57 protein-coding genes and 3 tRNA genes (2 of these 60 cut by a window edge) are annotated in these 57,671 nt (G+C 37.7%); 22 read left to right on the forward strand and 38 right to left on the reverse strand.

The features are described 5' to 3' along the window. A protein-coding gene (locus tag BN8061_RS01700) for a DMT family transporter (protein WP_094745888.1) crosses the window boundary here: on the forward strand, positions 1-523 show its 3' portion. It extends 422 nt beyond the left edge of the window; the window shows 523 of its 945 coding nt (coding positions 423-945); its start codon lies off the left edge, out of view; it ends in the stop codon at positions 521-523. 69 nt (positions 524-592) lie between these two features. On the opposite strand, the gene BN8061_RS01705 is transcribed toward BN8061_RS01700, so the two are convergent. Further along, positions 593-1,042 carry a GNAT family N-acetyltransferase gene (locus BN8061_RS01705; RefSeq protein WP_068595884.1) on the reverse strand — a complete coding sequence of 150 codons (450 nt, stop codon included), beginning with the start codon at positions 1,040-1,042 and terminating at the stop codon, positions 593-595. 1 nt (position 1,043) lies between these two features. Continuing rightward, positions 1,044-1,841, reverse strand: a complete 798-nt coding sequence (locus BN8061_RS01710; RefSeq protein WP_068595887.1) for an SDR family oxidoreductase — start codon at positions 1,839-1,841, stop codon at positions 1,044-1,046. Between the two features lie 178 nt (positions 1,842-2,019). Between BN8061_RS01710 and BN8061_RS01715 the strand changes: the two genes are divergently transcribed. From BN8061_RS01715 to BN8061_RS01725, 3 genes are all read left to right on the forward strand, one after another. Next, positions 2,020-2,094, forward strand: a tRNA-Val gene (locus BN8061_RS01715). Between the two features lie 36 nt (positions 2,095-2,130). Then, positions 2,131-2,205: transfer RNA gene (locus BN8061_RS01720), tRNA-Val, on the forward strand. Positions 2,206-2,241: 36 nt separating this feature from the next. Beyond that, positions 2,242-2,316, forward strand: a tRNA-Val gene (locus BN8061_RS01725). Between the two features lie 95 nt (positions 2,317-2,411). Here BN8061_RS01725 and BN8061_RS01730 read toward each other — a convergent pair. The 3 genes from BN8061_RS01730 to ileS are packed head-to-tail and all read right to left on the reverse strand — an operon-like array spanning position 2,412 to position 6,867. Then, positions 2,412-3,056 (reverse strand): lipoprotein signal peptidase, encoded by a 645-nt coding sequence (locus tag BN8061_RS01730; RefSeq protein WP_068595889.1) that lies wholly within the window; start codon positions 3,054-3,056, stop codon positions 2,412-2,414. A 9-nt stretch (positions 3,057-3,065) separates the two neighbouring features. Beyond that, a complete protein-coding gene (locus tag BN8061_RS01735) occupies positions 3,066-3,452 on the reverse strand; it encodes a TraR/DksA family transcriptional regulator (RefSeq protein WP_068597852.1) in 387 nt (128 codons plus the stop codon). A 7-nt stretch (positions 3,453-3,459) separates the two neighbouring features. After that, a complete protein-coding gene (gene ileS / locus BN8061_RS01740) occupies positions 3,460-6,867 on the reverse strand; it encodes an isoleucine--tRNA ligase (protein WP_068595892.1) in 3,408 nt (1,135 codons plus the stop codon). A 165-nt stretch (positions 6,868-7,032) separates the two neighbouring features. Between ileS and BN8061_RS01745 the strand changes: the two genes are divergently transcribed. The 3 genes from BN8061_RS01745 to BN8061_RS01755 are packed head-to-tail and all read left to right on the forward strand — an operon-like array spanning position 7,033 to position 10,472. Beyond that, complete coding sequence (locus BN8061_RS01745) at positions 7,033-8,652, forward strand: DUF4836 family protein (protein WP_068595896.1); 1,620 nt, start codon at positions 7,033-7,035, stop codon at positions 8,650-8,652. Next, complete coding sequence (locus tag BN8061_RS01750) at positions 8,642-9,283, forward strand: ATP-binding cassette domain-containing protein (protein WP_068595900.1); 642 nt, start codon at positions 8,642-8,644, stop codon at positions 9,281-9,283. Before BN8061_RS01745 ends, BN8061_RS01750 begins: the two co-directional genes overlap by 11 nt. Next, a complete protein-coding gene (locus BN8061_RS01755; RefSeq protein ID WP_068595902.1) occupies positions 9,267-10,472 on the forward strand; it encodes a hypothetical protein in 1,206 nt (401 codons plus the stop codon). Before BN8061_RS01750 ends, BN8061_RS01755 begins: the two co-directional genes overlap by 17 nt. A 49-nt stretch (positions 10,473-10,521) precedes the next feature. Here BN8061_RS01755 and BN8061_RS01760 read toward each other — a convergent pair whose 3' ends face one another. The 3 genes from BN8061_RS01760 to BN8061_RS01770 all read right to left on the reverse strand — a co-directional run bounded on the left by BN8061_RS01760 (position 10,522) and on the right by BN8061_RS01770 (position 15,484). Beyond that, a complete protein-coding gene (locus BN8061_RS01760; RefSeq protein WP_068595905.1) occupies positions 10,522-11,055 on the reverse strand; it encodes a hypothetical protein in 534 nt (177 codons plus the stop codon). Positions 11,056-11,154: 99 nt separating this feature from the next. Further along, the gene (locus tag BN8061_RS01765) at positions 11,155-11,664 is read right to left on the reverse strand and encodes a hypothetical protein (RefSeq protein WP_068595915.1); all 510 of its coding nucleotides are present in this window, start codon (positions 11,662-11,664) and stop codon (positions 11,155-11,157) included. Positions 11,665-11,872: 208 nt separating this feature from the next. Next, the gene (locus BN8061_RS01770; protein WP_068595918.1) at positions 11,873-15,484 is read right to left on the reverse strand and encodes a DUF2723 domain-containing protein; all 3,612 of its coding nucleotides are present in this window, start codon (positions 15,482-15,484) and stop codon (positions 11,873-11,875) included. Positions 15,485-15,609: 125 nt separating this feature from the next. Between BN8061_RS01770 and guaB the strand changes: the two genes are divergently transcribed. Beyond that, complete coding sequence (guaB, locus tag BN8061_RS01775) at positions 15,610-17,070, forward strand: IMP dehydrogenase (protein WP_068595920.1); 1,461 nt, start codon at positions 15,610-15,612, stop codon at positions 17,068-17,070. A 53-nt stretch (positions 17,071-17,123) separates the two neighbouring features. On the opposite strand, the gene BN8061_RS01780 is transcribed toward guaB, so the two are convergent. Then, entirely contained in the window at positions 17,124-18,749 is a 1,626-nt protein-coding gene (locus BN8061_RS01780) for a M1 family metallopeptidase (RefSeq protein WP_068595924.1), read from the reverse strand. A 65-nt stretch (positions 18,750-18,814) separates the two neighbouring features. Between BN8061_RS01780 and BN8061_RS12345 the strand changes: the two genes are divergently transcribed. From BN8061_RS12345 to pdeM, 6 genes are all read left to right on the forward strand, one after another. Next, complete coding sequence (locus tag BN8061_RS12345) at positions 18,815-19,672, forward strand: tRNA-binding protein (protein ID WP_317038971.1); 858 nt, start codon at positions 18,815-18,817, stop codon at positions 19,670-19,672. Between the two features lie 128 nt (positions 19,673-19,800). Continuing rightward, entirely contained in the window at positions 19,801-21,702 is a 1,902-nt protein-coding gene (gene dnaK, locus BN8061_RS01790) for a molecular chaperone DnaK (RefSeq protein WP_068595926.1), read from the forward strand. Between the two features lie 199 nt (positions 21,703-21,901). Further along, entirely contained in the window at positions 21,902-22,909 is a 1,008-nt protein-coding gene (locus BN8061_RS01795) for a ligase-associated DNA damage response exonuclease (protein WP_068595928.1), read from the forward strand. Positions 22,910-22,911: 2 nt separating this feature from the next. Next, positions 22,912-24,507: an ATP-dependent DNA ligase gene (locus BN8061_RS01800; protein ID WP_068595929.1), complete on the forward strand. Its 1,596-nt coding sequence runs from the start codon at positions 22,912-22,914 to the stop codon at positions 24,505-24,507. Between the two features lie 17 nt (positions 24,508-24,524). Next, complete coding sequence (locus tag BN8061_RS01805) at positions 24,525-26,963, forward strand: ligase-associated DNA damage response DEXH box helicase (protein WP_235802662.1); 2,439 nt, start codon at positions 24,525-24,527, stop codon at positions 26,961-26,963. Between the two features lie 27 nt (positions 26,964-26,990). After that, on the forward strand, positions 26,991-27,620 hold the full coding sequence (gene pdeM / locus BN8061_RS01810) for a ligase-associated DNA damage response endonuclease PdeM (protein WP_068595933.1): 630 nt from the start codon (positions 26,991-26,993) through the stop codon (positions 27,618-27,620). 53 nt (positions 27,621-27,673) lie between these two features. On the opposite strand, the gene BN8061_RS01815 is transcribed toward pdeM, so the two are convergent. The 5 genes from BN8061_RS01815 to BN8061_RS01835 all read right to left on the reverse strand — a co-directional run bounded on the left by BN8061_RS01815 (position 27,674) and on the right by BN8061_RS01835 (position 32,765). Next, complete coding sequence (locus BN8061_RS01815) at positions 27,674-29,746, reverse strand: catalase (protein WP_068595935.1); 2,073 nt, start codon at positions 29,744-29,746, stop codon at positions 27,674-27,676. 118 nt (positions 29,747-29,864) lie between these two features. After that, on the reverse strand, positions 29,865-30,773 hold the full coding sequence (locus tag BN8061_RS01820) for an IS1595-like element ISBbi1 family transposase (protein ID WP_005807145.1): 909 nt from the start codon (positions 30,771-30,773) through the stop codon (positions 29,865-29,867). A gap of 119 nt (positions 30,774-30,892) precedes the next feature. Continuing rightward, entirely contained in the window at positions 30,893-31,402 is a 510-nt protein-coding gene (locus BN8061_RS01825) for a pyridoxamine 5'-phosphate oxidase family protein (protein ID WP_068597856.1), read from the reverse strand. 154 nt (positions 31,403-31,556) lie between these two features. Continuing rightward, positions 31,557-32,471, reverse strand: coding sequence for a TIGR01777 family oxidoreductase (locus tag BN8061_RS01830; protein ID WP_235802663.1), 915 nt, complete (start codon positions 32,469-32,471; stop codon positions 31,557-31,559). Between the two features lie 27 nt (positions 32,472-32,498). After that, the gene (locus BN8061_RS01835; RefSeq protein ID WP_068595938.1) at positions 32,499-32,765 is read right to left on the reverse strand and encodes a TrmH family RNA methyltransferase; all 267 of its coding nucleotides are present in this window, start codon (positions 32,763-32,765) and stop codon (positions 32,499-32,501) included. Positions 32,766-32,844: 79 nt separating this feature from the next. On the opposite strand from BN8061_RS01835, the gene BN8061_RS01840 reads away from it, so the two are divergent. Beyond that, complete coding sequence (locus BN8061_RS01840; RefSeq protein ID WP_068595941.1) at positions 32,845-34,185, forward strand: RHS repeat-associated core domain-containing protein; 1,341 nt, start codon at positions 32,845-32,847, stop codon at positions 34,183-34,185. Then, entirely contained in the window at positions 34,175-34,570 is a 396-nt protein-coding gene (locus tag BN8061_RS01845) for a hypothetical protein (RefSeq protein ID WP_068595944.1), read from the forward strand. Before BN8061_RS01840 ends, BN8061_RS01845 begins: the two co-directional genes overlap by 11 nt. 794 nt (positions 34,571-35,364) lie before the next feature. Here BN8061_RS01845 and BN8061_RS11845 read toward each other — a convergent pair. The 9 genes from BN8061_RS11845 to BN8061_RS01895 all read right to left on the reverse strand — a co-directional run bounded on the left by BN8061_RS11845 (position 35,365) and on the right by BN8061_RS01895 (position 43,244). Beyond that, complete coding sequence (locus BN8061_RS11845; protein WP_154662235.1) at positions 35,365-35,685, reverse strand: helix-turn-helix domain-containing protein; 321 nt, start codon at positions 35,683-35,685, stop codon at positions 35,365-35,367. Between the two features lie 34 nt (positions 35,686-35,719). After that, a complete protein-coding gene (locus BN8061_RS01860) occupies positions 35,720-35,959 on the reverse strand; it encodes a transposase (protein ID WP_094745824.1) in 240 nt (79 codons plus the stop codon). 402 nt (positions 35,960-36,361) lie between these two features. Then, positions 36,362-37,111 carry a glycerophosphodiester phosphodiesterase family protein gene (locus BN8061_RS01865; protein WP_068597860.1) on the reverse strand — a complete coding sequence of 250 codons (750 nt, stop codon included), beginning with the start codon at positions 37,109-37,111 and terminating at the stop codon, positions 36,362-36,364. Between the two features lie 34 nt (positions 37,112-37,145). After that, positions 37,146-37,763 (reverse strand): hypothetical protein, encoded by a 618-nt coding sequence (locus BN8061_RS12000; protein WP_204207186.1) that lies wholly within the window; start codon positions 37,761-37,763, stop codon positions 37,146-37,148. A 45-nt stretch (positions 37,764-37,808) separates the two neighbouring features. Next, positions 37,809-38,768 carry a TonB-dependent receptor gene (locus BN8061_RS12005; protein ID WP_204207187.1) on the reverse strand — a complete coding sequence of 320 codons (960 nt, stop codon included), beginning with the start codon at positions 38,766-38,768 and terminating at the stop codon, positions 37,809-37,811. Positions 38,769-39,347: 579 nt separating this feature from the next. Further along, on the reverse strand, positions 39,348-40,727 hold the full coding sequence (locus BN8061_RS01880; protein WP_154662236.1) for an L-type lectin family protein: 1,380 nt from the start codon (positions 40,725-40,727) through the stop codon (positions 39,348-39,350). Between the two features lie 3 nt (positions 40,728-40,730). Further along, a complete protein-coding gene (locus tag BN8061_RS01885; protein WP_068595961.1) occupies positions 40,731-41,357 on the reverse strand; it encodes a hypothetical protein in 627 nt (208 codons plus the stop codon). 282 nt (positions 41,358-41,639) lie between these two features. After that, positions 41,640-42,638, reverse strand: a complete 999-nt coding sequence (locus BN8061_RS01890; protein WP_068595963.1) for an LLM class flavin-dependent oxidoreductase — start codon at positions 42,636-42,638, stop codon at positions 41,640-41,642. A gap of 159 nt (positions 42,639-42,797) precedes the next feature. After that, entirely contained in the window at positions 42,798-43,244 is a 447-nt protein-coding gene (locus BN8061_RS01895) for a tetratricopeptide repeat protein (RefSeq protein ID WP_068595966.1), read from the reverse strand. Between the two features lie 363 nt (positions 43,245-43,607). Here BN8061_RS01895 and BN8061_RS01900 point away from each other — a divergent pair, with 363 nt between their 5' ends. The 6 genes from BN8061_RS01900 (at position 43,608) to BN8061_RS01925 (ending at position 49,780) form a co-directional block, all read left to right on the forward strand. After that, positions 43,608-43,943 (forward strand): T9SS type A sorting domain-containing protein, encoded by a 336-nt coding sequence (locus BN8061_RS01900; protein ID WP_068595968.1) that lies wholly within the window; start codon positions 43,608-43,610, stop codon positions 43,941-43,943. Between the two features lie 254 nt (positions 43,944-44,197). After that, positions 44,198-45,307 (forward strand): DUF6263 family protein, encoded by a 1,110-nt coding sequence (locus tag BN8061_RS01905; protein ID WP_068595971.1) that lies wholly within the window; start codon positions 44,198-44,200, stop codon positions 45,305-45,307. 7 nt (positions 45,308-45,314) lie between these two features. After that, positions 45,315-45,548 carry a hypothetical protein gene (locus BN8061_RS01910; protein ID WP_068595974.1) on the forward strand — a complete coding sequence of 78 codons (234 nt, stop codon included), beginning with the start codon at positions 45,315-45,317 and terminating at the stop codon, positions 45,546-45,548. Then, positions 45,538-48,171, forward strand: a complete 2,634-nt coding sequence (locus BN8061_RS01915; RefSeq protein ID WP_068595977.1) for a YfhO family protein — start codon at positions 45,538-45,540, stop codon at positions 48,169-48,171. Before BN8061_RS01910 ends, BN8061_RS01915 begins: the two co-directional genes overlap by 11 nt. Before the next feature lie 63 nt (positions 48,172-48,234). After that, entirely contained in the window at positions 48,235-49,524 is a 1,290-nt protein-coding gene (locus tag BN8061_RS01920) for a glycosyltransferase family protein (protein ID WP_068595982.1), read from the forward strand. A gap of 64 nt (positions 49,525-49,588) precedes the next feature. Beyond that, positions 49,589-49,780: a hypothetical protein gene (locus BN8061_RS01925; protein ID WP_068595984.1), complete on the forward strand. Its 192-nt coding sequence runs from the start codon at positions 49,589-49,591 to the stop codon at positions 49,778-49,780. A 49-nt stretch (positions 49,781-49,829) separates the two neighbouring features. On the opposite strand, the gene rplQ is transcribed toward BN8061_RS01925, so the two are convergent. The 15 genes from rplQ to rpsN all read right to left on the reverse strand — a co-directional run. Then, positions 49,830-50,387 (reverse strand): 50S ribosomal protein L17, encoded by a 558-nt coding sequence (gene rplQ / locus BN8061_RS01930; protein ID WP_068595987.1) that lies wholly within the window; start codon positions 50,385-50,387, stop codon positions 49,830-49,832. Positions 50,388-50,399: 12 nt separating this feature from the next. Continuing rightward, entirely contained in the window at positions 50,400-51,392 is a 993-nt protein-coding gene (locus BN8061_RS01935) for a DNA-directed RNA polymerase subunit alpha (RefSeq protein ID WP_068595990.1), read from the reverse strand. 20 nt (positions 51,393-51,412) lie between these two features. Continuing rightward, positions 51,413-52,015: a 30S ribosomal protein S4 gene (gene rpsD / locus BN8061_RS01940; protein WP_068595993.1), complete on the reverse strand. Its 603-nt coding sequence runs from the start codon at positions 52,013-52,015 to the stop codon at positions 51,413-51,415. Positions 52,016-52,045: 30 nt separating this feature from the next. Continuing rightward, positions 52,046-52,435: a 30S ribosomal protein S11 gene (gene rpsK, locus BN8061_RS01945; RefSeq protein ID WP_068595996.1), complete on the reverse strand. Its 390-nt coding sequence runs from the start codon at positions 52,433-52,435 to the stop codon at positions 52,046-52,048. Between the two features lie 11 nt (positions 52,436-52,446). Beyond that, positions 52,447-52,824 carry a 30S ribosomal protein S13 gene (rpsM, locus tag BN8061_RS01950; protein WP_068595999.1) on the reverse strand — a complete coding sequence of 126 codons (378 nt, stop codon included), beginning with the start codon at positions 52,822-52,824 and terminating at the stop codon, positions 52,447-52,449. Between the two features lie 11 nt (positions 52,825-52,835). Further along, positions 52,836-52,952 (reverse strand): type B 50S ribosomal protein L36, encoded by a 117-nt coding sequence (gene ykgO, locus BN8061_RS11720; RefSeq protein WP_013598490.1) that lies wholly within the window; start codon positions 52,950-52,952, stop codon positions 52,836-52,838. Between the two features lie 85 nt (positions 52,953-53,037). Beyond that, positions 53,038-53,253, reverse strand: a complete 216-nt coding sequence (gene infA / locus BN8061_RS01955; RefSeq protein WP_068596002.1) for a translation initiation factor IF-1 — start codon at positions 53,251-53,253, stop codon at positions 53,038-53,040. An 8-nt stretch (positions 53,254-53,261) separates the two neighbouring features. Continuing rightward, positions 53,262-54,635, reverse strand: coding sequence for a preprotein translocase subunit SecY (gene secY / locus BN8061_RS01960; RefSeq protein WP_068596005.1), 1,374 nt, complete (start codon positions 54,633-54,635; stop codon positions 53,262-53,264). 8 nt (positions 54,636-54,643) lie between these two features. Next, entirely contained in the window at positions 54,644-55,102 is a 459-nt protein-coding gene (gene rplO, locus BN8061_RS01965; protein WP_068596008.1) for a 50S ribosomal protein L15, read from the reverse strand. Between the two features lie 30 nt (positions 55,103-55,132). Beyond that, positions 55,133-55,312 carry a 50S ribosomal protein L30 gene (gene rpmD, locus BN8061_RS01970; RefSeq protein ID WP_068596014.1) on the reverse strand — a complete coding sequence of 60 codons (180 nt, stop codon included), beginning with the start codon at positions 55,310-55,312 and terminating at the stop codon, positions 55,133-55,135. Between the two features lie 10 nt (positions 55,313-55,322). Then, complete coding sequence (rpsE, locus tag BN8061_RS01975) at positions 55,323-55,844, reverse strand: 30S ribosomal protein S5 (RefSeq protein WP_068596016.1); 522 nt, start codon at positions 55,842-55,844, stop codon at positions 55,323-55,325. A 16-nt stretch (positions 55,845-55,860) separates the two neighbouring features. Continuing rightward, on the reverse strand, positions 55,861-56,211 hold the full coding sequence (gene rplR / locus BN8061_RS01980) for a 50S ribosomal protein L18 (RefSeq protein ID WP_068596022.1): 351 nt from the start codon (positions 56,209-56,211) through the stop codon (positions 55,861-55,863). A 14-nt stretch (positions 56,212-56,225) separates the two neighbouring features. Further along, positions 56,226-56,771 (reverse strand): 50S ribosomal protein L6, encoded by a 546-nt coding sequence (gene rplF / locus BN8061_RS01985; RefSeq protein WP_068596025.1) that lies wholly within the window; start codon positions 56,769-56,771, stop codon positions 56,226-56,228. 19 nt (positions 56,772-56,790) lie between these two features. Continuing rightward, positions 56,791-57,192: a 30S ribosomal protein S8 gene (gene rpsH / locus BN8061_RS01990; protein WP_068596026.1), complete on the reverse strand. Its 402-nt coding sequence runs from the start codon at positions 57,190-57,192 to the stop codon at positions 56,791-56,793. 238 nt (positions 57,193-57,430) lie between these two features. Beyond that, positions 57,431-57,671, reverse strand: the 3' portion of a protein-coding gene (gene rpsN / locus BN8061_RS01995; RefSeq protein WP_068596029.1) for a 30S ribosomal protein S14. It continues 29 nt past the right edge of the window; the window shows 241 of its 270 coding nt (coding positions 30-270); its start codon lies beyond the right edge, outside the window — the gene reads right to left on this strand; the stop codon is at positions 57,431-57,433.

Below are 57,671 nucleotides of genomic sequence, written 5' to 3' on the forward strand. Positions count from 1 at the left end.
TTTGAACGGTGAAAATAGCTTCTGGCATTGCTTGTTGATTATTTTAGCCACAGCGATGTATGGAATGAATAGTTTAATCATTACGAACAAACTTTACGATATTCCTCCATTTCGGTTATCGACCTCGCTTTTTACAATTTGGCTTTTTCCTGCCTTGATCATTCTATTCTTTTCTGGTTTTTTCGAAAATTTTGTTGGTACACAAGTCCAATGGCGAAGCTTAGGCTATGTGGTGATTTTAGGGTTTATCGGGACTGCTTTGGCTATGATGTTGTTCTACCGCCTGATTCAATCGACGGGGGCTATTTTCGCTTCGATGGTGACTTACCTCATGCCAGTTGTCTCGGTATTTTGGGGAATAATGGTGGGTGAAAATATCACGTGGATACACCTGATTGGGTTTGTTCTTATTTTGGTTGGCGTTAATCTTATCCAACTGAAAAATGCAAAAAATCAACTCAATAGCTGTTGCGAATCATCAAATCATACAGCGATTAACGAGGAGTTTCAGTCAAAAGGTTGAGGTTGGATGATGAGCATCCTTAGAAAAAATCAGCCAAAAAAAACCAATGATGCTGAATGGGCATTTGATTTATTGTCGAATCATGTCGATGTGCGGAATTGCGTCTATTAAATATTCGTCCGAAACGGTTACGAAACCAAGTGATTCGTAAAAATTTTTAAGGTATGCTTGCGCCGAAATTCTGATTGTATTTTCGGGATAAAGATTCTTCAAGATTTCGATAGCATATTGCATCAGTTGCCGACCATGATTTTGATTACGGAATTTTAGATTCGTCAAAACTCTACCAATTGCTACTTCTTGGGCATAAGCGACACCAACGGGTAACAATCGGGCGTAAGCAACAATTTCTTCGTCGATTTCTGCCCAAAAATGGAGTGCCTGCAAATCTTTATTATCGCAATCTTGGTAATGGCAATTTTGCTCCATCACAAAAACTGCTGTTCGCTGTTGCAAAATACGATACAATTCGTTGGGTTGTAATTCTTGAAATGATTTTAATTTCCAAATCAGTTTCATCTTAATCCAATTTAGAATATTTAGCCAAAATATTTTCGAATGTTTTTTGTGGTAACAAGTTTTTCAATTTCACCGAGAAACGTTGCATTCTCTTACCGATATAATAATGCGGTTTCAAATTTTTACGATGCATCAAGCTTTCGATAATCGGAATTAACTTTTCGGGCGGTGTGCCATGCTTCACTTCTTCGTCTATATAGGCAACCAAATGCTGGTATCGCTCTTTATGAAAATCAGACACCGTACTTTTCACGCGACTTTCTGCAATATTGGTTTTGATATCACCAAAATTGAGGGTTGTAATCTCTATACCAGTATTGCGATTTTCTAAACGCAAGGCTTCGGTAAGCCGATCTATTGCGCTTTTGGATGCCGAATAATAACCTCTATAAGGCAGACCCATATTACTTGCAATCGACGAAACATTGAAAATGTATCCGCTTCCCAAGGTTCGCATATGTTGTAAAACCGCCTGAATGGTGTACAAAGTTCCAAAAATATTGACATTAAAAAGTTTCTCGACATCTTCTTTCGAAGCGTCTTCTACAGCGCCCAACATCCCTATCCCAGCGTTATTAATCAAAACATCGATGCGTTTGCTTTCTGAAATAATTTGTTCTATCGATCGAAAAACATTTTCTTTATCGGTAACATCGGTCGGAATGTGTTTGAAGGATTCTTTACCATTTGATGAACGCGAAAGTCCATAAACAAGATGCCCTTTTTGCTGAAAATAATTCGCCAAGGTGAATCCGACTCCAGAAGAAGAGCCGGTGATTACCACAACTTTTTGCTTCATAGCTTCGGTGTATTGCTTAGGCTACAAAGCTACTGAAATCGTGAAAAGATAAAAAACTGTTGTCTATCGTTTTTTTATTTAATTGAACATTAAAGCATTATAAAAAATATGTCATTTTTTTTATAAATTGATTTGTATAGTTCAAAATCAGTCCTATATTTGCAATCCGAATACGAAAGGTCTCTTAGCTCAGCTGGTTCAGAGCACCTGCCTTACAAGCAGGGGGTCACTGGTTCGAATCCAGTAGGGACCACAAGAAAACGTTCTTATCTTTGTTTTAATTTTTAGAGGGCTCTTAGCTCAGCTGGTTCAGAGCACCTGCCTTACAAGCAGGGGGTCACTGGTTCGAATCCAGTAGGGCCCACAAAGTAGTTTTACTTTATCTTTCTAAAAATTTATTGGGCTCTTAGCTCAGCTGGTTCAGAGCACCTGCCTTACAAGCAGGGGGTCACTGGTTCGAATCCAGTAGGGCCCACAGAAAAAACCTCAATATCTTGTGATGTTGAGGTTTTGTTTTTTTATACAATTCAATCCTAAAAAAAGACTCAATTGCTTGAGTCTTTTGATTGTTTAGAGGTGAATATGTTCACCTGTTTTGGTAATGAATGCTTTTTTTCTAAATAAAAACAACAAGATTCCGCCAACCGTAATTGCCGAATCGGCGATGTTGAACACAGGTTGAAAAAATTTATAATGCGTACCACCGACAAAGGGCACCCAAGTTGGCCAATCGAACTCTACAAGCGGAAAGTACAACATATCGACTACGCAGCCTTGCATAAAACTGGCATAACCACTAAAGTCGGCTGTTGCCAAACCATGATACCCCATCCATGCCTTCATTTCTTCGTTGTAGGTTGTTCCTTGGTCGAAAATGATACCGTAAAACAAACAATCGATCACATTACCTAAGGCTCCTGCCAAAATCAAAGCAAGAGGAATGGCGAAATAATTGTTTGCTTTTCTAAACATCCATTTGGTTACAAACCAAATGATTAAACCAATAAGCACAACGCGTAGAATGGTCAACAGATACTTACCGAATTGTCCGCCAAACTCAAAGCCATATGCCATTCCTGGATTTTCGACAAAGGCCAAATGAAACCAATCGAACACCTTGACGCTTTCGTACAGTTCGAAATTGGTTTTGATATAGAACTTCGACAATTGATCGATTATCAAAACCAATAGCGTGATACTCCAAACTTTTTTCAAAACAGTATATTATCGTTGCATATTTTTAGCTTCTATACTCAGGGTCGCGTGTGGAACTAACTTCAACCGTTCTGGATTGATTAATTTTCCTGTTACACGACAAATGCCGTATGTTTTATTTTCGATTCGAACCAAAGCATTTTTCAAGTCGCGAATGAATTTTTCTTGTCGCGCGGCAAGTTGTGCATTTTGTTCTTTGCTCATGGTTTCCGAGCCTTCTTCGAATGCTTTGAAAGTTGGCGATGTATCATCTGTCCCGTTCGATTTATCGTTCATGAAAGATTCTTGTATCAGGAATAAATCTTTCTCTGCTTGTTCTAGTTTTTCTTCGATAATCGACCTGAATTCTGCTAATTCCTTATCAGAAAACCTTACTTTTTCTTCTGTATTATTCATCATAAGTTTATAGTTTATTAAGCGTTAAATTAAATTGTTCATCATTAATATCAACCGATGTTCCTTCGAGGATTGAGCTTGTGAAAATCAAACTCTCTGCCAAAGTTTCGGCACAGATGTAATCTCGATTAGATTCTACTGCTTTTTGGATGATTGGGTTGTTTTCGAGCTTTATTTCGATCTTATCTGTTACATCTAGACCAGAATCTTTTCGAATATTTTGAATTCTATTAACCAATTCTCTTGCGATGCCTTCGTTTATCAATTCCTCTGTAAGCGTGAGATCCAACGCTACGGTAAGATTACCATTGGAGGTAACCGTCCAACCTGGAATATCTTTGGTCGAAATTTCGAAATCTTCTACCTCTAAGGTATAGGTTTTCCCTTCTATATTCAAATCTATTTTTCCTTCGGATTCTAGTTGCAAAATCTCCTCGTTCGACATTTGAGCTGTTGCATTGGCAATTGCTTTCATTTCTTTTCCAAATTTTGGACCTAAGGTTTTGAAATTCGGTTTAATGGATTTCACTAAAATGTCGGAAGCCTCTTGATTGGTCAACAGTTGAATTTCTTTGACGTTGACTTCTTGTTTCAACAGCGAAGATACTGCCTCTAGATTTTGTTTCATCTCCTCGTTCAACACTGGGATGATTACTTTTTGCAAAGGTTGACGTACCCGCATATCACTCAACTTACGCAAAGACAAAATCATGCTGGTTGCTTGCTGAGCCAAGTGCGTTTGTGCTTGTAATTTCTCGTTGATTAGCTTTTCGTCTTCTGCTGGTATCAAAGCCAAATGCACCGATTCTGCAGGATTTTTGCCTGTTACGGCATTCAAATCTTTGTATAAACGATCCATAAAGAACGGAGCTACTGGCGAAGCCAAAATCGCAACGGTTTCCAACACGGTGTAGAGTGTTTGGTAAGCTGCAATTTTATCGGTAGAATAGTCTCCTTTCCAGAATCTTCTTCGCGAAAGGCGTACATACCAATTGGATAGGTTGTCGATTACAAACTCTTGTATTGCACGAGTTGCTTTGGTTGGCTCGTATTCTGAATAGAATTTATCGACATTTTTTACCAAGGTATTCAACTCTGATAAAATCCATTGATCCAACTCGGCACGTTGTTCTACTGGAATTTCTTCTTCGACATAAGTAAAGCTGTCTACATTTGCGTACAGTGCAAAGAACGAATAAGTATTGTACAAAGTTCCGAAGAATTTGCGGCGTACCTCATCAACTCCTTCCAAATCGAATTTAAGATTTTCCCAAGGTTGTGCGTTCGATATCATGTACCAACGGGTTGCGTCGGGACCGTAGTTTGCCAATGTCTCGAACGGATCTACTGCATTTCCTAAACGTTTCGACATTTTTTGTCCATTCTTATCCAATACCAATCCATTAGACACTACATTTTTGTATGCGATAGAATCGAATACCAGTGTTGCAATGGCATGCAGGGTATAGAACCAACCGCGCGTTTGATCCACTCCTTCGGCAATGAAATCGGCCGGATACATGGTTCCATTATCGATTTCTTCTTTGTTTTCGAACGGATAATGCACTTGTGCATAAGGCATAGCACCCGAATCGAACCAAACGTCGATGAGATCAGCTTCGCGTTTCATTGGTTTGCCCGAAGCCGAAACTAAAACGATGTCATCTACTATATTTTTATGCAAATCAATCAGCTCGTAATTCTCATCACTCATGTTGCCTACCTTGAAACCTTCGAACGGATTTTTGGTCATGAATCCTGCCTCGATTGATTTTGCTATTTCATTCATCAATTCTTCTACCGATCCTATGATGATTTCTTCTTCTCCTTCTTCTGTACGCCAAATTGGCAAAGGAATTCCCCAGTAACGTGAACGCGAAAGATTCCAATCATTTGCATTTTCTAACCAGTTACCAAATCGGCCTTCGCCTGTTGCTTTTGGTTTCCAATTGATTTCTTTGTTCAATTCTACCATACGGTCTTTGACGTCGGTAACTTTGATAAACCAAGAATCCAACGGATAGTACAAAATAGGCTTATCTGTACGCCAACAGTGTGGATAACTGTGCTTGTATTTCTCTACTTTGAAAGCTCTGTTTTGCTCTTTGAGTAGGATGGCGATTTCTACATCTACCGAACGTTCTGGCGTTTCGCCCTCATCGTAATATTCATTTTTTACATATTTCCCACCAAAACCATTTGGCAAACTGGCTACAAATCGACCTTGTAAATCTACCAAAGGTACAGGATTTCCATGCTGATCTAACACTAACATCGGCGGTACGCCTGCATCTTTGGCAACCTTGGCATCGTCTGCACCAAAGGTTGGCGCAGTATGCACGATTCCAGTACCGTCTTCTGTGGTAACAAAATCTCCTAGAATGACCTGAAAAGCATTTTCTGCATTCTCGTAAGGCAATGCCCACGGCAACAACTGCTCGTATCGTGTACCCACCAATTCGCTTCCTTTGAATCCTTTCGAGATTTTGAAAGGAATACTTTTGTTTCCGCCTTCGTAATGCTGCAAATCTTCATCAGATTCGATTTCGAAATACGGTTTTGTGAATTGTTTAGCCACAAGATTTTTAGCTAAAATCACTTTTATTGGCTCGAAGGTGTATTGGTTATAAGTTTCGATCAACACATAGTCGATATTTGGTCCCACGGTGAGCGCTGTATTCGAAGGCAACGTCCAAGGTGTGGTTGTCCAAGCCAAAATGTACACATCACCAGCGAGATCTTGTAACAGTTTCGAACTTTCTTTTTTCGCTCTGAATTGTGCCACAATGGTGGTGTCGGATACATCGCGGTATGTGCCAGGCTGATTCAACTCATGAGAAGAAAGCCCGGTACCAGCCTTTGGCGAATACGGCTGTATCGTATAGCCTTTATACAACAAGCCTTTGTCATAAATTTGTTTCAACAGCCACCAAACCGACTCCATATATTTGGGCTTGTAGGTAATGTACGGATTTTCCATATCAACCCAATAGCCCATCTTTTCGGTAAGTTCGTTCCATTTGTCGGTATAACGCATCACGGTACGTTTACAAGCTTCGTTGTATTCTTGTACCGAAATTTTGGTTCCGATATCTTCTTTGGTGATTCCCAATTCTTTTTCGGTTCCCAATTCGACAGGCAAGCCGTGCGTGTCCCAACCTGCTTTTCGAAAAACTTGCTTTCCTTTTAAAGTTTGATAACGGCAAAAAATATCCTTAATCGAACGAGCTAAAACATGATGAATTCCGGGCATTCCGTTTGCCGATGGTGGTCCTTCGTAAAATACATAAGAATTCTTTCCATCGCGAGAACTGATACTTTTTTCGAAAACGTTTTGTTCTTTCCATTCATTCAACGTTTCATCTGCTATCCGAACTAAGTCTAAATGCTTATACTCTTTAAAATTCTTTGCCATTTATTTAAAAAATTTCATTTTTATCAAGGTTTGCGAATATACAGATAATATCGCTTTTATCCTATACAAAACTGTACAGCTGAGTGTTAATTTACAAAATGTTAATTATTCGTAAAGATCGCAATTAAAAATTATCAAAAAATAAAAAAATTGTATTTTGGTTTCATGAAAATATTCACGCAAAAATCTGGTTTATTTATCCTCCAGCTTGTTTTAGTATTCAACTTGGTTGGCTGTAGAAAAAGCGTTGAATACGAACGCTTGATACCGACCGATGCCCAAATGGTCACCGTAATCAATCCGAAAACGATTGCCTCCAAAGGAAATCTTGCCCAATTGGATCGTTTTCAATTCGTTCAATTTATCCAAAACAGTTTATTAGAAGGCTCAAAAGAAGAACTGAAAATCTGGCAAGAATACAAATCAGCACCCGCAAAGATTGGGTTGGATCTGAATCGTCCGATCTATATTTTTACAAAAGAAATTCAGAAAAAAATATACGTTGGGCTCAGCATGAAGATGAACAACAAGGATGATTTTGAAGAATTTATCGAAAAAATTTATGAAGCTAAACGCAAAAAAAAGGCAAAGTTTAAAGAAAAAGATGGCTTTACTTTTTTGGAAAATTTCGAAAAACCGCTGATTGGTTGGAATAAAAATTCGGTTTTCGTCTTGGCATCAGAATATGGAAATCTGCCACAGCATATTGACGCGGCGTATCATCAGATAGTGAAGCAAGATTCTAGCTTGTACGACAATCCAAGTTTTGGCGATATGATGAGTAATTCGCAAGATATAAGCGTTTGGTACAATGATTTGTTTCTTGCAAAACTGAATCCACAAGCGGTCAAGAATACCCCGAAATCTTCTAACTACAACTACTGGATCACGCATATTTCGTTTGTAAGCGACGGCATCAGTTTTACTCATAAATTTCATCCAAATTCGACATTGAAAAAAGAACTCGAGAAAAAACCGATTTGGAAAAAAGCAACACAATCTGACCTGTTCGATTTCGTTCCTCAAACATCATATTTCAACCTTTACTTCGATATTTATGGCGAACGAACATACGATTTACTAAACCAACAACAATTTGTAGATCAATTACTTACGCAAGTCGGAATTGAATTAGACCAATATCCGAACAGTTTCGAAGGCAATATGATGATGAGCGTTTTCGATTTTCGAAACCAAAGCTTTGGTACACAGCTGGATACCGACGCGAATGGATCAAAAATTTCGAAGCTTAACGAAATGAGCATCCCGCTTTTTGTATTGGTCGCCAAAATGAAAGACAAGGCTTTTATTGACCAATTCGTGGCTCAAAATTCTTCGAAACTCAGCGTTAAAAATACTTATTGGCAATGGAATACAACAAAACAATTTCCACTGTACCTCAGCCAGCAAGATGATTATTTATTTGTGACCAACAGCGAAAAACAGATGCAAAAATTCACTCAAAAAACAACAGAAAATCCGAGTTTCAAACAAAGCATCTATGCCGAAAATGCAAAATATCCTTTGTACTTTTATGCCAACTTGGATCTCGATCAATATCCCGTAGACGCGCAGCAATTGCTGCTCAGAATGTTGCCGCAAGGTAGCCATGAAATTTGGCAACCATTGTTCGATCAGTTGCATTATTTAGACCTGAAACAAACCGATCATTATACCAAAACTGGAAAAATATTTTTCAAAGATAATAAGCGAAATGCGTTAGAAAATCTATTAATTGGCTTGGACAGAAGCTACACCAACTTATTTTTACAAAATGCAAATTAAAATTCGTCATCTCATCCCGCATCCGCTCAAAGAATTTGGATTTGAAGAGTCGATGATTTGGGACAAAACCTACCGATTCGACCAAGGAAAATACTACCAATTGGTGGCAGCTTCGGGAATTGGCAAGTCGACTTTCATCAATATTTTGTACGGAATAAGGCACGATTACGAGGGAGAAGTAAGATTTGACCAACAAAATATTCGTGATTTGAAAGAAAAAGATTGGACCAAGATTCGAAATACAAAATTGGGCTATGTTTTCCAAGGATTGCATTTGTTTGAAGAGCTCAGCTTAATGGAAAACATTCAGTTGAAAAATAAGCTCACCAATTTTGCAAGCGTCGAGCAGATTGAGCATTGGATAGAACGCGTTGGATTATCGCAACATTTGTACAAAAAAACGCAATTGTTATCGTACGGTCAGCGCCAGCGAATTGCCATTGTACGAGCCTTGTGTCAGCCGTTTGATTTTTTGTTGCTCGATGAGCCTTTCAGCCATTTGGACAAAGAAAATCAGACGCTGTTATTGGATTTGATAATTGAAGAGGTCGAAAAACAAAAGGCCGGAATTATAGTAACTTCGCTGCATACCATAACCGATAAAAGAATAGATCATGTGGTGGAACTCTAAAAATCTTATCGATAAGTTGTTTCGTAAGAACCTCAGTTTTTTACGTCTAATTTCGTTTCTCATTTTTTCGTTTATCGGGTTGTTTATCATGCTGTTTGCGATGAACTTGTATTTGGATTTGGCACCAAAATTTAAGGACAAATCCAACATTTGGAAAGGACAGTATCTGGTAATCAACAAAAAGATATCGGCTTTCCAAACCTTGAGCGGACAGCAAGCCAATTTCGATTCGGATGAATTGGAAGAGTTGAAAAATCAGGATTTTGTAAAAAACATCGGCACATTTCAAAGCAGTCAGTTCCCTGTAAAATTACAGATTAGCGGAATTGCTGGGATTAGAGGTTTTTCTACCGATTTGTTTTTGGAATCGATTCCGAACGACTTTCTCGATGTGGATCTTGCATCTTGGCAATGGAAAGAAGGCGATCGCACAATACCGATCATTATTCCAAAAAATTACCTCAATCTGTACAATTTCGGATTTGCAAGTAGCCAAGGTTTGCCACAGGTTTCGGAGAGTTTGTTCAAACAAATTCCGTTTCAGATTGTGATTGGTAAAGGAGAACATCAACAAATTTACCTCGCTAAAATTGTGGATTTCACTAATAAAATTAATACCATTCTGGTTCCTGATCATTTTTTGACTTGGGCAAACGGTCATTTTTCTACCAAGAAAAATCTACAACCTTCGCGCATCATCATCGAAACAGTCGACCAAGCCAATCCCGCTACCTTGCACTATTTGGAGCAACAGAATTACGACCTCAATCGAGATGAATTGAAAAATAATGAGGTGATGTTCTACCTGAAACTTGCTTTTGGGATTGTGGTGGGCATCGGATTGATTATCATTTTGGCTTCGTTGTGGTTGTTGATCATCAATTTCCAATTGATTATCGAACGCAATCGAGAAAAACTAAGAGATTTACATTTTATTGGATATTCACCAAAACAACTGATTTCGCCTTATATGAAATACGCCTTTGCGAGTTTGTTTTTTACGTTTTCCCTCGCATTGGTTGCGGTATTTTTGGCCATGAAATTTATACATCAACGGCTGAGCGACCTAGATTTAGATGAATCGAAGCATTTTGGCGTTGTGGTCGCGATTGGATTTGGAATGTTGGTTTTGCTGCTCTCATTCAACTACCTGACGATAAGAAGTTCTATCCGCAAAAGTATATCATAAAAAAAGGTTTCCTTCAGAAACCTTTTTTTATGATGAGCTATGCAATGGGCTAGAATTTATATGCTGCTCCGATTCCTATTGTGCCGGCTGAACTCTTGTCTACATAGTTTCTGTTGTCGAACACATATTCATGACGAGAAGTAATGTTCTTGAAGAATCCAAAAAATGTAAATTGATCGAAATCGTATCCGATTTTTGGTTGAGCATAAAACCCTCCGTCTACATCACTGCTTAGCGAAACAGCGTATCCTAAATCTAATCCGGCGTAGAATGGATCTGCAAAATGATAGGTTGCAGAAGCAGCTACAGGCAAGAAACTTACATTGGCAAATTTAGATGTTCCTACGTTATTGCTTTCGACATCTTTCCCTACAAAATGATCGAAGGCTATTGCACCACCAACTTTCAAATTATCAATCACTTCTACGCGATATGCAGCATCCACACCAAAATTGAACGAATGCGTTTTTGAAATATCACCCGTTGGGAAACCTAAATGAACGCCCAATTCTAAACCTTCTTGAGCCTGAACGCCTAATGCCATTCCGAAGGAAAAAGCTAAACCTAAAACAATTTTTTTCATAATTTTTATATATATAATTTTTACAGAATCAAAAAAAATACCATAAAAAAAGAGTAGTCACAAAACTACTCTTTTCTTATGATAATCAATTACGTTTTCTTAGAATTTGTATGCAACACCTACTCCTACCGAACCGATGTTCCAGTCGTTGGTGTATTTTACATTCAAGAGTTCGTATTCGTTTTTACCAGCTACTCCTTTGTAGAAACCGTAAACGTCAACTGCAGCTCCGCTATATCCTACTTTTGGTTGGTAATAGAAACCTCCATCCATATTGTCTTTTGTAGCGAAAGCATATCCTAAGTCAGCTCCGACAAAGAAATTTTGAGTTGGATTAAATTTAGCTGAAGCTGCTAAAGGAATGAATCCAAAATCGTCTACATCATCTTTACCAATGAAGTGGTCGTAACCAGATGCTAAACCTAATTTGAAGTTTTGTGCAATTGGATAAAGGTACGCCACATCTATACCGATATTGAAACTTGATACATCACTCACATCACCTACAGGAATTCCGACATGAACTCCACCCTCAACACCAGTCGTTTGAGCGTTAACACCTGCGATACCGAATACTGCAACAGCTGCAGCTAAAACTAATTTTTTCATAATTATAATTTTAAATTATTGTTTCATTTTTGAACATTGGTATAATTCCAAAACGTGTGCCAAAATGCTTTAATCAAGTCAAAATATTAGATATTAAAAATATTAAACACTAATAATCAATATTTTGCAGTTAACAAAGTTGTCAATTATCATAAAAAAAAGCAGCACCAAAAGTGCTACTTTTCTGTCTTTTTTCGTGTCAAAAAGGTTATTCGCCCACCAATTTATACATATCGGTTTGTTCTTGATTGTAATAAACAGTGTCGATATCAGCAATGATACTCAAGGTTTCCATCACTTCGTTGAATTTATTTACCACCTGCACTTCTTCGCTCGACGAAATCTGATTATCTTTCATAAATTCATTATACAATTTAATGAAAGCCAATTTCTTAGGTAAATACAAATCTTTGAATTTGATCAAAGCGGCTTCTTTCTTCGCAGAAGCGGCCAAAGAAGAAATCTCGTTGTAGTTGATCATCATCAGATCGTTGTTCACACTGCTTAGCTCTGAGCCAACTGATGCCGATACTTTTCCTTTTATTTTTTCTAAATATTGTTTATTCTCTTCCAATCCGTTTTTGGCAAAATCGATGAGTTGTTTCGATTTCGAATCTTTGCCCAAGTTTGCATAAACACCTGCAATTCTACCAATATTCAATCCGTACCCATACTGTGGCCATGCAGGAATTTCTTTCATCAGCTTGTCCAATACTTTTTCTGCTTCATCTTTTCTTTCTTCGGCAATGAGATCTTCGGCTAATCTAATGGCAACATTGCGGAAAGAAGAGGCATAATTGCGCTCGTTCTGACTGAATGAAGCTTTTGGGTTGTTGAAGCCTCCCCATCTGAATTGTTCAAAAGTTCGTTTCAGTGCTTCGGGATTCGAATTTCCTATTTTTCCGTTACTGCCAAATTTGTTGTAAATCGGAACGAATTTGTACGATAATCCTGCGTATTCTAAATAGTTTTGCAAATAGAAAATATTAGAATTGTCATACACCCCGCCTCCACTGAAGTACAAAGCGCGATCCCAATTGTAGTTTGCCAATAGTGACAACATCAACAAATCTGCTTTGTATAGGGTGCGTCTTTCGATATTGATGACAATGTGGTCTACAATTTTGTCTTTGTCTTTCGGATTTACCAATCCGTATTTCAAGGCATTTTCTTTGTTTACGGGTACAATAATTTTGCTTACGGGTAAGAAATTGGCTTGCCCAACTTGGTAGCCATAAAAATCTGCCAATGCTTTTTTCGCCGGATTTTTATTATCCAAAATAAAATCCATCGCTTCCTTGGCCGTCATACTGTCTTGGGTTGCATACTTTTCGACGCCAGCCAAAACTTTATATGCATTCAAGACCTGTGCAGCATCGATACGCTGATCAACCATATAGGTTTGAGCTTGCTCTACTGGCATCTCGGTCAGCTCTGCAAGCGTTGTGCCTTCTTTTACGTACGAATTTACCTCATCGAAGAATCCTTTTATCGTCGAATTCATAATGAGAATATTGTCGTTGGTTCCGTTTTGATAATCGGTATATTTCAAATTCGAAGGTAGTCCTTGTGCATTATAAGTTCTGCGCAGCAATTGTTCGATATTCCACGGCGAATGAGCCAGAGTAAGATTGGCAATCTTCACATCGTCTCGGAACAATTCGGTTTCTTGTAGCCCCCAAAGCGGATAGGTATCGTTGTCCCCATAGACAAACAACACCGAATTTTTGTCCAATCCGACCAAATAATTGTACGCCAAATCGTGAGCAACAGAACGCTCGGACCTGTCGTGATCATCCCAATTCTGAAATGCCATCAAGATTGGAACTATCAGCGTAAGTGCTGTAATGGCAAACGCTGCTTTGGAGTCTAAGGTTTTCTTTCGCAATTTTTCTAATCCCAAATAAATTGCCGACACGCCTATTCCTACCCAAATGGAGAATGCAAAAAATGAACTCACCAATGCATAGTCGCGCTCTCTAGGTTCGAATGGTTTTACGCTGGTATAAAAAATGATTCCAACACTGGTCAACATAAACAAGGCTAAAACCGCCCACCAATGGGTGAAATTTCGATTGAGTTGAAAGAAGAAGCCCAACAATCCCAACAACAAAGGCAGCATATAGTATACATTATGCCCGTCGTTTTTGTATTCGATAGGTAAAGTTTTCTGATCGCCCAAACGCGGTGTATCGATAAACGAAAAACCAGAAATCCAGTTTCCTCTCACGGCTTCAAAACGCCCTTCTAAATCGTTCTGACGCCCAGAGAAATTCCACATGAAGTAGCGCAAAAACATATAGTTGATCTGGTAATCGAGGAAATAATTGAGTTGCTGCCCAAAAGTTGGCGGCTCTATTGTTAAGATTTCACTATACTGTTTCAGGTCGGCGACCTTCAAGCTACCATTTTGTTGTTTAGCAATGAGATCACCATAAGCTCTTTCTGCTACTTGACGTTTCTGCGCTTTGGTTTCTTCATCATCTTGATAGTTATTAAAATAAGCAGTATTCAAAGAAAATTCAGGGAAGCCATAGATTGCGGCATAATTCTCCATAACGTCTGGCTTCTGATCGAACATTTTCGGGAAGAATTTCACATATTTATCATTGTACACATAATCTTTCCGATCATAAACTTTTACATATTTCCCAATTCGATTATCTTTCACATATTCGGCTCCCGTCGTTTTGCTTACATAATTTCCGCTTGCATCTCGTTCTATTCCATCATCGGCAATGTGAGCAGTATAGACTGGTCCATAAGTTGTAGGCCAATCGCCGTATTGTTCACGGTTGAAATAATCCAACATTCCCAAAGCCGTATCGGGGTCGTTGAGGTTCATATGCGGATTTGCATTGGCTCGTATCGGGATCACCAACCAAGAGGTAAATCCGATCAGCATAAAAATCACACACCACACCGCGGTATTGAAAAGGGGCGATTTTCTTGAGTATTTTATTAATAAATAGAAAGTTCCTAAAATCAAGATGGTTGTGATAAAGGTACCCGAATGAAAAGGCAACCCTAAACTGTTGACTGCAAAAACCTCGACTTTACCATAAAGCTTCATGGTTAAAGGGAAAATCAATTTGAAAGTGAAAGCCAAAATCAAAACCGTTATGATATTTCCGATAATAAAACTTTTGACACTGAATTGATTTTTACGAGCATAGTAGAAATAACAAACCACAGGCACTGCCAAAATTGCCATCAAATGCACCCCAATCGACAAGCCGATAACTAGCGAAATCAACACCAGCCATTTGTTGCCTCTCGGCGAATCGGCGTCGGCATCCCATTTTACGCCCAACCACACGATGAGCGCAGTAAACAACGAAGCCATAGCATAAACCTCTCCTTCTACCGCCGAAAACCAAAAAGTATCGGAAAACATAAAAACAGAAGCGCCTACCACGCCTGCTCCTAAAGTAATGATTTGCTGCGATTGGCTAAGCGGAATATCGTTGACCGAAATCGTATTATATTGCGTTCCGAAAAATAATTTACGAACAAAAAACGTAATGATCCAAAACAAAAGCATTACCGTAACTGCACTATAAATTGCAGAAGAAGCATTGATAATGGTCGCATAATGCGCTCCGTCGCCAAAAGCTAAAACACTCCAAACCGCTCCGACCAACTGAAAAAACGCCGCACCTGGAGCGTGGGTTACCCCCAATTTGGCAGACGATACAATGTATTCGCCACAATCCCAAAGACTCAGGTAGCGTTCCATAGTAGACAAATAAACAATTGCTGCAACCAAAAACATGGCCCAGCCCAAATAATTATTCCAAGTATTGAATTTCAATTTCATAATCAAACAATCCTATGACCTTGCGAAAATACTATTTTTTTGATTATTGGTCGATTCTCGAATAGTTTTATATTTATTAATTTGATTTCTCATGCATTTACTTTATATTTGCTTGGCAAAAAGCAATGCCTTTATCTGATAAAATTATCCAAACAGGATTCACCTTCGACGATGTACTTTTAGTACCATCTTACTCAGAAATCCTCCCAAATCAAGTTTCGCTTAGAACTCGTTTGACCGAAAAAATTCAGCTCAACATCCCAATTGTTTCGGCTGCGATGGACACCGTTTCCGAATCTAAATTGGCCATTGCCTTGGCACGTGAAGGCGGTCTTTCTTTTATTCATAAAAATATGAGCATCGAAGAGCAAGCCGCACAAATCGACCGTGTAAAACGATCTGAAAACGGTATGATTGCAGACCCTATTACCCTAACCCGAAAACATACCCTGCGCGATGCCGAAGAATTGATGGAGCAATACAGCATCTCTGGATTACCGGTAATCGAGAAAGACCGTACATTGGTAGGAATCATCACCAATCGCGATATTCGTTACCAGAAAAATTTAGATCAATTGGTAGAAGAAGTCATGACCAAAGAAAACATCATCACGTCTGACATCAATACCGATTTGGATAAAGCGAAAGAAATTTTGCTGCGAAATCGTATAGAAAAATTACCTATTGTTGACGAGCACAACAAACTGATAGGACTCATCACCATCAAAGACATCGACAACTTGAGCGAATACCCCAATGCAACAAAAGACGAAAGAGGAAGATTGCGCGTGGGTGCTGGTGTAGGTGTTGGCGCTGAAACGTTGGAGCGCGTACAAGCCTTAGTTGAAAAAGGCGTTGACATCATTGCGTTGGATTCTGCTCACGGTCATTCTAAAGGAGTGATCGACAAAGTAAAAGAAGTACGACACGCATTCCCAGAGTTGGATATTGTAGGAGGAAATATTGTAACGGCAGCCGCAGCAAAAGATTTGATCGACGCTGGAGCGAACGCTCTAAAAGTAGGAGTTGGTCCAGGATCTATTTGTACTACTCGCGTTGTAGCTGGCGTTGGTGTGCCACAGCTCTCGGCAATCTACGATGTACACGAATATGCCAAAACCCGAAACGTCTCGATAATTGGTGACGGTGGGATAAAACTCTCTGGCGACATTGTAAAAGCAATTGCGTCTGGTGCAAATGTCGTGATGTTGGGCAGCTTGTTTGCTGGTACAGACGAAGCGCCTGGAGAGGAAATCATTTATCAGGGTCGAAAATTCAAAACCTATCAAGGAATGGGATCTTTGGCTGCAATGAAACGCGGATCGAAAGATCGCTATTTTCAATCGGATGCCAAAAAATTGGTTCCAGAAGGGATTGAAGGTCGCGTGCCTTACAAAGGTTCTATACAAGAAGTGGTGTATCAGCTTTGTGGTGGATTACGCGCCGGAATGGGCTACTGCGGAACCGCTACGATTGACGAACTCATCAACAACGGCAAACTGGTTCGCATTACCAATGCTGGACTCAACGAAAGTCATCCGCACGATGTAGTCATCACCAAAGAAGCTCCGAACTATTCGAACTAATAAATTCTTTTCGATCTAAACAAAATCGCTCTACAACTAGGGCGATTTTTTATTTACCTCCATTCGACCAAATACGACTTCAAGATGTTGAAATCGGACTTCTTACCGTTGAAAGTTTGCCAATTGGTTGTTGGATAAATCGTTGCTCCATTCGCTAATCGAAGCGGCATAGAAAATCCTTCTACCACCTGAGTATAACGAAACTGTAATTGATCATGTTCGATCTTTGTCTCCAACAGCGGAATTTGAGTTGTACGCAGGTATTGCTCGAAAAAAGCTTTCAGATCTAAACCAGATTTTTGCTCCAAATATGCCTCAATATCTTTTCCGTCAACCGTTTGATGATAAAAATCTTTGTTGAGAGCACGAAGGATATTTTTGAACTTTTCATCATCATTCAACCAGGTACGAAAAGTGTGAATCATATTGGCACCTTTGTAATACATATCGCCACTCCCCTCTTGCTGCACCCCGTAAACGCCAACAATCGGAATATCATTTACTATTTTCATACGCGTACCAATCACATAATCTCCGGCAGCTTTTTTACCAAAATGCGTTTCTACAAAAAGCGTTTCGGCATAGGCTGTGAAAGCTTCGTGCACCCACATATCGGCAACATCGTTGGTCGTGATATTGTTTCCGAACCATTCATGTCCAGCCTCGTGAACAATGATAAAATCCCACTTCAATCCCCAACCCGACCCCGAAAGATCACTGCCCAAATAGCCGTTCATAAACTTATTACCATAGGCAATTCCGCTTTGGTGTTCCATCCCAAGATGAGGCGATTCAATCAATTTGAAAGAATCTTCGTAAAAAGGATACGGTCCAAACCAATCTTCAAAACTTTGGAGCATTTTTTCGACTTCGCCAAAATGGATCAAGGCTTTATCCATATTATAATCCAACACATAATGATTGAGTTCTAAATTCCCTTTCAGTCCTTTATAATTCTTTTTGATGTTGAGATAATGTCCTATCGAGGGGATGAGGTTGTAGTTGTTGATCGGATTTTTCACTTCCCAAGTAAAACTTACCTTTTTGTTTGGAAGTCGTTTCACTTTGCTCAACTTTCCGTTTGCAACCCCAGTTAACCCTTCTGCCACAATGATCTCTAACTTCGCGCCATGGTCTGGTTCATCGCCCTGATAATCTTTATTCGGAAACCAAGCACTTGCACCCAAACCTTGCACTGCAACACTTAGCCAGGGTCTGCCTTTTTCATCTTTCGTAAAAATCCATCCGCCATCCCAAGGCGCATTCACGGCTTCGTGTGGATGTCCGTTGAAATATATTTTCAATTCGTTCTTTTTGGGTTTGAGCAGATGAGCTGTTTTGACGAAAAATACATTTCCCTCGCGAGTAAATTCGGCCTGTTTGCCGTTGATTAACATTTGAGTTATCTGCATCGGTTCTTGCAAATCGATCTGCATCAGCTGATGATGATTTGGCTTGGTCACTTCGAATTTGATGCGATTCACACCATTTATTTTTTTCTGTTTTTCATCCACATCAATAGTCAAATCATAATGCTTCACATCCCACCAATCTCTGTATTGCGTATTGCTTCCACGCAAGGTATCTTGTCTGGTATACGTTCTTTTGTGATGCAATACTTGAGCCTGGGCGAAACTTGTAAGTAGTAGGATGAGGGTCAAAAAGTAATGTTTTTTCATTTTAAGCGTTTTGTCAAAAATAGTATATTTAGACCAAAAAATAAATTCGATAATCTTAAAAGAAAATGCTCACTTCGGAAGAAATCAAGACGCGCATCAAAACCTTTCGAGAACAGCAGGCGACTGTAGAAGGTGTACAATTTTTGATGGCACAATACGATTTATCGCATCCTTTGTTGAAGCAAATTGTTTTTCGAGAAGAGGAAAGTCAGAACTCTCTGCTTTTAACAGCTGAAGGTTCAGCAGAAACTGGATTCAGAATTCGAATTCCGAGAAATATTCTAAACTTCGATCTCGATTTGGTTGTCAACCTGCTGATGCACGAAATTTATCATCTACACCAACGCTCTGGTGATCATTTCGTTGACGAACGAAGCGAACGAGAATGGCAGGCGTATACCGAAATGATTTTTCATCAGCGATTTCCACAATTGCCAACGGTCGAAGATCGTTATTTGATAGGTTTTGCCAAAAAAGCCTTACATTATTACAGTCAAATGGGCGAAGGCAGTACGTTGCAAAAAAAATATGCTTCGCAAAAAACTGTCGTGGAACAATACTTAGAATACCTCGAAAACAAACAACCGAAATCACATGTCGAATGGGCAGATTTCGAAAAATTGGATATGCGAGTTGGGACAATTTTAGAAGTCAACGACTTTCCGAAGGCTCGTAAACCATCTTACCAACTTTTGATAGATTTTGGGGAAGAAATCGGCACAAGAAAATCTTCTGCCCAAATCACAGCCTTGTACAAAAAAGAAGAATTGGTGGGCAGACAAATCATGGCCAATATCAACTTTGCACCAAAACAAATCGCCAACTTCATGAGCGAATGTTTGGTAATGGGCGTTTACCACGACGACCACGTTGTATTGCTTGATGTAGAGCGAGCTGTGCCAAACGGCTCTAAAGTTGGATAACCGTATATGTGACAATATGTCACCTCGACAACTCCATTTGTCATAAAACTTTCCAATGGCACAAAGATTGACTATTAGCTAGTCGTAATCACAATTAATAAATCAAAAAACTAAAAAATATAAACGAAATGAGCAAAATAATTGGAATTGACTTAGGAACTACTAACTCATGTGTATCGGTTATGGAAGGATCAGATCCAACCGTAATTCCGAATGCAGAAGGTAAAAGAACCACCCCATCTATTGTAGCATTTGTAGAAGGTGGTGAAATAAAAGTAGGTGACGCTGCAAAACGTCAGGCTGTTACCAACCCACACAAAACGGTATATTCTATCAAACGTTTTATGGGTACTAAATTCAATAACGATCAAGCAGAAATCGATCGCGTTCCTTACAAAGTAGTGAAAGGAAACAACGACACGCCTGTAGTTGATATCGACGGACGCAATTATACACCACAAGAAATCTCTGCTATGATTCTACAAAAAATGAAAAAAACAGCAGAAGATTATTTGGGTCAAGAAGTAACACGTGCAGTAATTACAGTACCTGCCTACTTCAACGACGCGCAAAGACAAGCGACCAAAGAAGCTGGAGAGATTGCAGGTCTCAAAGTAGAACGCATCATCAACGAGCCTACTGCAGCGGCTTTGGCGTACGGATTAGACAAAGCGAATTCTGACAAAAAAATTGCAGTTTACGACTTGGGAGGAGGTACTTTTGATATTTCTATCCTCGAGCTGGGAGACGGTGTTTTCGAAGTATTGTCTACCAATGGTGATACACACTTAGGAGGCGATGATTTCGACGATGCCATCATCAATTGGTTGGCATCAGAATTCCAATCGGCAGAAGGCGTTGACCTGAAAAAAGATGCGATGGCATTGCAACGTTTACGCGAAGCTGCAGAAAAAGCGAAAATCGAGTTGTCATCTTCGGCTCAAACCGAAATCAACTTGCCGTATATCACCGCAAACGAAACCGGGCCAAAACACTTGGTGCAAACCTTAACACGTGCAAAATTTGAGCAATTGACAGACGACTTGGTGCGACGTTCTATGGAGCCTTGTAAAAAAGCATTATCAGATGCTGGATTATCAACTTCTGACATCGACGAGGTTATTTTGGTAGGAGGTTCTACTCGTATCCCAAAAATCCAAGAAGAGGTAGAAAAATTCTTTGGTAAAAAACCTTCTAAAGGAGTAAACCCAGACGAGGTGGTAGCGATTGGAGCTGCAATTCAGGGTGGTGTTCTGACAGGAGATGTAAAAGATGTCTTACTATTAGACGTTACACCGCTTTCTTTAGGAATCGAAACCTTGGGTGGAGTTTTCACGAAATTGATTGAAGCCAATACGACTATTCCGACCAAAAAATCTGAAATTTTCTCTACCGCAGCAGACAATCAGCCAGCCGTAACCTTACGCGTAGGTCAGGGTGAACGTCCGATGTTCAACGACAATAAAGAAATCGGAAGATTCGATCTTACCGATATTCCACCTGCACCACGTGGAGTGCCACAAATCGAAGTTACATTCGACATCGACGCCAACGGAATCTTGAATGTTTCTGCCAAAGACAAAGGAACAGGAAAAGAGCAAACCATTAAAATAGAAGCGTCATCTGGTCTAAGCGAAGCAGACATCGAACGCATGAAAAAAGAAGCGCAAGAAAATGCTGCAAAAGACGCTGAAGCCAAAGAAAAGGTTGAAAAAATAAATGCGGCAGATGCGTTAATCTTCCAGACCGAAAAACAACTGAAAGAATATGGCGACAAATTGCCAGCAGACAAAAAACAACCAATAGAAGATGCACTTACCGAAGTAAAAGCTGCACACGCAAGTCAGGACGTAAAAGCAATTGATGCTTCTATGGAAAAACTAAACACTGCTTGGAATAATGCTTCGCAAGAAATGTACGCTGCCATGAACCAAGGACAAGGCGATGCTGCACAAGGTGCTGCAAATCCAGACCAAGGCAATGATTCTGGCGATGATGTACAAGACGTAGAATTCGAAGAAGTGAAATAACGAGCAATTAACATCACGCAACAATAAGCAACAAACCGCTGTAAACTATAGGTTGACAGCGGTTTTTTTATGCCTTAAAATTCCTCTCCTCATTTCTGTTTTATTGCAACACTATCCTCCAAAATTATTTATGGAAACATTTTTGCTATAGAATTATTGACATTTAAATCAATAAGTTACTATAATTCAAATCTTGTCATTGAAGAATTTTATTCAATTTTCATCTAAAGGCATTTATTGCATTCCAGGAAAATTCTATTTAGATCCATGGAAGCCGGTAGACTATGCAATAATTTCTCATGGACACGCAGATCATGCACGTTCTGGAATGAAACATTATTTATGTCATCACTACACCAAACCTATTATTCAACATAGAATTGGTAAAGATATATCTGTTGAAAGTATTGGATACAATGATCCTATCAATATTAATGGCGTTAAAGTTTCTCTTCATCCAGCAGGACATTTAATTGGTTCTGCTCAAATAAGATTGGAATGGAAAGGTTATGTATTTGTATTTTCTGGAGATTATAAAGTAGATGAAGATGAAATTAGCACTCCTTTTGAGCCTGTAAAGTGTCACACTTTCGTTACAGAATCAACTTTTGGCTTACCTATTTATAAATGGCAGAAAAACGATATCTACAAAGAGCAACTAACGAATTGGGTTCATCGTAATCAAGAAAACAATAAAACCAGTGTCTTTTTTGGGTATTCGCTCGGAAAGGCACAACGCATTATGAAATTAATTGAAGGCATTGATGAAATTTATGTTCATTCGGCGATTGATAATTTAAACAAAGCTATAGAAAGTACGGGTTATGAAATTCCAGAATACCATAGAATTGACTGGGATAATAAAAAGCAAATGGATGGTAAAATTGTGATACTTCCTCCTGCCCTATTAGGTTCTAATATGATTAAGAAGGTTCCCAATGCAGCGACAGCAATTTGTTCGGGTTGGATGCAAATTAGAGGTAACAGAAGATGGAAATCTGTTGATGCTGGCTTTCCTGTCAGCGATCATGCGGATTGGGATGGATTAATTTCTGCAGTTAAAGCAACAGAAGCCGAAAAAGTATATGTAACACATGGGTCTCAGGCTACTTTTGCTAAATATTTAAATGAAATTGGGATTGAGTCTTATGAGCTAAAGACAGAATATGGCGAAGAAGAAAAATCCGAAAGCGAGTTAAAATCCTGACCATGAAACACTTCTCTGAACTTATATCTACCGTCGAAATGACTAATAAGACCAATGCAAAGATTGCTGCATTGGCTAACTATTTTGAGACGGCCGAGGACCGCGATAAATTGTGGTTAATTGCGCTGTTTACTGGAAAAAGACCAAAACGACCAGTGAAAACAACGCTTATGAAAGAATGGGCGATGGAAATCGCTAACATTCCGGAATGGCTATTTTTAGAAAGTTATTCTGCTGTGGGTGATTTAGCAGAAACCATTTCCCTCATTTTACCTGAGCCTCAAAATGAAATCAACAAACCTCTTCATGTTTGGATGAATGAATTAAAAGAACTTAAATATAAATCTGATGAGGACAAAAAAAGCTATGTAACTAAAGCTTGGAAAGGATTATCTCAACAAGATAGATTGATTTTTAATAAATTAATTGGTGGAAGCTTTAGAATAGGTGTTTCTAAGAAAACATTGGTGAATGGTTTATCTAAATTCTCTGGCCGAGATGCAAATCAACTTATGCATAGCATCATTGGTAATTGGGATATGAATTCCATTAGTTTCAATGAATTAATTTCTGGAAAACACATTAATTATGATGATTCCAAGCCCTATCCTTTCTGTTTGGCCTATGCCCTTGAAAAGGATTTGAATGAGCTAGGTTCACCCCAAGAATGGCAGGTAGAATATAAATGGGATGGAATTCGAGGTCAAATTGTAAAAAGAAACGACAAAATCTTCATTTGGTCGCGCGGTGAGGAATTGGTAACCAATCAATTCCCTGAATTGGTAGAGGTTTTTAAAAATCTAAAAGAAGATTTCGTTATCGATGGCGAGATTCTACCACTGAAGGACGGAAATGTTTTACTATTTAATGATTTACAAAAAAGATTAAATCGTAATAATGTTACCAAAAAGCTTTTAGAAGAGGTTCCGATTGGTTTTTATATGTATGATTGCATGGAATGGAATGAAACTGATATTCGTGAAAAACCTTTAAAATTTAGAAGAGAAAAATTAGAGGAATTAACTGTAGATATTCAAAGTGAACTCATCAAACTCTCTGAAATTATACCATTTGAAAATTGGGAGGAATTAAGAAAAATTAGAGAAAAAGCCAGATCTATCAATTCAGAAGGATTGATGTTGAAACAAAAAGTTTCACCCTACCATACTGGAAGAAAAAAGGGCGATTGGTGGAAGTGGAAAGTCGACCCGCTAACGATTGATGCTGTTATGATATATGCGCAACGTGGATCTGGGAGACGAAGTGGTCACTATAGTGATTATACTTTTGCTGTGAGAGATGGTGAGAAATTGGTTAGCATTGCCAAGGCCTATTCTGGATTAACGGATAAAGAAATTCAAGAAGTTAGTCGATTTGTTCGCAAAAATGAAATTGAAAAATTCGGGCCAGTTAGAACTGTTAAACCGGAACTTGTATTTGAAATTGCATTTGAAGGAATTGCATTAAGTAATCGCCATAAATCTGGTGTTGCTTTAAGATTTCCAAGAATTAAAAGATGGAGAAAAGATAAAACGGTCGATGAAATTGATACGATTGAAAGCGTCAAAGCTTTAATTGATTCACTATCTATTGATTAATTTAAAGGATTAAGCGAGTGTCGAAATTTAAAAATAGTGAAGGATATCAAATCATTTCTGACTGGATGCACTCCAACGGTAATGAGGCTTTTCAATTTCAAGAAAAAACTTGGGCGAAATTCAGCACAGGTCATAGCGGAATGGTCGTTGCACCAACGGGTTATGGTAAGACTTTTTCGGTTTTCTTGGCTGTTCTGATTGACTATTTAAATCATCCAAAAAAATACGCTGGCAAAGGAATTAAACTCATTTGGGTTTCTCCTCTTCGCTCTTTGGCCAAGGATTTACAGCGTGCGATGCAAGAAGTAATTAATGAGGTTGGATTAGATTGGGTCGTTGAAACAAGAAATGGTGATACGCCTGCAAAAATCAAACAACGTCAAGCGCGATCGATGCCGGAGATATTAATCGTAACACCAGAAACGCTCCATTTGTTGTTCGCCATGAAAAATCATCAACGATTTTTCAAAAATATACAATGTATTGCCATAGATGAATGGCACGAACTCTTGGGCAGCAAAAGGGGCGTTCTAACTGAATTAGCGATTTCTTATCTTCAAAAATTTAACACTCAACTTAAAATTTGGGGCATTACTGCTACCATTGGAAATCTAGAAGAAGCTATGGAAGTTTTAATTCCATATGACATTAAAAAAATTTCTATTCAAACCAGATTAAAGAAAAAGACAGAAATTGAAACTGTATTTCCTGATGAAATTGAGGTTTTACCTTGGGCAGGACATTTGGGTTCTAAAATGGTGGACAAGATTCTTCCAATTATCAATCAAGCAGAAACGGCACTTATTTTCACCAATACGAGAAGTCAATCTGAGATGTGGTATCAACTGATTTTAGCTGGCGATCCATCTTTAGCAGGATTAATTGCCATTCATCACGGCTCGATTGACAAAAACCTAAGAGAATGGATTGAAGATAATTTATCCTCAGGACGATTAAAAGCTGTAATTGCTACTTCTTCATTAGATTTAGGAGTTGATTTTAAACCGGTAGACACCGTCATTCAAATTGGTTCTGTGAAAGGAGTTGCTAGGTTTCTACAAAGGGCAGGTAGAAGTGGCCATTCTCCTTTTGAAACCTCAAAAATCTATTTTATTCCGACGCATTCTTTAGAATTAATTGAAATTTCAGCAATAAAAGAAGCGGTTAAACAAAAGGTGATTGAAGTTAGATCTCCCATGGTTTTAACCTATGATGTTTTAATCCAATTTTTAGTGACTTTGGCTGTTGGTGATGGTTATAGAGAGGATGAAATCAAAGAAATTGTAGAAAGAACGTATGCTTTTAAACTTTTAAATGAAGAAGATTGGGCATGGGCATTTAATTTTATTACCCAAGGCGGACCTGCATTAAAACGTTATGAAGAGTATCATAAAGTTGAAGTTCAAGAAGATGGTCTTTATAAAGTCACCAATAGGAGAATTGCGTTGCTACATCGCATGAACATGGGCGTGATTGTGAGTGATGTGTTGATGAAAGTTAAATTCAGAAGTGGAGGTTACATCGGAATGGTCGAGGAATATTTCATCTCAAAAATGAAAATTGGAGATAAATTTATTTTAGCTGGTCGAACTTTAGAACTTTTAAACATAAAAGATACCATCGCTTATGTGAAATCTTCTAGCGGAAAAGCGATTACGCCCAGTTGGCTCGGTGGTCGATTACCTCTTTCCTCGGATTTAAGTCATTTTATGAGAACTAAGTTGGCGGATGCCCTTCAACCTACGCCAAAAGAAAAAGAATTAAAGTTCTTAAATCCTTTGTTAATACGCCAAGACGAACGCTCTCATATTCCCAAATCAGATGAATTTTTGGTTGAAATGATAAAAACCCGCGATGGGCATCATCTCTTTATGTACCCTTTTGAGGGTAGACTGGTGCACGAGATTTTTGCGTCGATTATCGCCTATCGTATTAGTTTGATTAAACCCATTAGCTTCACTATTGCTATGAATGATTATGGTTTTGAACTTTTAAGCGATCAGGAAATTCCATTAGATGAAGAGAATTTATTTAAAATTTTAAGTTTAGATAATCTAATGCAAGATGCGGTGGCCAGTGTAAATGCAACGGAAATGGCTTCTAGAAAGTTCAGAGATATTGCAGTGATTTCAGGTTTAGTCTTGCAGAATTATTATGGTAAAAGTAAGAATTACAAAAGTCTGCAAAGCTCTACAGGTTTAATTTTTAGGGTTTTAGAAGATTATGATCCCAATAATTTATTATTAAAACAAGCTTATACCGAAGTATTTGACCAGCAATTCGAGGAAGTTCGTTTGAAGAAAGCATTTAATAGAATTGCACACAGTAAATTAATTTTTAAAAGAGGAACAGCCTTTACGCCGCTTAGTTTTCCAATAAAAGTGGATAGCCTCCGTGCGAGTATGAGCAACGAAGATTTGGTGAAAAGAATTGAAAAAATGCAAAAGTTGATGTAGTTTTATAAACTCAAAAGATAGAAAGGTTTGGAGATTCAATTTAGTGGAGAAAAATTTATTTTAGATACAGGAAAAGCTTTATATCATGTTGATTCCAAAAGTCTTATCATCGCTGATGTACATTTAGGAAAATCCACTCATTTTAGAAAAAACGGTATTGCTATTCCTAGTAATATCGCCGAAAGTGATTTAAGTCGTTTGGCTGATTTAATTAATAAATACGCTCCGAATCAAGTTATTATTGCAGGAGATTTCTTTCATGCCTCTGCCAATTCAGAAATTGAGATTTTTAAATCTTGGAGAAATAAATATTTAAACTTAAAATTCATATTGGTTAAAGGTAATCATGACCGATTAAAAGTTTCTGTTTATAAAGAATTAGGCATCGAATTAGTTGATGAAAACTTAGACTTTAAAAATTTTATCATAACACATCATCCAAGCGAAAAGCCTGAATTTCCAAATATTTGTGGACATATACATCCGGGGGTGAATTTAAAACTAAGTGCTCGACAAAAAATTAGATTAGCGAGTTTTCTTTTACAGAAAAATCAATTAATCCTTCCAGCCTTTAGTGAGTTCACAGGACTTGATACACGTTTACAATCTACAGGAAAAAATTTTGTTATTGCTAACGATAGAATTTTAGAGATATAAAAAAACTCCCTTTCTAATGAAAAGGAGTTTGAATTTTTAATCTTGAATTAAAATTAAACAGAAATCATTTTAGCTTTTTCTTCTCGATCCCAATTTCTGTGTTTTGCAATGGCAGACGAAAAATCGCTAGGTTCTCCATCAATAAAAATAAATTTATCTTCTTTGTAATCCTTAGCTTGACTATTCTTTAATAAGTCTTCTGCATTAGCTGTAACTGCAATGGCTTTACAATATTTGTATGATTCATCAATGAATTTAAAGACTTTCGCCTCATTCATTAAAGCATTTACACTCTTACCTCCTGGAATAAACAAGGCATCATACAACACCGATTCCGTCGTCATTAGAGCTGCATCTACCTTATGCTCCATACCCTCATTACACTTGATCGTTCCTCCGTGTGGAGCAATTAATTTCACCATCGCATTTTTGGACTCTAAATGATCTTTAATAGACTGATAATCTTTCATGTTAAATCCATCAGCGACCAAAACAGCAATCATACGAGCATCAATTCTGTCCGACTTAATATGCGTCATACTCAAGGCTGGCGATTTTTCTAAATACACCTTAACATCTCCAGGTTGATCAGAGCCATCGGCATCTGCTCCAATCGCTTGGTTGACTGGCATATCGATGGATTTTGGAACTTTTAAACCTAAATTCTTAGCTACCTTACTCGCCAAATCCTCATTTATCTTATTAATCTGAAACAACATTCTCTCTTGAATATGTTGCTGTGTACATTTTCCTAATTCAAATGAGTAAGCATTTACCATGTGATTTTGTTCCCAAGGCTGTAAACTTCTGAATAGCAACGCTGGTTGAGAATAATGATCAGAAAAACTTTCGCTTCTAGCTCTTACTTTATGTGCTTCTACTGGAGCTGGAACAGAAGTAAATCCTCCCTCAGCCATTTTAGCCAAATGCGGACATCCGCCTGCTAGACTATTTGGGAAATAAGATGATTTTCCTTTGTGAATTTGGGTTTGAAACTGTCCGTCTCGTTGATTATTATGAACCTCATTAATTGCTCGATTAATCGGTATTTGATTAAAATTCGCGCCACCTAATCGGTAAATCTGGGTGTCATGATAAGAGAACAATCTACTTTGTAACAAAGGATCATCAGAAAAATCAATACCGGGCACTACTCTACCTGGATGAAAAGCCGCTTGTTCGGTTTCTGCAAAGAAATTTTCAGGATTTCGATTCAGAGTCATTTTACCTACAATTTTAACCGGTACTATTTCCTCTGGAATTAATTTAGTCGCATCCAAAATATCAAAATCGAATTTCATTTCATCTTCTTCTGGAATGATTTGCAAACCTAATTCCCACTCTGGATAGTGTCCTGCTTCGATCGCATCCCATAAATCTCTTCGGTGATAATCTGAATCAGCGCCATTGATTTTAACCGCTTCTTCCCAAGTTACTCCGTGAATTCCTAACAATGGTTTCCAGTGAAATCTAACGAAACAAGATTTTCCTGAAGCATTAACCAATCTAAAGGTATGAATACCAAAACCTTCCATCATACGCAAACTTCTAGGAATGGCTCTATCACTCATCGCCCACATATGGTTGTGCAAGGTTTCAGTTGCATGCGATACAAAATCGTAGAAAGTGTCATGCGCAGATGCCGCCTGTGGAATTTGATTATCTGGCTCTGGCTTCACCGAATGAACTAAATCTGGGAATTTCATTCCATCTTGAATGAAGAAAACTGGCGTGTTGTTTCCAACTAAATCGTAATTACCTTCATCAGTGTAAAACTTTACTGAGAATCCTCTAATATCTCTCGCCAAATCGGGTGAACCTCTAAAACCTGCAACCGTAGAGAATCTAACGAATACAGGCGTTTTACGACTCGTATCTGTCAAAAAACCTGCTTTGGTATATTTTTCTAAACTTTCATATAGTTCGAAAACACCGTGTGCTGCACTACCTCTTGCGTGTACGACTCTTTCGGGTATTCTCTCACGATCAAAATGTGACATTTTCTCACGATGAATAAAATCTTCTAACAAAGAAGGACCTCTTTCTCCCGCTTTTAAAGAATTATTGTCGTCATTAATTTTAACACCATCGTTGGTCGTCATTGTGTGATCAATCGGACATTTCATGTCCTTTTCTAAATCCTGAATTTTTTTTTGAAGTTGGTTTGTTGTCTTTTTTCATATTGATAAAGATTGATAATTAATATATTTCTATGTTTTAAATATTTTAAAACTGATTATCCGTTTATGCACCTGTTATATTCGCAATTACTAGTCTGTCAAAGAGTTTGTCTCCAAAATACCGTCTGTTTAATTTGTAAATAAACTCGTTGAGATACAACTGTAAGTATTTCCTTTTGATTTTATGGTAGTTGCCCAGCAATGTCCGTTTTGCATTACTGATTGCGATATGCACCCATTTGAGTGTTTCCTTGGTGGTTTTGGCGTCTGATTTCTCGGTGACGTGCAATTCCACCAGATCGGAGATGTCAACGTAAGAAGTGCTTTTGTCCGAAAATACGATGGCATCATCCTCCATGCAGTCCCTGACCACGCCGTTGATTCCTTCACTTTGATGGCTATCCAGTACCCTGGCCTTGAAATAACGCACATGCTTCTCCTTTTTGCCCGTTTCGATATCTTCCAACGGGGTGCTTTCGGCCATCACCGCAACGTTCTGCTTTCCCTCGGCTCCCCGGCCACGTGTACCCTTGCCTCGCTCGATTTCCTTACTGGCCACCGAAAAGTAACCCTCATCCAGTTCTATCATCCCTTCCAGTGTATACCTTGCATCCCGGTTGCCCATCGCCCTGCGGAGTTTGTGTACCATCGCCCATACCGGTTCGTAACGCTTCAATCCTAATTGCTTCTGGAGTTCGTTGGTGGAGAATCCCTTTTTTGTGCAACTCATCAGGAACATCGTTTTGTACCACACCAGAAACGGCAGCTTGGAGCTCTCCATGATCGTACCGCTGCGCAACGAGGTGCGGAAACGGCAACCTTTGCATTCATAACTCCATTTACCCTGTAACCAATAATGGGAAGTGCCCCCGCATCGCTTGCAGACAACCCCTTCCTTATCACGCTGCTCCTTGAAATGCAAACGACAATCTTCCTCCGAACCGAAATGAGCCGTAAAACTGAATATGTTCATAATCCCTGCTTTTTGAGCGCTAATATACTAAAAATATTAGGTGTGTTTGCGGAGAATCAGATTTTAAAATAATAAAAGCGCTTAGTCATAAGACTAAACGCTTTAAAATTGATATCTTTCTAAATTTCTAGTTTTCCTTCCTCTCCGCCATCGCCACCTTTATCGGCGCCTGTTATCGCTGAATAAACCATTAACGCTATATCTACAAATTTACCGTGTTTAGTTGCCCAATATTTTACATCTAAAGGTTTAATACCAATAACAGAAACATTTGGATCTTCTTTCCCTTCCTTAAACCAAGCATTTGCCGCAACCGACCAATGTTCGTCAATGGTATTTTGATCTAAATAAATTTCAGCTGTTCCATACACTGAAAGGTATTCAGAGTTGGAATTATTCATAAAATATAATTGCGTTTTGGTATCTTTTTTCAATTCATAGTTTTTGTCGCTGTCCCTACCACTCAAAAACCATAGAATTCCATTTTCATCCACCTCTTGCAAAGTCATAGGTCGCGATGGGATCGGACGTTCATCTAATTTGGTAGTCATCATGCAAATCCTTGCACTCTCAGCTAATTCCTTTAATTTATCAATAGCTTCTTTTTTGAAATAATTTTTCTCAGACATAGTATATTTTTTTATAGTATGCATCAATTGTTATTCCGTAATGTGATAAATTAAGGCTTTAACTAAACTTTATTTAAAAATAACATACTATAAAAAAAAAACGCTCCTAGAGGTGTTTCTAAGCGTGTTATTTTATAATTCAAAATAATTTTATTTAAATATCTGATAATTGAAGTTGCTCGAATTTAAACCCAGCATCTTTTAAATTTTTAGGTTCAATATTTTGACTTCTTAAAACCAAATCTGGAGAAGTTCCAATTATTTTAGTTCCGATATTGATTAAAAATTCAGGAGCTGGTAAACCTATTGGCATCTTATATTTATTTCTCAATTCTTGCATAAAATCAGCATTGCTCAAAGCATTTCCATTGCTAAAATTAAAAGCTCCCGTTAGTTCGTTTTTCATGATAAAATCCAAAGCTCTTGGCAAATCTTTTTCACCCATCCAGCTTACCATTTGTTCGCCAGAACCAGCAGCTCCGCCTCCACCTAATTTCACTAACTTTTTAAGCATGTGCAATGCACTTTCTTCGCTTTCACCTAAAATCAATGAAATTCTAAAGACAGTTTTTTTAGTTTTATCATTGGCGTATTTATAGAAGGCTTCTTCCCATTTCTGACTTAGAATTGATAAAAAATCATCCCCTCTACTAATATCATTCTCCGTACTTGCAACCTCTTTACTTTCCTCATAAATAGCTGCAGAAGACGCATTCAGCCACATCTTAGGAGGATTTTCGCATTGCTCTATAGCTTTACCGATAGCTTCCGTACTGTCTATACGAGAAGAAAGTAGTTTCTTTTTGTTTTCTTCCGTAAAACGAGTATTGATATTTATACCCGCAAGGTTAATCAGAACATCTGCATTTTCTAATACATTAGTCCAATCACCTAAATTCTTGCTGTCCCATTTTACAAAATGAATGTTTCCTTTACTTTCTCTTTCAGAACGTGTGAGAATATAAATCTCATATTCATTTTTAAAATAATCTTGGATTAGACCACCTAAATATCCCGTTCCTCCTGATAAAACCATTTTCTTCATAACCGAATTTTGTTCATTTTCCATACTTAGTAAATATAATGGTTTTTAAACTTAATGAATCATTTCCCAAAGTGCAATTGAAGTTGCCATCACAACATTCATACTTGTGTTTTTACCATACATGGGTAAATGAACACAATAATCACATTCTCTTATTAATTCTTGAGAAATACCAAAGGCTTCATTTCCACAGATGAGTGCTTTGGCTTTTTGAGTAAATTCCAATTTTGTAATATCCTTACTTTCAGAAGTATATTCTAGCCCAATAACCTCAAAATCTTCATTTTTTAACGCATCAATTTCAGAAATTAAATACAATCACCTAAATTTACCTACAGAAGTTCTTTGGAATGCAACCAAGAAAATTAACTATGCCTACGATGCAAGCGGTGTAAAGTTGAGAAAAATTGTAACCGATGGTATCAAAGTAACCCAAACCGATTATTTAGGAGGCTTTCAGTACCAAAACAATGATTTACAATTCTTCCCAACATCGGAAGGGTATGTAAATGTGGTGACCAATAAAGTTAGTGGTGGCAGAACTTATAATTATGTCTATAACTATACCGACCATTTGGGTAACGTACGGGTGAGTTATGCGTGGGATGATAAAGAACAAAAAGCAAAAATCTTAAACGAAAATCATTTCTATGCATTTGGAGGCAAGCATCGTGGTTATACTGGGCTTATCAGCACACCTGCCATTATAGAAGAAGGAGTAGCCATTGAATCGGGCGGTTTACAAGTGATCTCTACACAATATTCTGGGAGCAATACCTTTGACTATGCCTACAACAGCAAAGAGTTGCAAACAGAAAGCGGATTCTACGACTATGGATGGCGACAATACATGCCCGATATTGGCAGATGGAACGGTATAGACCAATTGGCAGAGCATTACAACAGTATCAACCCTTATGCTTATGTAGCCAACAACCTAGTTTCGTTTACCGATCCTGATGGAAGAAGAATTGATAGAGACATCAACGGGAATTATACGTTTACTGGTTTTGATGCTTTGATGTTAGAAAGTTATTTAAGTGCTGGGGGTGATTATGGCCAATTGATTGGGTCATTAAATAGTTATAACGGCGGTGATTTTGGAAGTGGTATCATTAGTCATTTTTGGCTCAACTTCAAAACGGATGTATTATCTAATATCAAAATCAACTCAAAATTAAACACTGTTAGTTGGATCGTAAATGCCCAAAGTACAGGAGCTGAATCTGACAATTTTCTAAAAGGTGTAATTGAGCTTAAAGAAGCTTATATTAATGTGGGGAAACATGTCATAGAGAAAAATTTTTATTTAAATGTCGTTGAAAGAAATTTTAATGGAATTCTTGATTATACTGAAGTTGGTGTAAAAGGGTATAAGAAAATCCCTCATCATGTAAAAAGGCACTATGCATATAAATTATCTAAATTTACTGGTATAAAATCTGGAGAAATTTATCAAAAAACTAAAGGATTCGTGAATAAGACTGGGAAATTTGTGACTAAAGCAGGGAACTATGGTAACGTAGCATCAGTTGCTGTAGGAGTTGTAGATGTTTTAGATGATGGTAATATAAAAGCTTCAACAGTAGTTAATATGTCACTTTTAGCAGTTGGACTAGCATTTCCAGTAACCGCTCCATTTATATTGGCATATGGTGTATTAGATTTCACTTTTGATATTAGTGGGAGAATTGATAATAATTTTAATGGGATTGACACAGGTATATATGATAAATAAAATTATAAAACAATGGCTATTTATAAATTATTGTGGACAAAAAATAGGGCAGTTTAGAGGGGCTGATTTAAAATTAGCTCTTTTAAATGTAACCACTTCAAACGTTTCATTTATTATCTATGGAATTATTTTTTTCATATTCATCAAATTAGGTTTTAGAAATGTTTATTTATATTTATTGATATCAGTTTCCTTTGAATTTTTAGTGACTAGAAAACTTGTTAAAAAATATCTCGATCAGACTATTTCTATTTCTGAACTACAAAAACAGTATAAAATCACCCATATAAGGATTAGAATTTTATTTTTTTTATTATCTATTTTATTAGTTATTCTTTCGGTAATTTTATTTATAGTAATAATTTCAAGTTTAAAATATTTTTAATGAAAAATAGAATTAAAAAAAATGAGAAAATATCGTTTAGTTAAATTAAATCTAACCAAATTATATTACTATAGCTTTGTGAGTTTAATTCTGTATTGCTTTATCATAATACTGCTAATGGTGTTGATTAATAATATTTACCCAAAAATCTTAAATGTAAAAGGAGTATTTATAATTACAGCTATTATTTATGGAATGTTTATTTACAAAATAATTTATAAAAGAAGTGATCAAGAAGTTGTAATCAGAGTAAATAATAAAAAAGTATCAATAGATAATTTAGAAATTCCGTACGATGAATTACATGTAATATAATTCAAAAATAAACTTTTTAGTCACTATCCTAAAGTGAAAATTTTATATGGAAATCATCAAGAATATTCATTCAGAATAACTAAATATGGAAAAGATTTTTTCGAGTTTGAGGGGGCTATTATGAATATTATGCAAAACAATAAGAATACTCTTAATCGATGAATTTATGATAAGAAAAAACAATTTTATTTTATTTTTTTTTGTATTCTTTTTAGTAGAATCGTGTTCTGATATAGATTGTGAAACGCTGAAAACGGCAGCTTTGGATAGAGAATGTCTATTGATAATGGAAAAACTACTTCCTTATGATGAAACTACACTTAATGCCAAAGGAAAAAGTCTAATAGACAATAGTGAATGTATATGTAAAGATAGAGGGAGATGGAGGACTCAGTATAGAGATGAGATAGAACCAGGAGATACTATCATCAAAAGAAAAGGAGAATTAACCTTTAATATTCATAAGAAAGATACTGTGATTACACATCATTGGCAATGTGAAGGGAAAGTGTATAATTCAGATGGAACTGTGAAGGAAGTTCTTTACCAGATAATTCAGGACAATCCAATGCTAATTCTACAATTAAATCCTTCTGAGATTCAGGAATACTATTCCATTTACGACAGCTTGAATGACGTTTTGATTCTAAACCTTCAAATCCATTTTCTAGATAATTTGAATACCATTTATAGAAAGTGCTTCGTGCAATCCCAAATTCACTTAAAGTTCGTTTAACTCCAATTTCAGAGCGAGTTACAATCTGAATAATTTTGTGTTTATCACTTGCTGATAATTGCATATATTGCTTGAATTTTGTTTATAATCCAACGAGTTCAAGGTTTTTTTACGATATCATAGCGAATAACTAAATCGGCTACAATCTCTTTTAAACGCTGATTCTCTTTGCGTAAATCACTGACATCATCACTTGTTGCTTCTCGTGTAATATCTCCGGATAATCGCTTTTTACCTGCTTCTAAAAATTCTTTATTCCACTTATAAAATGGAGATTGTGAAATAGCATATTTGCGACAAACTTCAGCTACTGAAATCTCAGCACGTAAGGCTTCCATCACAATTAAAAATTTTTTGTTCCGCTGTAAATATTCGTCTTATGTTTTGACGAATATATTTTACAAATTTTTCAGGAGTTTTCTTTTTTGAATTTGCCATAATTAAAATTAATGCTTTTAAAAACAATATCTTAAATTTTAGGTATATTTAAACAGATGTGAGCTTGTATTTAAATCTCAAATCAATAACAAAAAAGGGATTTTATTTGTCCCTCATTTGTACCATGAAAGTATAAATAACTGATAATTAGATAACGTAATTTTAGAAGAATTGAAATAATGAGCAATTAACTTCACGCAACAATAAGCAACAAACCGCTGTAAACTATGGGTTGACAGCGGTTTTTTTTGGTGAATAATTAGTGTTGTTAGAATGAATTTGCTAGTTGATTGTACCGAGCTTTAGTGTATTAATTTTTGTAAAACTTCTGGCTTATCGGTTGTGATGTAATCAATTTTCTGATCGAGCAGCATTTGCATATCTTTTTCCTTGTTTACGGTCCAAGAATTTACTGTCAAGCCTAGATTCTGAGCTTCTTCTATCCAAGTAGGATTTTTCACGAACAGAGAAAAATGATAATCAATCCCCGTGAATCCCAACTGTTTTATTTCGGCAGGCGTTAAGTCTCCTTTCAGATAAGAAACATGACCTTTCGGATTGTGTTTGATCAATTGTTCGCAAATATTTTTGCTAAACGAGATGTATTCTACCTGATCTTCTACACCCAATCTTTTCACCAATTCTAAAGTCGCCAAAACTGCCCGATTTTCATTTTCTTTGTTTCGATGAGGTTTCAATTCATAAATCATTTTTAGTTGCGGATATTTCTTTCCTTCTGTCAGATAGTGTTCGACTGTTGGGATTGGCTCTCCGTTTTTCAACTTCAGTTTTTCGATTGCGCTGTACAGATTGTTTTCGATATTAACTCCCTGAATTTCTGCGTCGTGGTTCACTACCAAAACTCCATCAGCGGTGATGTATACATCAAATTCGCTTCCGTAAGCTTTTATTTCATTCGACATTTTCAGCGCCTGAATAGAATTTTGGGCATTGTTTGGCGTGTCCCAATACCCGCGATGAGCAACCACTTTGGTTTGTGCGTTGAGCACGGCTGTAAGCGAAAAAATTCCTAGCATTAATGCTTTTTTCATGTTCTTTTTCATATTAAAATTTACTAGTTTTTATTTAGAAAGCATACCTCAATCCTATCTGAATTTGATATGGATTTCCGGAATAGCTTGTGGTTCTTGTATTGATATTGACGTTGTACACGAATTCTTGTTTTTGAGGATCGAAATTTTTGATGGAATAAATAATTTGTTTTCCCAATCTTCTCGAGCGTCCCCATTCTTTGTTGAGTAAATTTGCAACATTAAATATATCGGCAGAAATCTCGAAGCTTAACTTATTTACAATGTTAATTTTTTTTGATAAACGTAGATCTATGTAACCATAGAAACCGTTTACACCGCCATTTCGTTCTGCAATTTTACCAAAGCTGTTACGGATGTATTTTTTTGTACTTTCCTCTACATTTGGATTATCAAGAATTGCTTGAATTCCTTTTTTTATATATTCTGGAGTATTCGGATTATTTATATCATAAATATAGGTTAAATCATTTGAGTTTACGAAATCTGCATTCATGTTGCCAGATACTCCCAAAGAATAACGAGTACCTCCGATTGCCGAAAATCTCACCCTGCATTTATTCCCCATAAGGTAGGTGATGTACCATAAACAATGCGTCTGTTCCTCTTTTTCTATCAAATTGACCAAATTGTGGAGAAGAAGATAAACCATATTTTCTTCGAGCAATATCTACAAATCTATTTAATGAAGACTGAATCAGATTATACCTGCTTCGTTTTGCTCATTCTGAATATCTGCAATGATAAGCGGTGATGAGTGAGCTTGATGATCCCAGGCAAAGAAATAATGAAGTTTATCTTTAATGATTGGCCCCCCTAGTGTAAAACCAAATTGATATTTAGAAAACTTCGAGTCTCGTTTATTCGCTCTTATATCATACGGGCTAGAAAGCCAATCTGTACGTCCGAACATAAAAACACTACCAGAAAGTGTATTTGTACCAGATTTCGTAACGGTATTTATAGTACCTCCTCCGCTCCTTCCTAATGTCACATCGTACGCATGAGTTACTACAGCAAACTCTCGCGCAGATTCCATGGATATTGCATAGGGACCTCCATTACGATTGGTGGTTCCTCCAGGTGTAGGGTTTTTAGCTGTCATTCCATCAATCATAAAATTTGTAGAAGAAGCCAGTTGACCCGAAAGATTACTTCCCGAACTCAATGGTGACAAATCTATCAAGGATGTAAAATTTCGCCCGTTAACTGGTAAGCGCTCTATATCTTTTGCAGTTACTGAAGTTGAAGAACCAATATTCTTTATTGTGATTATCAAAGAGTTTCCTGAAACCTCAACAGCATCAATTTCGATAATATCGGATAGATTAGAATTAAATTTAAAATCAACTTTTATTTCATCACCGAGATTCAAATGATAACCATTTTTTACTTCTTCTCCCAACTCATCAGAATAAGCAATTATGGTGTATGCCCCCCCTAATGGCAATTGTTTAAAATAAAATTCTCCTTTTTGATTTGTAACCGTTGTAGTTGTAAATCCGGTGGACTCGTTTTTAACTTCAACTGTAACAGCATGAATTCCTTGTGGATTTTCGTTACTTATCTTTGCCGAAATAGAACCTTGTGTTCCCTGACCATCAACACAAATCGTAGAGGTGGTAATCGCAGCAAGAGTCGTAATTTGTCGTATCATTTTAGATAAAATTTTATTCTTTTTAATTTTATATCCAAAAATAGCTTCGAGAAACAAGCTAAATGTTACGCCAAATTGATAGCTTGGTTATTTAATCGTTAATCATTAAAGGTTTATTTAGATTAAAGAAATATGCCTCTCTGCACGAGCTAAAAAACTGCTGAAAACAACCTGATTTTTGTGAAAAATATTTTAGATGCAAAACTATTTTCAATTCTATTCACAAAATCTATCTGTCTATATGTTTAGCTTGCTTTTTTCAGAATCATTTTTGTGTTTCAATTCATAGATTCGAAGGATTGATAAAGACCGTAGAGATTGGGAAAAACCTTTTTTTAGACCAAGACAAGAGAATCCTTTTTACCATCGAATCCTTTCGCCAGTATTTCATATTCTTTCAGGTTTGAAATCCTGCGCAAATGGAATGGTGCAGATCATCAGTTCGTCAATCCCGTTCACTTGCTGTTCATTTTTTTTTAAGAATAATCAACCCACCATTTTTCCAGCTTTCCCTTTTTTGTAAAAAAAACCGCCTCGATTTCGAGACAGTTTCATTTCAATACGCTATTGTGCTTATTTTTATTTATTATACGAAGGCAGCGATGGGTTTGTTATAATGCTGCATTTTCGCGCATAGACGACAGTGGTTGCCGTATTGTTCGTGAGATCGGTGTCTGTAATTTCCGTACTGTTTACCGTAGAAACACTTTTGAAACTCTGATTGTTTGGAATGGATTTTTTAAAGTAGTTCCCGGTGATCGTAATGATTCCTGAGGATTTTCTCGCCAAACCTACCTTACCGGTGATATTATTGGACGTAAAATTGCTGGTTGGCAGGGTGGAACTTGTAAATCCAGTAGTTGAGAGGCTTGTTATTTTAAATTTAGTGATATCCAGAAGATTTCCTGCAGCGTCCTGTATCTGATTGGAAAAATTAATATCAGCTAAATTTGCCGGGGTATCATTACTTACTTCAATCGAAAAAGTAACAGGGTTCTCTTTTATATCATTACACAGTGATGCAGAATTGGATCTGCTGTCCACACGAATGTTTCCCGGCGTTGTCAGTAAGACATTTCGGATTTCATGGAAATTAAATCCTCCGCCAGTTGAAGCAGCAAAGCCTAACTTTAAGGTAGGTGGCAGTGGGTAAGTGGTACCGTTCATTGTATAATTGAGTACCTCGGTGAAGGTGGTTTCGTTTTGTTTTCTCCACTTTATGTTGATTAAATAATCGTTTCCGGATTTTGTAATGTAAACTTGCACCCTTCTGTAAAAAACAGTAGGAGATGGTCGCGAAGATACAATGGTGTTGTAATCAATTTCATCCCGGGCTCTTATAGCATTATCATTTCCTGTTCTGTCGCCCAATGCGATGTGGGTCAAATAAGGGTTTGATGCATTAGGCGTTGCTGAGGTTGGCCCACGCAGTACAATTGCATTTGGGACCACACCAGCGGTTCCTCCGGTCCTGCCTTCTGCTGCACGAGCGAAATTTCCGAATTCATCAAAGCCTACACCGATATATCCTCCACTTAGGCCCGTGGTATTGCCAGTGTTGGCATAACCTAAAGATCCACCGTATCCTCCCAATTTGAAGTTGGCATCCGTTATACTTCCGTCAAAAAGAAATAAAGAAAATCCGTCAGCACCTAAGTAACCATCATATGAAGATCTCCAAGTCACATATTCAAAATCAGCAATAATACCCAAACTTGTAGGAAACGACTGTTGTACATACATGTAACCTCTTTGGCTACCTGTACTGTTGGTAAGCCGCAGCCACCCACTTCCGATGGGATCAACTCCTGTGGCCGCTGTAAGGGTAGCGTTATCTCCGATTTTTAATCCGGTAGCGTCATTTGTTTTTAAGGGATTGGTAATGGTAAACTGCGCGGGAACCATTCCCCAAGTGAACAGTAGAGCCAGGCAAAACGTTTTAAAAATTTGCTTCATCATCGCTTATTTTACCACAAAAACAATATTCATAAAACTTGCATCAGAAGCATTTCCTATCACGTTGTAAGACATTACGCCATCAGCAGTTATAGATACATTGTTCATAAGAGAAGTATCGTAATAGGTAACATAATATTCCAGTTCATTTTTTGGAAGAGTAGGAATACTGCCTGTCGATCCGGTACTTTTTACTGGGGGAGAATTGAACTGTGTATAGTACAAATTATACAAATCCATCGTTTTTGTTCCCAAGGTGGATGTGTTCACCAATACCGATGGCATGTAGAAAAATTTTGGGAAATTGTTATTTCGAAAAGCACCAACCCATTTGCTGATGGTGTTATCATAGTAATAAAATCCCGGAGTTCTAATGTTGGAAGTTTTGGTAGTTACAGGATTGGGAATGCTGGTAACATAAACTAAAGCAGCATGCTGATTGGCACCATAGGTAGCATCCTTGGCTTTCAGGTCGTCACCGGAAATTCTTGTTACCAGTACTCCATCGGCTACCGTAGCAACCGAGGATTTAGAAACATCCAAAGTAGTGGAGGGCGATGTAGTGTTGATTCCTACTTGTGCATGAGCATAAATCGCAGATAGAATCCCGATAAAGCAGATAATTTTTTTCATTAATTTGGTTTATTTTATATATTGTTTATGCTTACAAATTTAAACATTTTATTAATTATAAAAATTCAGAAAAATTAATTAAAAATTATATATTCTGTGTTTCAAAAGCTGTTTTTGTAAATAGCGGGTACATTTACAGATGAAAATTTCGGAAAAACATAGTTGCTTTATTATTTTAAGAATGTTACACGAATTTTTTATTTTAAGAAAAATGACCTCCTAAGGATCTCACGGATTTTTAGATCCCAACGTTGCCGATTTTATCCAGTGTCATAATTGTTTCTAAATCAGCCCAAATCCTTTCGCCAGCATTTCATATTCTTTCAGTTTGAAATCCTGCGCAAATGGAATGGTGCAGATCATCAGTTCGTCAAACCGGTGCATTTGCTGTTCATTTTTAAGATAATCAACCACCTCATTGATTTCTCCGCGGATGTGCCATTTTTTATTCTGCTCCATAAAAAGCCGTTCTGCATCACTTAAAGGATAAGTCTGTGCATCTTCGGGTGACATTCTGCGGATGCGCTGTCCGGTGTGGAGCTGCATACGGGCAATATCGGAAGAAAGCGCCTGAAATTCGGCTTCTTCATGCGTTTCAGCAACGGTTACCATATAGCACGCTAATACTTTCGGTTCTTTTTGAAAAGCTGAAGGTTCAAAATTTTCGCGGTACACCTCAAAAATATCCCGGTCGATAGTTCCGGTAAAGAACTGGACATAAGCGTAACTCAAACCCATTTTTCCGGCTTCCAAAGCACTGTTTCCGGTGGAACCCAGCAGAAAAACCTCGGGCAGGATAATTCCTGTAGGATTGGCGATCACATTCTGGTTGAAATAATCCTCGCCGTTTTCATCGTTCATTAAATGTAAAGTTTCCGAAAGTTTTTTATAAAGATCCTGAAAACGTGTGTCTTTGCCTTCTGATAAAGCCAAAATGGATTTCCCGTCGCCGCCCGGAGCGCGTCCTGCCCCAAAATCAATTCTGCCCGGGGCATAAGCGGATAAAGTTTTGAAAGTCTCCGCCATTTTGTACGGCGAATAATGCATCATCATCGTGCCACCGGAACCCAACCGGATTCTTTCGGTTTGCCCGGCAAGATGCGCAATCGAAATTTCAGGCGCCGAACTGGCGAAACCTTCCGTATTGTGGTGTTCGGCAAACCAGAAACGGTGGTAACCCAGTTTATCCGCAAATTTTACGGCTTCGCGCATATTTTCTAAAGCTTTCTGCGGAGTTTGCCCCTGTGAAATGGGTCCCTGGTCGAGTATGGAGAGTTTCATTTGTTTCTTTTAGAAAAAGTAATATTGTATGGGTACAAAATTCTTAAAATAAATATTATCTTGGCTCAAAATTACATTGATTTTAGTAATTTAATTCATCGTAAAATAATAAAGACTGCCTTTTCTAAAGCAGCCTTTCACTTATTATTGCATGATGTTTTATCCGTTCAGTGATTTGCTCAGATTCTGAGCGTCTGTGTTACTTGGATCATACTGTAAAGATTTTGCAATGTGCATTTTTGCAGCATTTTTATCAGTTTCAAACAAAGCGTACGCAATAAAGAAATGTGCATAAGCCAAATTCTTTTTGTTGGCTTCCACTTCCTCAGGTTTTACCATGGCAACATACTTTTCGTAAGCCGCTTTGGCACTTTCGTTATTTTTCAGATTTTGGTAGGCAATTCCCTGGCTGTAATAAGCTGGAGCCCAATCTGGCAACACTGTTGAGATTTGTGACCAAGTTTGTAAAGAATTATTCCAATCGGATGCATTTTGGTAAGCTACCGCCAGTTTAGACAAAGCTTTATATGTCAAAATAACACCTGCCAATGAAGCGGGCGAAGCCACAGGATGTCCAGAGCTTATCTTTAACACCAACTCTATCATAGGCTATTGCCCAATTACTTCTACCACTCCAAATGCAATTTATCCGATCACTTCTTTTATTTTCAACGGAACAGACTATCCATCGAGTAGTGAGGAAGGACAACCTGCGTATGAAGATTTTAGCAATATAGAGTTTGAAGAAGCCAAACTTTCATCATTCCCGATTACGATTAGTGGGATTGGATTTGCGGGATTCCGATTCGGTGCTACTGTATTTATAGATTGGAGTTCTGATGCTGATTTCGACGATGAAGGAGAGCAATATTTTGTAACTCCCGATACATTCCTTGGAGGAACAGAAGCATTCAATGAGTTTACTGGTATGATTACAGTACCGAGAACGCTACAATAGGTAAAGTTCGTATGAGCGTAAAGTATATTTACAACAGCTCATTCACAACCCTCAACCCAGCTCTTAAATCGGCATGTACACCTGTGAGCAACGGACAAGTAGAAGACTATACAATCGAAGTAGAAGAAGATTTGGGTGTGGATGATGTTATAGGAAAATCTAGCCTAAGCATTGCTCCAAATCCGTTCACCAATACGCTCATGATTTCTGAGCCAAACAAGGTAAAATCTGTACAGTTTACAGATCTTACAGGCAGACATATAAAAACACTTGATGCAGCTTCTGAGCTCAATGTTTCTGATCTGAAACCTGATTTATATCTTATAACGCTCCTCATGGATGTTTAGAACGTGTATATGTTCTCGAACATTCGAGAGCAACTTTTTTATCTCATAACAGCCAATAATTCCTATCGATTTGTAATAGAACAAAAAAAAATTATTCTACCCTCACCACCTCTATATCAACCATTTTGGTGGGACGATTTTTGTGGTTTTTAACAAATTTTAGCAACTTTCGGTGGCATATCCTATCAAAAAACTTCCTCATTTCCCATATATATTGATTATTTTTGAACCTTATTCGAATTCAAATTAGAAGTATGAAAAAATTAATCATCGCTACAAGTATAATAGGACTTACACTTTTTGCATGCAAAAAAGAAAACAAAGACCTAAAAGTTGTAGGAACAGACGCCAATGGAAATGAATTAGTGATTACAGAAAATGGTGATACCATACAAAAAAGTGAAGCAGAAACGGCGACTGAAAATGTTCTGAACCAAGACGACAACGCAAAGCAAGCATTGATCAAAAACGAAGATGATACGTATCGTTTCAAATACAACCTTACCAAAGGAAACACTTACCCAATCAACCTTACGGTGATTACCACTCGCAACGTTTCTGACGGGAAGCAAAGTATAAAGATGACCAATGAAAGCAAAAAGAAAATCGATTATACAGTACAAGACTTCAAAGATGGCATCTATACCCTGAAAGTTACCTTCAGACAATATGCAGAAAAACTTACTGACCCTGCAGGCAAGACCTTGTCTTTCGACACCAATGCCGCAAAACCATCGAATCCAATGATTGCCATGTCTTGGCAAGTTTACAAATCCATTATCGGTAAAAGTTACACTTTGAAAATAAACGAACAAGGAAAAGTAACCAGCATAGACGGGCTAGCCCATATACGTACCGGAATCGAAAATTCGTTGAAATCATCACTCAATGCCGAAGAACAAAAAGCTTTGTCTGAAATGTTGAAAGTTTCGCTTAGTGATGAAGCCATCAAATCGCAATTCGAAGAGACGATGAATATCTATCCAGACAAAAACTTGAAGCTGAAAGAAAGTTGGTCGGATGAAAACAAAATCAACGAAGGACCACTCAAAGGAAAGTCTAAAATCACCAGAACCCTGGCAAGCATCGACGAGCAATCAACCAAAATCGAGGTGAAAGGCACCCAAAATGTAAGCGGAAGCCAATCGCAACAAATACCGATATCTGAAAAAGAACAAACAACGGTAAAACTTACCTTGAACGATAATTCTACGGTAAACGGCGATATTCTATTGGAAACCTCATCGGGATGGATCAAGAAAATCAACATTACCCAAAAGAAAAATGTAAAGGAAATACAAGAAGCTCAAGGTCAGAAAATGACTCGTACCGAGACCACCACTGTACAAACCATTGTAAATTAATTCGAATATGAAGACCATCTTAGTAGCTGTTCTATTTTTTGTAATATTTTTATTTGTCTTTCGTATCTTCAAAACCTATTTTGTCGTTCGAAAAGTCTATAAAGATGTAATCAACGAGCAACAACGCCATCAAAATAATACGTCTTCGACCCGAACGTCATCTGAGTTTGACAAACCAAAATACAACATAGAAGCCGAAACGGTAGAATATGAAATAATAGAAGAAAAGGATGAAAAATAAAAATCTAATATTCTCATTGGTAACCTTAGTGTTTTTTGCTTTGGTTGCCATTTTTTATTGCGCACCGGTATTTTCTGGCAAAGCCATTGTGCAACCAGACATTATCAACTATGTCGGAAGTTCGAAAGAAATGTTGACCTATCAAGAGCAATTGGGCGAAAATGTATATTGGTCCGATGCCATGTTTGGCGGGATGCCAACCTATCAGACTGGAGCTCAATATGATGTTGACATCATCAAATCAATAGACCGTTTGATACGGTTTCTACCTCGCCCAGCCGATTATATTTTCTTGTTATTTGCCGGATTTTTTATTTTAGGTTTAACGCTTTTTCGCAATTGGAAATACGCCCTTACCGGATCTATTTTCTTTGCACTTGGCGCCTATTATTTCATAATCATTGCTGCAGGGCATAATGCCAAAGTGCATGCCATTGCGTATTTTGCTCCTCTGGTTGCTGGTATTCTGTTGCTCTACCGCAGAAAATATATTTTGGGATTTCTGCTCACCGCTCTATTCATGGGGTTGGAATTGGCGGCAAACCACATCCAAATGACTTATTATTTGTTTTTGGTCATGCTCGTTTACGTCATTGTGCAAGCTTACGATAGTTTCAAGAAAAAAGATTTAGCTCATTTTTTCAAAGCTTCAGGTTTGGTGGCAGTGGCAACAGTACTTGCCTTAGGGTTGAATGCTCCTCGTTTGTTGAGCACCTACGAATATTCGAAAGAAACAACGCGTGGCAAGTCGGATATGACGCTTTTACGAAGCAACGAAAGTGGATTAGAAAAAGAATACATCACCCAATGGAGCTATGGCAAATTGGAAACGCTAAACCTTTTCATTCCCAATCTCTACGGAGGAGCCTCTTCGGGGGGTGAAGATCATCTGAAGCATTACATTGCAACCCTGCAAAACATGCAATATACTTTAGGTGAAGATGAATTCAACCAACAAGCATTTCAGATGTTGGTGAGCCAATCGCGTAGCCCATATTGGGGCGAACAACCTGGAACTTCTGGACCTGCATATCAGGGTGCGGTTGTGGTCTTTTTGTTTGTACTTGGATTGTTTTTGGTTCGCGGAAAATGGGAAAAATACAAATGGTGGTTACTGAGCGCTACCGTGTTGAGTATTGTTTTGGCATGGGGTAAAAATTTCAGCTTGCTCACCGATTTTTTCATCGATTATTTTCCGATGTACGATAAGTTCCGTGCTGTTTCTTCGATTCTTGTCATGGCAGAATTGACGATGCCTTTGTTGGCTATCTTGTGCCTGTACGTTTACTTTCAGGAGCAAAATCATTCGACTGAAACAAAAAAAATAGTACTCTATGTAAGTGGGACGGTGGTCGGATTCTTGATTCTCTTATTTTTATTCGGTGGAAGTATTTTTTCATTCACCAATGAATTCGATGGGATGATGAAACAACAATTCATTCAATTGGTGCAACAATACGGCCCGAATAATGTTGGGTTTTGGGACAACAACCTCAACGAACTCAACAAAGCCATTGTACAAGACCGCATCGAATTGTTCAAGGCCGATACCCTTCGCACCTTAATTTTTGTATTGCTCACAGTTGTTGTCTTGTTGGCTTATCATTATCAAATTTTAAAAAACAAAACCATTGCTTTGTTTGCGATAGGTTTATTTGCATTGGTTGATGGTTTAACGGTGAACAAACGTTATTTGAACGATGATAATTTCATCTCGAAACATTATGTCGATAATCCTTTCCCAACCGAGATGTCGCCTCGTCTGGAGTCTGAAGCTAACCTCAACAATCAGGTAATGCGATTGGCGTATCAGGTGCCGATCAACAATACTTTGAAACAAATTAGCGATAAAGACAAAAGCCATTATCGAGTTTACAACGAAACTTTAGGAAAATTCAACGAAGCCACAACTTCTTATTTTGTCAATTCGATTGGCGGTTACCATGCAGCCAAATTGGGTCGCTACCAAGACATTATCGATGTGTATTTGTCAGATGACCCGAAAATGGAAGCGCATGGTATAAAAGATCGGACGGGCATGGTCAATGTACTCAACATGCTCAATACCAAATATTTCATCTTCGGTCAAGTGAACGAGCACGAAATCAATCAGAATCCGCAAGCTTTGGGAAATGCTTGGTTTACGAGCGATATCAAATGGGCAGAAAATGCCAACGAAGAAATTTTGGCGATTCAGCACATCGATCCTAAGAAAACAACGATTCTGAATAAAAATTTACAAAAAGAAAATATCAATTTCGTAGCAGATTCTACTGCACAAATCAAATTGACCAACTATTCGCCTGCCCGATTGTTGTACGAATCGAATTCGAAAACACCACAATTAGCGGTTTTCTCTGAGGTATTTTATCCTCACGGATGGAAAGCCTTTGTCGATGGTAAAGAGGTCAATATCTTGAAAGCAAATTATTTCTTGCGTGCATTGCCGCTGGATGCCGGAACCCATAAAATTGAATTTGTATTTGAACCAGAAGTCATTGCCACGGGTAAAATTGTTGCGATTGTTTCTTTGGTCTTGTTGCTCATTGCCATAGGTTTTGGCGGATTTACCTTATGGAAAAATCATAAAGATCAACCAAACACCGCAGCAGAAGTAGAATAAATAAAAACTTCCGTTTTGTGATGAACAATCGCTCGACGCAAGTGTTTTTTAGGGATATAATTCATGCCAGATAAAAAAGTTTTAATCATTAGCTATTATTGGCCGCCAGCTGGTGGTCCAGGCGTACAACGTTGGTTGAAATTCACCAAATATTTGCCAGAATTTGGTATAGAACCGCATGTGTATATTCCAGCGAATCCATCCTATCCGATTTTGGATGCGAGCCTCGAAAAAGATATTCATCCTAACGTAAAAATTATTCGGAACAAAATCTGGGAACCTTATCAATTGGCCGAAAAGATAAATCCGAAAAACAAGGCTTACAAAGGCGGACAATTCGAAAAACAAGAAAATCAATCCATTTTATCCAAAATATCAGTTTTCATCCGTGGAAACTTTTTCATCCCTGATGCACGAAAGTTTTGGATCAAACCTTCTATACATTATCTCATAAACTATATTGCCGAACATCAAATTCAGACCATCATTACCACTGGGCCGCCACACAGTTTGCATTTGATTGGTTTGGGTCTGAAAGAAAAATTTCCAACGCTGAAATGGCTTGCCGATTTTCGTGATCCGTGGACGCAGATCAGTTATCATAAAGAATTGAAATTGACCAAATGGTCAGCGCAAAAACATAAGCAATTGGAAAGACGCGTGCTGCAACAAGCCGATATGGTGTTGGCGACCAGCTTCGGTGATGCTAAAAATTTCGAAAACTTGGGGGCAACCAATGTAACGGTTATTACCAACGGATTTGAAGCGATCGAACGCATACGTAAAGAAGATCATCAACATTTCGATATGACCTACTCTGGTGGTTTGGAAATGTTGCGAAATCCACTCGTGGTTTGGCAGAGTTTGAGTGAACTTTGTCAGGAAATTACAACTTTCGGAGAAGACGTACGCCTGAATTTCTACGGTTCGCTGGCAGCCGATGTAAAACAAAGCATACTCGATGCTGGGCTACAAAGCATCGTACGCGAACACGGCTATGTACAGCACAAAGACAGCCTGAAGGCGATTCAGCATGCTAATATTTTGCTTTTGACCAACTTCGATAATCCGCAATCGAAAGGTATAATTCCGGGTAAATTGTTTGAATATATGGCTACTGGAAACCCGATTTTGGCTGTTGGACCAGCCAATGCAGATGTGCAAAAGATAGTGGAAGAAACGCGTGCTGGGAGTTATTTTTTACATGATGAGAAATCAAAAATCAAAACATTCATCCAACAACAATACCTGCTGTGGCTGAAAAATCCAGAGGCGGTTTATTCTCCAAATATTGAGGCGGTAAAGCAATACACTCGAAGAAATCTCACCGAGCGTTTGGTAGAATTACTCTAAGTATTCGTACTGCTGAGAATTGCTATAAAATCGTATCTTAGAACCAAAAGACAAACAACAAAATATGGGAAAGTTGAATGCAAGCATGACGCTTACGATTGGATTGCTGTTTTTGATTGCAGGTACGGTGATTTATTTTGCTAATGGCGCAAACGAAATAGAACTGTCGAACGCCTTGGTCATTGGGCTCGGTATTTTGGTTAGCATTGTTGGCATCATCAAATACCTACAAGAGAAACGAGATCAAGAATCATAAAAAAAGGGAACTTGAAACAGTTCCCTTTTTATATCGAATATCAATTAGATTATTCTTTGTCTTCAGTTGCTTCAGTAGCATCTTCAGCTGTTTTTTCTTCTTTTGTAGAAGCTTTTGCTTTAGGTGCTTTTTCTTCAACTTTAGTTTCTTCTGCGGTAACATCGGCAGCAGCTTCAGCTTTTTTCGAAGAAGAACGACGAGAACGACGAGTAGTTGTTTTCTTTTCTTCTTTTGCGTTGGTATAGATTTCGTTGAAATCTACCAATTCGATCAAAGCCATTTCTGCCCCGTCACCTAAACGGAATCCAGTTTTGATAATACGCGTGTATCCACCTGGGCGGTTAGCTACTTTTGGAGCTACTTCTCTGAATAGTTCTGCTACAGCTTCTTTGTTTTGTAAATATGAGAAAACTTGACGACGATTATTGGTGTCATCTGTTTTCGATTTTGTAATCAACGGTTCTATATATCTTTGTAAAGCTTTTGCTTTGGCAACCGTAGTGTTTATTCTCTTGTGTGTGATCAACGAGATCGCAAGATTCGATAACAACGCTCTTCTGTGAGAGGCTGTACGACCTAAATGGTTTATTTTTTTTCCGTGTCTCATTTTAAACTAGTATTATTCTACGTCCAATTTATATTTTGTGATATCCATACCAAAGTTCAATCCTTTGCTTTCTACCAATTCTTCTAATTCGGTTAATGATTTTTTACCGAAGTTTCTGAATTTCATTAAATCAGACTTTGCGAAAGAGACCAACTCTCCTAAAGTTTCTACTTCCGCAGCTTTTAAACAATTTAATGCTCTTACTGACAAGTCTAAGTCGACCAATTTGGTTTTCAATAGTTGTCTCATATGAAGAGCTTCTTCATCATATGCTTCTCCTGATGCAACTTCTTCTGCTTCCAATGTGATTCTCTCATCAGAGAACAACATGAAGTGGTGAATTAAGATTTTAGCTGCTTCGGTCAATGCATCTTGTGGTGTAATCGAACCATCTGTTGTGATGTCTAGAACCAATTTTTCGTAATCGGTTTTTTGTTCTACACGATAATTTTCGATGGCGTATTTTACGTTTTTTATTGGCGTATAAATAGCGTCGATAGCGATTGTACCGATTGGTGCAGAAGCTTTTTTGTTTTCTTCAGCTGGAACGTATCCTCTACCTTTCTCAATTGTAAACGAGAGAGTCAAGTTAACTTTTGAATCTAAGTTAGCGATTACCAATTCAGGGTTTAACACTTGGAAACCAGAGATAAACTTACCTAAATCACCTGCCGTTAATTGGGTCTGTCCTGAGATAGTTGCAGTTACATTTTCAGCATCTGATTCATCAATTTGTTTTTTGAAACGAACCTTTTTCAGATTAAGAATAATTTCTGTAACGTCTTCCACTACCCCTGGAATAGTTGAAAACTCGTGCTCTACACCTTCTATTTTGATAGAGGTAATGGCATATCCTTCTAAAGAAGATAATAAAACTCTTCTTAGTGCGTTCCCAACCGTAATCCCGTATCCCGGTTCTAGTGGTCGGAATTCGAATTGTCCGATCTGAGTGTCAGAATCTATAAGGATTACTTTATCAGGTTTGATGAAATTTAATATAGACATTATTATTTCTGATTTAAGGTTTATTTTGAATACAATTCGACAATCAATAATTCTTGAATATCTTCTGGAATTTGAACTCTTTCTGGTGCTTTGGTGAAAGTTCCTGATACTTGTTCGTCGTTCCATACCAACCACTCGTATTCTCTGCGTGCGTGTAGAGAGTTTTTGATTGCGGTCAATGATTTAGATTTTTCTCTTACAGCGACTACGTCACCTTCTTTCAATTGGTACGATGGTATGTTGACCACTTCACCGTTTACCGTGATGTGTTTGTGCGACACCAATTGGCGTGCAGCGCTACGGGTAGGTGCGATACCAAAACGGTATACGACGTTGTCTAGACGAGACTCGCACAATTGTAGCAACACTTCACCGGTAATACCTTTAGAAGCATTCGCTTTTTTGTACATGTTTGCGAACTGACGTTCTAAGATTCCGTAAGTATATTTAGCTTTTTGTTTTTCTGCTAATTGTATAGCGTACTCTGATTTTTTAGCTCTTCTTTTGTTTGGTCCGTGTTGTCCTGGAGGATATTTTTTCTTTTCGTAAGCTTTATCATCTCCAAAGATTGGTTGACCGAATTTTCTAGCGATTTTAGTTTTTGGTCCTGTATATCTTGCCATGATTCTTTTTTTTAATGATTAAAATTTCTATTAAACTCTTCTCTTTTTAGGAGGTCTACATCCGTTGTGTGGAAGTGGAGTAACGTCAACTATTTCTGATACTTCGATTCCTCCGTTGTGAATAGTTCTAATAGCAGATTCACGACCTTGACCTGGTCCTTTAACAAATACTTTCACTCTTCTCAATCCTGCTTCGTAAGCGACAGTTGTTGCGTCTTGTGCAGCAACTTGTGCAGCATAAGGGGTGTTCTTTTTAGATCCACGGAATCCCATTTTACCTGCAGATGACCAAGAAATTACTTCACCGTTTTTGTTGGTCAATGTAATGATTACATTGTTGAACGATGCTTGAATATGAGCTTGTCCAGTAGCTTCTACTACTACCTTTCTTTTTTTAACGACTTTCTGATTTTTTGCCATGATCCTATTTATTATTTAGTGGCTTTTTTCTTGTTAGCAACTGTTTTCTTTTTACCTTTTCTAGTTCTAGAGTTGTTTTTTGTTCTCTGACCTCTCAATGGTAATCCTAATCTGTGACGAATACCTCTTTGACATCCGATGTCCATCAATCGTTTGATGTTCAATTGAATCTCTGATCTCAACTCTCCTTCTACTTTGAAGTTTTCGTTGATTGAGTTACGGATTGCGTTGATCTCTTCATCAGACCATTCACTAACTTTTTTGTCTTCTGAGATATTGTTTTCAGCCAATATCTTAGCTGCTGTACTTCTTCCGATCCCGTAAATATATGTAAGACCGATAATCCCTCTTTTGTTTTTAGGTAAATCTACACCTGAAATTCTTGCCATAATCTAAATAATTAACCTTGTCTTTGTTTGAATTTAGGATTCTTTTTGTTGATCACATACAAACGTCCTTTACGACGCACAATTTTACAGTCAGCGCTACGTTTTTTGATAGATGCTCTAATTTTCATTTTTCTACTTTTTTAATGATCCAACAATGCCAGACAGCATTGTTATCTGTCGGTTATAAATTTTAATTAAAATTTTCTAAAAAAATTAGTAACGGTACGATATTCTGCCTTTGGTAAGGTCGTACGGTGACATTTCTATCTTTACTTTATCACCTGGTAATAGTTTGATGTAATGCATGCGCATTTTACCAGAAATATTACATACCACCACGTGACCATTCTCCAATTCTACACGAAACATCGCATTGGATAAAGCTTCGGTAATCGTACCATCTTGTTCAATATGTTTTTGTTTTGCCATATGAAACTTTAAATCTTATTTTTATTTGTTCTACCTGATGACATCATTCCATCGTAATGTTGATTCAACAGGTAAGTGTTTATTTGTTGCACTGTATCGAGAATCACGCTCACCATAATCAATAGTGAGGTTCCACCGAAGAACATTGCCAAACTTTGTTCAACTCCAAACAATCTTACAATTGCAGGTAAAACAGCTACCAAAGTTAATAAAATTGCTCCAGGAAATGTAATTTTCGACAAAATATCGTCTAAATATTCTGCGGTATCTTTTCCGGGTCTTATTCCTGGGATGATTCCTCCATTGCGTTTGAGGTCTTCTGCCATCTGATTTACTGGTATGGTAATAGCAGTATAGAAGAAGGTAAACACGATGATGAGTAATCCGAAGATAATATTGTACTCTAAGGTAAATGGATCAGCCATTTTCACGAAAAATTGTTGAATTTTGCTATCTCCATCTAAGAAATAACTTGCGATAGTACCAGGTAAAAACATGATTGCTTGCGCAAAAATTATCGGCATTACACCTGCTGCGTTTACTTTCAAAGGAATGTAAGAGCGTACAGAGTCTGTAACCGAACGGATATAGCTACTGCTACCAACTTGGGCACGTTTTACGTATTGTACTGGTACTTTGCGCACTGCAGCTACAATCATAATACAGAAGGCAATTACTACGATGAGTCCGACTATTTCTAGTAAGAAAAACAATCCGCCAGAGGTATCGGTCTCGAATGAGTTCAGTAATGCTCTTGGTAGATCTGCCAAGATCCCCACCATAATCAGGATTGAGATCCCGTTACCGATTCCTTTATCGGTAATTTTTTCTCCCATCCACATGGCAAAGATTGTACCGGCTACCAAAATAATTACCGATGGAAACCAGAACCAAAAATTGGATGGTGCCAGTAGGTAAAATGAATAGCCAGAGGCTGGATCATACGGCAACAATTGCGATGTGGTCAAAGTGAGGTAAGCTGGTGCCTGCACCAAACATATCCCGATGGTTAACCACCGGGTAATTTGATTCACTTTGTTGCGTCCGCTTTCTCCTTCTTTCTGTAATTTCTGAATGTATGGTACTGCTAGCCCCATCAACTGCACTACAATGGATGCAGAGATGTAGGGCATAATACCCAACGCAAGTATCGAGGCCCTACTGAAAGACCCTCCGGTAAAAGAGTTTAATATTCCTAAAATCCCTGTATTGGCTTTTGCTTGATCAGCAATGAAGCGATTTACTTCATTGATGTCTACACCTGGAAGTGGTACATATGAACCGAATCTATATACCAATAACAAAGCAAAAGTTAATAATAACTTTTGCCTTAGTTCTTCAATATTCCAGATATTTTTTATGGTCTGTATAAACCCTTTCATCCGAAAAATTACTTAGCGTTAATGATTTCTGCTTTTCCACCAGCTTTCTCTATAGCTTCTTGTGCTGTTTGAGTAAACTTGTCTGCAGTAATATTCACAGCGGCTTTTAATTCACCACGACCTAAGATTTTCACCAAGTCGTTTTTGTGAGCTAAACCTAACTGTACGATAATTTCTTTGTTTAGAGTATCGGTGATTTTTTTGTTATCTACCAATTCTTGGATCGTGTCTAGGTTGATCCCTTTATACTCTACACGATTGATATTTTTGAATCCGAATTTTGGTAAACGTCTTTGTAATGGCATTTGACCTCCCTCGAAACCGATTTTTCTTGAGTATCCAGAACGCGATTTAGCACCTTTGTGTCCACGTCCAGCAGTCAAACCATTTCCACTACCTTCACCTCTACCTTTACGGAATTTATTTTTAGTTGAACCAGCAGCTGGTCTTAAGTTACTTAAATTCATTTTTTTGTTCTTTTAAAGGTTTAAAAGCGATTATGCTCTTTCTACAACTACTAAGTGTTGAATTTTTTTGATCATCCCTTCGATTTGTGGGGTTGATTCATGTTCAACAACTTTGTTCATTTTTGTTAATCCCAAAGCTACTAAGGTTGCTTTTTGAGATTTCTCACGATTGATAGCACTGCGTACTTGTTTTACTTTTACTTTGCTCATGATCTCTTAATTATCCGTTGAACACTTGATTAATTGAAATTCCTCTCTGGCGAGCAATAGTCTCTGCGCTTCTCAACCCTAATAATGCACAGAAAGTAGCTTTCACTGCATTATGTGGGTTAGATGATCCTTTCGATTTTGATAATACGTTTTGGATACCTACCGACTCTAATACTGCGCGTACTGTACCACCAGCTATAACTCCGGTACCTTTTGCAGCTGGTCTGATGAATACTTGCGCTCCACCGAAACGAGCTTCGTTTTCGTGAGGAATTGTATCGCCAATCAATGGGATGCGCACCAAATTTTTCTTTGCGTCTTCAATAGCTTTTGCGATTGCAGATGCAACGTCTTTAGATTTTCCTAATCCGTAACCTACTACTCCATTACCGTCTCCTACTACTACGATAGCAGAGAACCCGAATGCGCGTCCACCTTTTGTTACTTTGGTAACACGTTGTACTCCAACCAAACGATCTTTAAGATCTAATCCTGTTGGTTTTACTCTTTCTACGTTATTGAATCCTAACATAATTTCTTTTTCTTTTTTAGAATTTTAGACCTGCTTCTCTAGCACCGTCTGCTAAAGCTTTGATTCTACCATGATAAACGAAACCGTTACGGTCAAAAACAACAGTTTCAACTCCTTTTGCGATTGCTTTCTCTGCCAATGCTTTACCAACAGCTGTAGATACTTCTGTTTTTGTACCTGTAGCAGTCCCTTTTTCACGAGAAGAGGCAGAAACGATAGTAGCTCCTGTTAGGTCATCGATAATTTGAGCGTAGATTTCTTTATTTGATCGGTAAACTGTCAAACGTGGTTTTTCAGCTGTACCAAAAATATTGCGACGTACTCGTCTTTTTATTCTTTGTCTTTTTTCTACTTTAGATAATGCCATTTTGCTTAAAATTTTTATGCAGATTTACCTGCTTTTCTTCTAATTACTTCACCAACGAATTTGATACCTTTTCCTTTGTAAGGCTCTGGCTTACGGAAAGATCTAATCTTGGCAACAATCATCCCTAATAATTGCTTATCGTGTGACGATAAAGTAATGATTGGGTTTTTACCTTTCTCTGTCAAGGTTTCTACCGTCACCTCTGAAGGGATTTGCATCACGATGTTGTGAGAAAATCCTAAAGACATATCTAAGTTTTGACCTTGGTGTGATGCTCTATAACCTACACCCACCAATTCTAATTGTTTTTTGAAACCTTCTGTAACACCAACCACCATATTGTTGATTAATGCTCGGTACAAACCATGTAAAGATTTATCTTCTTTTGATTCTGATGGGCGAACTACTGATAATTTTCCATCTTCTATTTTGACATCGAATCCTTCTTTCAACTCTTGAGTCATGGTTACTTTTGGTCCTTTTACGGTAACCACGTTATCTTTAAACTCTACGGTAGTTCCTGAAGGTATATTGATGATAGCGTTTCCTATTCTCGACATAATTTCTTGTTTTTAAAAATTAGTAAACAATACATAATACCTCACCACCTACATTTTCTTGACGAGCTTGTTTGTCTGTCATCACGCCTTTAGATGTTGAAATAATTGCGATACCTAAACCATTCAAAACTCTAGGAAGCTCTTTTGCACCAGCATACTGACGTAAACCTGGCGAAGAAGCTCTCTTCAATTTTTTGATTGCTGGTTCTTTTGTCATTCTATCATATTTCAATGCGATTTTGATTGAATTATGACCTTTCTCATTCGTCTCGAATTTGTAATTCAAGATGTAACCCTGTTCAAAAAGAATTCTTGTGATTTCTTTTTTCAATTTAGAGGCTGGGATTTGCACTACTTTGTGTCCCGCCATCATTGCATTTCTTACACGCGTAAGATAATCTGAAATTGGATCTGTATACATAAATTAATTTTAGAGTATAGAGCAGTTGCTCTACTTTTAAAATTACACTTTACAAAATGCACTATGCATTTGGGTTGCAAATATATGGCTTATTTTTTAATTAGCATCTATATCCTAAATAAAAATTTAAATATTTTTATAGATGCCAAAGACTTAGCCTGCTCATGGGTTTTGGACATAAAAAATCCTTACTCAAAAAAATGAGTAAGGATTTCTATCGTCTAGTTTCTTGATGTGTTTACCAAGAAGCTTTTTTCACTCCTGGGATTAAGCCTTCGTTTGCCATCTCGCGGAAAGTCACACGTGAGATCCCGAAAGTTCTCATGTATCCTCTCGGACGTCCTGTTAATTTACAACGGTTGTGTAAACGAACCGGCGAAGCGTTTTTTGGTAATCTTTGAAGACCTTCGTAGTCACCAGCGTCTAATAAAGCTTGACGTTTTGCTGCATATTTTGCAACCAACTTTGCTCTTTTACGC

Source organism: Vaginella massiliensis (genome assembly GCF_900089075.1).
In the GTDB taxonomy this organism is placed as follows: domain Bacteria; phylum Bacteroidota; class Bacteroidia; order Flavobacteriales; family Weeksellaceae; genus Weeksella; species Weeksella massiliensis_A.

Bases quoted from the DNA above. Each gene is read 5' to 3' on its own strand.
- BN8061_RS01705 (WP_068595884.1), bottom strand. From the start codon at position 1,042: ATGAAACTGATTTGGAAATTAAAATCATTTCAAGAATTACAACCCAAC.
- BN8061_RS01710 (WP_068595887.1), bottom strand. From the start codon at position 1,841: ATGAAGCAAAAAGTTGTGGTAATCACCGGCTCTTCTTCTGGAGTCGGA.
- BN8061_RS01735 (WP_068597852.1), bottom strand. From the start codon at position 3,452: ATGAATAATACAGAAGAAAAAGTAAGGTTTTCTGATAAGGAATTAGCA.
- ileS (WP_068595892.1), bottom strand. From the start codon at position 6,867: ATGGCAAAGAATTTTAAAGAGTATAAGCATTTAGACTTAGTTCGGATA.
- BN8061_RS01745 (WP_068595896.1), top strand. From the start codon at position 7,033: ATGAAAATATTCACGCAAAAATCTGGTTTATTTATCCTCCAGCTTGTT.
- BN8061_RS01750 (WP_068595900.1), top strand. From the start codon at position 8,642: ATGCAAATTAAAATTCGTCATCTCATCCCGCATCCGCTCAAAGAATTT.
- BN8061_RS01755 (WP_068595902.1), top strand. From the start codon at position 9,267: ATGTGGTGGAACTCTAAAAATCTTATCGATAAGTTGTTTCGTAAGAAC.
- BN8061_RS01760 (WP_068595905.1), bottom strand. From the start codon at position 11,055: ATGAAAAAAATTGTTTTAGGTTTAGCTTTTTCCTTCGGAATGGCATTA.
- BN8061_RS01765 (WP_068595915.1), bottom strand. From the start codon at position 11,664: ATGAAAAAATTAGTTTTAGCTGCAGCTGTTGCAGTATTCGGTATCGCA.
- BN8061_RS01770 (WP_068595918.1), bottom strand. From the start codon at position 15,484: ATGAAATTGAAATTCAATACTTGGAATAATTATTTGGGCTGGGCCATG.
- guaB (WP_068595920.1), top strand. From the start codon at position 15,610: ATGCCTTTATCTGATAAAATTATCCAAACAGGATTCACCTTCGACGAT.
- BN8061_RS01780 (WP_068595924.1), bottom strand. From the start codon at position 18,749: ATGAAAAAACATTACTTTTTGACCCTCATCCTACTACTTACAAGTTTC.
- BN8061_RS12345 (WP_317038971.1), top strand. From the start codon at position 18,815: ATGCTCACTTCGGAAGAAATCAAGACGCGCATCAAAACCTTTCGAGAA.
- dnaK (WP_068595926.1), top strand. From the start codon at position 19,801: ATGAGCAAAATAATTGGAATTGACTTAGGAACTACTAACTCATGTGTA.
- BN8061_RS01800 (WP_068595929.1), top strand. From the start codon at position 22,912: ATGAAACACTTCTCTGAACTTATATCTACCGTCGAAATGACTAATAAG.
- BN8061_RS01815 (WP_068595935.1), bottom strand. From the start codon at position 29,746: ATGAAATGTCCGATTGATCACACAATGACGACCAACGATGGTGTTAAA.
- BN8061_RS01820 (WP_005807145.1), bottom strand. From the start codon at position 30,773: ATGAACATATTCAGTTTTACGGCTCATTTCGGTTCGGAGGAAGATTGT.
- BN8061_RS01825 (WP_068597856.1), bottom strand. From the start codon at position 31,402: ATGTCTGAGAAAAATTATTTCAAAAAAGAAGCTATTGATAAATTAAAG.
- BN8061_RS01830 (WP_235802663.1), bottom strand. From the start codon at position 32,471: ATGGAAAATGAACAAAATTCGGTTATGAAGAAAATGGTTTTATCAGGA.
- BN8061_RS01845 (WP_068595944.1), top strand. From the start codon at position 34,175: ATGATAAATAAAATTATAAAACAATGGCTATTTATAAATTATTGTGGA.
- BN8061_RS11845 (WP_154662235.1), bottom strand. From the start codon at position 35,685: ATGCAATTATCAGCAAGTGATAAACACAAAATTATTCAGATTGTAACT.
- BN8061_RS01860 (WP_094745824.1), bottom strand. From the start codon at position 35,959: ATGGAAGCCTTACGTGCTGAGATTTCAGTAGCTGAAGTTTGTCGCAAA.
- BN8061_RS01865 (WP_068597860.1), bottom strand. From the start codon at position 37,111: ATGAAAAAAGCATTAATGCTAGGAATTTTTTCGCTTACAGCCGTGCTC.
- BN8061_RS12000 (WP_204207186.1), bottom strand. From the start codon at position 37,763: ATGGTTTATCTTCTTCTCCACAATTTGGTCAATTTGATAGAAAAAGAG.
- BN8061_RS12005 (WP_204207187.1), bottom strand. From the start codon at position 38,768: ATGATACGACAAATTACGACTCTTGCTGCGATTACCACCTCTACGATT.
- BN8061_RS01880 (WP_154662236.1), bottom strand. From the start codon at position 40,727: ATGATGAAGCAAATTTTTAAAACGTTTTGCCTGGCTCTACTGTTCACT.
- BN8061_RS01885 (WP_068595961.1), bottom strand. From the start codon at position 41,357: ATGAAAAAAATTATCTGCTTTATCGGGATTCTATCTGCGATTTATGCT.
- BN8061_RS01890 (WP_068595963.1), bottom strand. From the start codon at position 42,638: ATGAAACTCTCCATACTCGACCAGGGACCCATTTCACAGGGGCAAACT.
- BN8061_RS01895 (WP_068595966.1), bottom strand. From the start codon at position 43,244: ATGATAGAGTTGGTGTTAAAGATAAGCTCTGGACATCCTGTGGCTTCG.
- BN8061_RS01900 (WP_068595968.1), top strand. From the start codon at position 43,608: ATGAGCGTAAAGTATATTTACAACAGCTCATTCACAACCCTCAACCCA.
- BN8061_RS01905 (WP_068595971.1), top strand. From the start codon at position 44,198: ATGAAAAAATTAATCATCGCTACAAGTATAATAGGACTTACACTTTTT.
- BN8061_RS01910 (WP_068595974.1), top strand. From the start codon at position 45,315: ATGAAGACCATCTTAGTAGCTGTTCTATTTTTTGTAATATTTTTATTT.
- BN8061_RS01915 (WP_068595977.1), top strand. From the start codon at position 45,538: ATGAAAAATAAAAATCTAATATTCTCATTGGTAACCTTAGTGTTTTTT.
- BN8061_RS01920 (WP_068595982.1), top strand. From the start codon at position 48,235: ATGCCAGATAAAAAAGTTTTAATCATTAGCTATTATTGGCCGCCAGCT.
- BN8061_RS01925 (WP_068595984.1), top strand. From the start codon at position 49,589: ATGGGAAAGTTGAATGCAAGCATGACGCTTACGATTGGATTGCTGTTT.
- rplQ (WP_068595987.1), bottom strand. From the start codon at position 50,387: ATGAGACACGGAAAAAAAATAAACCATTTAGGTCGTACAGCCTCTCAC.
- BN8061_RS01935 (WP_068595990.1), bottom strand. From the start codon at position 51,392: ATGTCTATATTAAATTTCATCAAACCTGATAAAGTAATCCTTATAGAT.
- rpsD (WP_068595993.1), bottom strand. From the start codon at position 52,015: ATGGCAAGATATACAGGACCAAAAACTAAAATCGCTAGAAAATTCGGT.
- rpsK (WP_068595996.1), bottom strand. From the start codon at position 52,435: ATGGCAAAAAATCAGAAAGTCGTTAAAAAAAGAAAGGTAGTAGTAGAA.
- rpsM (WP_068595999.1), bottom strand. From the start codon at position 52,824: ATGGCAAGAATTTCAGGTGTAGATTTACCTAAAAACAAAAGAGGGATT.
- ykgO (WP_013598490.1), bottom strand. From the start codon at position 52,952: ATGAAAATTAGAGCATCTATCAAAAAACGTAGCGCTGACTGTAAAATT.
- infA (WP_068596002.1), bottom strand. From the start codon at position 53,253: ATGGCAAAACAAAAACATATTGAACAAGATGGTACGATTACCGAAGCT.
- secY (WP_068596005.1), bottom strand. From the start codon at position 54,635: ATGAAAGGGTTTATACAGACCATAAAAAATATCTGGAATATTGAAGAA.
- rplO (WP_068596008.1), bottom strand. From the start codon at position 55,102: ATGAATTTAAGTAACTTAAGACCAGCTGCTGGTTCAACTAAAAATAAA.
- rpmD (WP_068596014.1), bottom strand. From the start codon at position 55,312: ATGAGCAAAGTAAAAGTAAAACAAGTACGCAGTGCTATCAATCGTGAG.
- rpsE (WP_068596016.1), bottom strand. From the start codon at position 55,844: ATGTTAGGATTCAATAACGTAGAAAGAGTAAAACCAACAGGATTAGAT.
- rplR (WP_068596022.1), bottom strand. From the start codon at position 56,211: ATGGCATTATCTAAAGTAGAAAAAAGACAAAGAATAAAAAGACGAGTA.
- rplF (WP_068596025.1), bottom strand. From the start codon at position 56,771: ATGTCGAGAATAGGAAACGCTATCATCAATATACCTTCAGGAACTACC.
- rpsH (WP_068596026.1), bottom strand. From the start codon at position 57,192: ATGTATACAGATCCAATTTCAGATTATCTTACGCGTGTAAGAAATGCA.